General features: G+C 63.4%; 46 protein-coding genes and 3 riboswitches (1 of these 49 only partly in view). Of the genes, 25 read left to right on the top strand and 21 right to left on the bottom strand.

Annotated features, from left to right (window positions below; all coding sequences use genetic code 11):
• Positions 1-3,558, top strand: a 3,558-nt coding sequence (locus HV675_RS06965) for a cellulose synthase subunit BcsC-related outer membrane protein (protein ID WP_175110138.1), incomplete at its 5' end; no start/stop codon positions are given.
• 60 nt (positions 3,559-3,618) lie between these two features.
• Here the strand turns inward: HV675_RS06965 and HV675_RS06960 are convergent.
• Together HV675_RS06960 and HV675_RS06955 are read right to left on the bottom strand one after the other, a co-directional pair.
• Positions 3,619-4,701, bottom strand: coding sequence for a calcium:cation antiporter (locus HV675_RS06960; RefSeq protein WP_175110137.1), 1,083 nt, complete (start codon positions 4,699-4,701; stop codon positions 3,619-3,621).
• A 214-nt stretch (positions 4,702-4,915) separates the two neighbouring features.
• The gene (locus tag HV675_RS06955) at positions 4,916-5,848 is read right to left on the bottom strand and encodes a LysR family transcriptional regulator (protein WP_175110136.1); all 933 of its coding nucleotides are present in this window, start codon (positions 5,846-5,848) and stop codon (positions 4,916-4,918) included.
• A gap of 81 nt (positions 5,849-5,929) precedes the next feature.
• On the opposite strand from HV675_RS06955, the gene HV675_RS06950 reads away from it, so the two are divergent.
• The 4 genes from HV675_RS06950 (at position 5,930) to HV675_RS06935 (ending at position 10,164) form a co-directional block, all read left to right on the top strand.
• Positions 5,930-6,829 (top strand): EamA family transporter, encoded by a 900-nt coding sequence (locus HV675_RS06950; protein ID WP_246270126.1) that lies wholly within the window; start codon positions 5,930-5,932, stop codon positions 6,827-6,829.
• A 69-nt stretch (positions 6,830-6,898) separates the two neighbouring features.
• Entirely contained in the window at positions 6,899-7,594 is a 696-nt protein-coding gene (locus HV675_RS06945; protein WP_175110135.1) for a hypothetical protein, read from the top strand.
• Between the two features lie 13 nt (positions 7,595-7,607).
• Entirely contained in the window at positions 7,608-8,846 is a 1,239-nt protein-coding gene (locus HV675_RS06940) for an ATP-grasp domain-containing protein (protein ID WP_175110134.1), read from the top strand.
• Between the two features lie 13 nt (positions 8,847-8,859).
• Complete coding sequence (locus tag HV675_RS06935; protein ID WP_175110133.1) at positions 8,860-10,164, top strand: ATP-grasp domain-containing protein; 1,305 nt, start codon at positions 8,860-8,862, stop codon at positions 10,162-10,164.
• Between the two features lie 207 nt (positions 10,165-10,371).
• On the opposite strand, the gene HV675_RS06930 is transcribed toward HV675_RS06935, so the two are convergent.
• Positions 10,372-10,746: a BON domain-containing protein gene (locus HV675_RS06930; RefSeq protein ID WP_175110132.1), complete on the bottom strand. Its 375-nt coding sequence runs from the start codon at positions 10,744-10,746 to the stop codon at positions 10,372-10,374.
• Between the two features lie 365 nt (positions 10,747-11,111).
• Here HV675_RS06930 and HV675_RS06925 point away from each other — a divergent pair, with 365 nt between their 5' ends.
• Positions 11,112-11,762 carry a DNA-3-methyladenine glycosylase gene (locus HV675_RS06925; protein WP_175110131.1) on the top strand — a complete coding sequence of 217 codons (651 nt, stop codon included), beginning with the start codon at positions 11,112-11,114 and terminating at the stop codon, positions 11,760-11,762.
• Positions 11,763-11,949: 187 nt separating this feature from the next.
• Positions 11,950-12,303 (top strand): DUF4148 domain-containing protein, encoded by a 354-nt coding sequence (locus HV675_RS06920; protein ID WP_175110130.1) that lies wholly within the window; start codon positions 11,950-11,952, stop codon positions 12,301-12,303.
• Positions 12,304-12,544: 241 nt separating this feature from the next.
• On the opposite strand, the gene HV675_RS06915 is transcribed toward HV675_RS06920, so the two are convergent.
• Entirely contained in the window at positions 12,545-12,982 is a 438-nt protein-coding gene (locus HV675_RS06915; RefSeq protein WP_175110129.1) for a CBS domain-containing protein, read from the bottom strand.
• A 243-nt stretch (positions 12,983-13,225) separates the two neighbouring features.
• Here HV675_RS06915 and ribA point away from each other — a divergent pair, with 243 nt between their 5' ends.
• Complete coding sequence (gene ribA, locus HV675_RS06910) at positions 13,226-13,870, top strand: GTP cyclohydrolase II (protein ID WP_246270125.1); 645 nt, start codon at positions 13,226-13,228, stop codon at positions 13,868-13,870.
• Positions 13,871-13,968: 98 nt separating this feature from the next.
• Here ribA and HV675_RS06905 read toward each other — a convergent pair whose 3' ends face one another.
• The 5 genes from HV675_RS06905 to HV675_RS06885 all read right to left on the bottom strand — a co-directional run bounded on the left by HV675_RS06905 (position 13,969) and on the right by HV675_RS06885 (position 17,266).
• Positions 13,969-14,130, bottom strand: coding sequence for a hypothetical protein (locus HV675_RS06905; RefSeq protein ID WP_175110128.1), 162 nt, complete (start codon positions 14,128-14,130; stop codon positions 13,969-13,971).
• A gap of 106 nt (positions 14,131-14,236) precedes the next feature.
• The gene (gene bluB / locus HV675_RS06900; protein WP_175110127.1) at positions 14,237-14,899 is read right to left on the bottom strand and encodes a 5,6-dimethylbenzimidazole synthase; all 663 of its coding nucleotides are present in this window, start codon (positions 14,897-14,899) and stop codon (positions 14,237-14,239) included.
• Positions 14,883-16,220, bottom strand: a complete 1,338-nt coding sequence (locus tag HV675_RS06895; protein ID WP_175110126.1) for a cobyrinic acid a,c-diamide synthase CobB — start codon at positions 16,218-16,220, stop codon at positions 14,883-14,885. Before HV675_RS06895 ends, bluB begins: the two co-directional genes overlap by 17 nt.
• A gap of 3 nt (positions 16,221-16,223) precedes the next feature.
• The gene (gene cobO / locus HV675_RS06890; protein WP_175110125.1) at positions 16,224-16,826 is read right to left on the bottom strand and encodes a cob(I)yrinic acid a,c-diamide adenosyltransferase; all 603 of its coding nucleotides are present in this window, start codon (positions 16,824-16,826) and stop codon (positions 16,224-16,226) included.
• The gene (locus HV675_RS06885) at positions 16,823-17,266 is read right to left on the bottom strand and encodes a cobalamin biosynthesis protein (protein WP_175110124.1); all 444 of its coding nucleotides are present in this window, start codon (positions 17,264-17,266) and stop codon (positions 16,823-16,825) included. The genes cobO and HV675_RS06885 overlap by 4 nt, the downstream gene beginning before the upstream one ends.
• 195 nt (positions 17,267-17,461) lie before the next feature.
• Positions 17,462-17,695, bottom strand: a riboswitch (cobalamin riboswitch).
• 68 nt (positions 17,696-17,763) lie between these two features.
• Between HV675_RS06885 and HV675_RS06880 the strand changes: the two genes are divergently transcribed.
• The 5 genes from HV675_RS06880 to HV675_RS06860 all read left to right on the top strand — a co-directional run bounded on the left by HV675_RS06880 (position 17,764) and on the right by HV675_RS06860 (position 25,859).
• Positions 17,764-18,537: a Fic family protein gene (locus HV675_RS06880; protein ID WP_175110123.1), complete on the top strand. Its 774-nt coding sequence runs from the start codon at positions 17,764-17,766 to the stop codon at positions 18,535-18,537.
• A 20-nt stretch (positions 18,538-18,557) separates the two neighbouring features.
• Positions 18,558-18,845, top strand: a riboswitch (cobalamin riboswitch).
• Positions 18,846-18,961: 116 nt separating this feature from the next.
• Positions 18,962-20,047: a cobalamin biosynthesis protein CobW gene (gene cobW, locus HV675_RS06875; RefSeq protein WP_175110122.1), complete on the top strand. Its 1,086-nt coding sequence runs from the start codon at positions 18,962-18,964 to the stop codon at positions 20,045-20,047.
• A gap of 42 nt (positions 20,048-20,089) precedes the next feature.
• Positions 20,090-24,109 carry a cobaltochelatase subunit CobN gene (gene cobN / locus HV675_RS06870; protein WP_175110121.1) on the top strand — a complete coding sequence of 1,340 codons (4,020 nt, stop codon included), beginning with the start codon at positions 20,090-20,092 and terminating at the stop codon, positions 24,107-24,109.
• Entirely contained in the window at positions 24,106-25,176 is a 1,071-nt protein-coding gene (locus HV675_RS06865) for a magnesium chelatase ATPase subunit I (RefSeq protein WP_175110120.1), read from the top strand. The genes cobN and HV675_RS06865 overlap by 4 nt, the downstream gene beginning before the upstream one ends.
• Positions 25,177-25,286: 110 nt before the next feature.
• A complete protein-coding gene (locus HV675_RS06860; RefSeq protein ID WP_175110145.1) occupies positions 25,287-25,859 on the top strand; it encodes a vWA domain-containing protein in 573 nt (190 codons plus the stop codon).
• A gap of 108 nt (positions 25,860-25,967) precedes the next feature.
• Here HV675_RS06860 and HV675_RS06855 read toward each other — a convergent pair whose 3' ends face one another.
• From HV675_RS06855 to cobG, 6 genes are all read right to left on the bottom strand, one after another.
• Positions 25,968-26,915, bottom strand: coding sequence for a flagellar brake protein (locus tag HV675_RS06855; RefSeq protein ID WP_175110119.1), 948 nt, complete (start codon positions 26,913-26,915; stop codon positions 25,968-25,970).
• Between the two features lie 175 nt (positions 26,916-27,090).
• A complete protein-coding gene (locus HV675_RS06850; RefSeq protein WP_175110118.1) occupies positions 27,091-27,870 on the bottom strand; it encodes a hypothetical protein in 780 nt (259 codons plus the stop codon).
• A 264-nt stretch (positions 27,871-28,134) separates the two neighbouring features.
• Positions 28,135-29,943, bottom strand: coding sequence for a precorrin-3B C(17)-methyltransferase (gene cobJ / locus HV675_RS06845; protein WP_175110117.1), 1,809 nt, complete (start codon positions 29,941-29,943; stop codon positions 28,135-28,137).
• The gene (locus HV675_RS06840; RefSeq protein ID WP_175110116.1) at positions 29,931-30,677 is read right to left on the bottom strand and encodes a precorrin-2 C(20)-methyltransferase; all 747 of its coding nucleotides are present in this window, start codon (positions 30,675-30,677) and stop codon (positions 29,931-29,933) included. Before HV675_RS06840 ends, cobJ begins: the two co-directional genes overlap by 13 nt.
• 4 nt (positions 30,678-30,681) lie before the next feature.
• Positions 30,682-31,308, bottom strand: coding sequence for a precorrin-8X methylmutase (locus HV675_RS06835; protein ID WP_175110115.1), 627 nt, complete (start codon positions 31,306-31,308; stop codon positions 30,682-30,684).
• Positions 31,301-32,737, bottom strand: a complete 1,437-nt coding sequence (gene cobG, locus HV675_RS06830; RefSeq protein WP_175110114.1) for a precorrin-3B synthase — start codon at positions 32,735-32,737, stop codon at positions 31,301-31,303. Before cobG ends, HV675_RS06835 begins: the two co-directional genes overlap by 8 nt.
• 102 nt (positions 32,738-32,839) lie before the next feature.
• A riboswitch (cobalamin riboswitch) is annotated at positions 32,840-33,017 on the bottom strand.
• 244 nt (positions 33,018-33,261) lie between these two features.
• Between cobG and HV675_RS06825 the strand changes: the two genes are divergently transcribed.
• From HV675_RS06825 to cobM, 5 genes are all read left to right on the top strand, one after another.
• Complete coding sequence (locus tag HV675_RS06825) at positions 33,262-33,795, top strand: hypothetical protein (protein ID WP_175110113.1); 534 nt, start codon at positions 33,262-33,264, stop codon at positions 33,793-33,795.
• 168 nt (positions 33,796-33,963) lie between these two features.
• On the top strand, positions 33,964-34,734 hold the full coding sequence (locus HV675_RS06820; protein WP_175110112.1) for a hypothetical protein: 771 nt from the start codon (positions 33,964-33,966) through the stop codon (positions 34,732-34,734).
• Between the two features lie 325 nt (positions 34,735-35,059).
• The gene (cbiE, locus tag HV675_RS06815; RefSeq protein WP_175110144.1) at positions 35,060-36,262 is read left to right on the top strand and encodes a precorrin-6y C5,15-methyltransferase (decarboxylating) subunit CbiE; all 1,203 of its coding nucleotides are present in this window, start codon (positions 35,060-35,062) and stop codon (positions 36,260-36,262) included.
• A 5-nt stretch (positions 36,263-36,267) separates the two neighbouring features.
• Positions 36,268-36,999 (top strand): cobalt-precorrin-6A reductase, encoded by a 732-nt coding sequence (locus HV675_RS06810; protein ID WP_175110143.1) that lies wholly within the window; start codon positions 36,268-36,270, stop codon positions 36,997-36,999.
• 78 nt (positions 37,000-37,077) lie between these two features.
• Positions 37,078-37,821, top strand: a complete 744-nt coding sequence (gene cobM / locus HV675_RS06805; RefSeq protein WP_175110111.1) for a precorrin-4 C(11)-methyltransferase — start codon at positions 37,078-37,080, stop codon at positions 37,819-37,821.
• Positions 37,822-38,082: 261 nt separating this feature from the next.
• On the opposite strand, the gene HV675_RS06800 is transcribed toward cobM, so the two are convergent.
• From HV675_RS06800 to HV675_RS06790, 3 genes are all read right to left on the bottom strand, one after another.
• Positions 38,083-38,352: a hypothetical protein gene (locus tag HV675_RS06800; protein ID WP_175110110.1), complete on the bottom strand. Its 270-nt coding sequence runs from the start codon at positions 38,350-38,352 to the stop codon at positions 38,083-38,085.
• Between the two features lie 288 nt (positions 38,353-38,640).
• Positions 38,641-40,119 (bottom strand): sodium:solute symporter family protein, encoded by a 1,479-nt coding sequence (locus HV675_RS06795; protein WP_175110109.1) that lies wholly within the window; start codon positions 40,117-40,119, stop codon positions 38,641-38,643.
• On the bottom strand, positions 40,116-40,340 hold the full coding sequence (locus HV675_RS06790) for a DUF3311 domain-containing protein (protein ID WP_175110108.1): 225 nt from the start codon (positions 40,338-40,340) through the stop codon (positions 40,116-40,118). The genes HV675_RS06795 and HV675_RS06790 overlap by 4 nt, the downstream gene beginning before the upstream one ends.
• Before the next feature lie 362 nt (positions 40,341-40,702).
• Between HV675_RS06790 and HV675_RS06785 the strand changes: the two genes are divergently transcribed.
• Positions 40,703-41,374 (top strand): MarC family protein, encoded by a 672-nt coding sequence (locus HV675_RS06785; RefSeq protein ID WP_175110107.1) that lies wholly within the window; start codon positions 40,703-40,705, stop codon positions 41,372-41,374.
• Positions 41,375-41,498: 124 nt separating this feature from the next.
• Complete coding sequence (locus tag HV675_RS06780; protein WP_246270124.1) at positions 41,499-43,820, top strand: putative bifunctional diguanylate cyclase/phosphodiesterase; 2,322 nt, start codon at positions 41,499-41,501, stop codon at positions 43,818-43,820.
• On the opposite strand, the gene HV675_RS06775 is transcribed toward HV675_RS06780, so the two are convergent.
• On the bottom strand, positions 43,807-45,315 hold the full coding sequence (locus tag HV675_RS06775) for a GMC family oxidoreductase (protein ID WP_246270129.1): 1,509 nt from the start codon (positions 45,313-45,315) through the stop codon (positions 43,807-43,809). The genes HV675_RS06780 and HV675_RS06775 overlap by 14 nt on opposite strands.
• A 229-nt stretch (positions 45,316-45,544) precedes the next feature.
• Positions 45,545-45,880, bottom strand: coding sequence for a hypothetical protein (locus HV675_RS06770; RefSeq protein ID WP_175110104.1), 336 nt, complete (start codon positions 45,878-45,880; stop codon positions 45,545-45,547).
• 47 nt (positions 45,881-45,927) lie between these two features.
• Between HV675_RS06770 and HV675_RS06765 the strand changes: the two genes are divergently transcribed.
• The 4 genes from HV675_RS06765 (at position 45,928) to HV675_RS06750 (ending at position 50,440) form a co-directional block, all read left to right on the top strand.
• Complete coding sequence (locus tag HV675_RS06765) at positions 45,928-46,863, top strand: helix-turn-helix transcriptional regulator (protein ID WP_175110103.1); 936 nt, start codon at positions 45,928-45,930, stop codon at positions 46,861-46,863.
• A gap of 350 nt (positions 46,864-47,213) precedes the next feature.
• Positions 47,214-48,080, top strand: a complete 867-nt coding sequence (locus HV675_RS06760) for a carotenoid biosynthesis protein (RefSeq protein ID WP_175110102.1) — start codon at positions 47,214-47,216, stop codon at positions 48,078-48,080.
• Between the two features lie 481 nt (positions 48,081-48,561).
• Positions 48,562-49,428 carry a hypothetical protein gene (locus tag HV675_RS06755; RefSeq protein WP_175110101.1) on the top strand — a complete coding sequence of 289 codons (867 nt, stop codon included), beginning with the start codon at positions 48,562-48,564 and terminating at the stop codon, positions 49,426-49,428.
• A 70-nt stretch (positions 49,429-49,498) separates the two neighbouring features.
• Positions 49,499-50,440: a crotonase/enoyl-CoA hydratase family protein gene (locus HV675_RS06750; protein WP_175110100.1), complete on the top strand. Its 942-nt coding sequence runs from the start codon at positions 49,499-49,501 to the stop codon at positions 50,438-50,440.
• A gap of 8 nt (positions 50,441-50,448) precedes the next feature.
• Here the strand turns inward: HV675_RS06750 and HV675_RS06745 are convergent, their stop codons facing one another.
• Positions 50,449-51,024 (bottom strand): winged helix-turn-helix transcriptional regulator, encoded by a 576-nt coding sequence (locus tag HV675_RS06745; RefSeq protein WP_175110099.1) that lies wholly within the window; start codon positions 51,022-51,024, stop codon positions 50,449-50,451.
• A 200-nt stretch (positions 51,025-51,224) separates the two neighbouring features.
• Between HV675_RS06745 and HV675_RS06740 the strand changes: the two genes are divergently transcribed.
• Positions 51,225-51,722 carry the 5' end (the start) of an NmrA family NAD(P)-binding protein gene (locus HV675_RS06740; protein WP_175110098.1) on the top strand. 597 nt of this gene lie beyond the right edge of the window, so 498 of the gene's 1,095 nt are visible here — the first part of the coding sequence; it begins with the start codon at positions 51,225-51,227; the stop codon falls past the right edge of the window.

Below are 51,722 nucleotides of genomic sequence, written 5' to 3'. Positions count from 1 at the left end.
CAGGCGCGCGCGGCCGAAGCGCGCGGCGACCTCGGCAGCGCGCGCACGCTGTTCGAAGATGCGTTGCAGTACAGTCCCGACGACCCGTGGCTGCGGCTCGACCTCGCGCGCATCTACGCGAAGCAGGGCGCGTACGCGAACGCGAAGAGCATGATGGACGGCCTCGTCGAGCTGCATCCGGATATGCCGGATGCGCGGTATGCGAGCGCGCTGCTCGCCGCCGATATGCAGGACTGGCGTTACGGCTTGATGCAACTCGACCGGATTCCGGTCAACCAGCGGACCATGCCGATGACGGTGCTGCAGCATCGGCTGTGGGTTCATCAGCAGGCCGATGAGGCGAGCGCGCTCGCGCGCGCCGGACGCGCCGCGCAGGGCCGCGCGCTGTTGCAGGCGGCTGAGCCGGTTGCCGGACAGGACCCGGAACTGATCGGCGTGATCGCCGCGGGATACGTGAATACCGGCGATCCGGGGCGCGCGCTGATGATCGTGCGCGGCGCGCTCGCGCGTGCACCCGGCGACGCGAATCTGTTGCTCACCGGCGCGGGTATTCTGCTCAACACGAACCAGGATGCCGAACTCGGCGAAGTGATGCGCAGGCTGTCGGCGATGCAGTTGACCGCGCAGCAGCGGCGCGATTTCGAAAGGATCAACGTTGCGATCGTCGTGCGCCGCACCGACGCGCTACGCCAGGCGGGCGACCTCGCGAGCGCCTATGACGTGCTCGGGCCGTGGCTCGCCGCGCGCCCTGACGATCCGGAGGTGCTGGCGGCGCTTGGGCGTCTCTACACGGCGGCGAAGGACAACTCGAATGCGCTCGCCACGTACCGACTCGCGCTTGCGCAAAAGCCCGGCGACGTCGGTTTGCTGACCGCCGCGGCGGGCGCGGCAACCTCGGCGCGCGATTTCGACTTTGCGGAAGCGACGATGAAACAGGCGCTCGCCGCCGCCCCGAACAACCCGGACGTGCTGGCCGCGGCGGGCCGGATGTATCGCGCGCAAGGCAGGGACACGCTCGCCGCGCAGTACCTGCAGCGTGCGCTGCTCGCGCAGAACGGGGCGCTTGCGCCGCCGGGCGCCGCGGGCGGGCCGGCCGCACCGAACGGCTGGAATGTGCCGTTGCGGCCGTCGGGGCCGATTCCGCCGCCCGGCATGAATCCGTTTTCGAACAAGGTGACAGGCGACGCCGCAGCCGTGCCTGCGCTGCCGCTTGCGGCTGCGTTCGATACGTCACCCGGCGTGCCGCTCACTATGCCTGCCGGTGCGCCGGTCAATCTTGCGTTGTCTCAACCGAATCCGGTGCCTGCCATGCCTGCTTATCTGCCGCCGATGCCGTTGGCCCAGGATGCGCCGTACGTCGCGCCCGGGACGGACGTCATGCCGATCAACCCGCTTGAGGCCGTGTCGCCGGCAACGGCTCCGGGAGCGGCGGCCCGGGCCGCCGCCTATGCGGATGCGCCGCCCGCTATACCGGACGCGGATGGTTACGGACCAGATCAGTACGGCTCCACGCAGGCGGGTGGCGGGCTTGCACCGGGGCAGGCGTATCCTGCGCAGCCGTATGCGCCGGCGCAGTCGTATTCGGCGCCGTATCCCGCGCCGCAGGGGAATGTACCGACGGGCGGATATCAGCCGGCGGCGGGTTATGCGCCGGGCGGTTATGCGCCGAGCGGTTATGCGCAGAACGGTTATGCACAGAACGGCTATGCGCAAGGCGGTTACCCGCAGGCCGCACCCGCGGCGCAATCCGCGTATTCGCAGGGCGGCTACGCACAGCCGCAACCATCTTACGGACAGCCACCCGGACAACCGCCCGCCGGCTACGCGCCGCAACCCGGCGACGGTTACGTGAGCACGCCGTGGCCGATGTCGCCGCAGGCCGCGCAGGCGAGCGAGGCTGTGCAGGCTGCACAGACCAACCCGCCATATGCGCAGCCCGGCGCGAGCACGGCAAAACGGCGCACATCCGGCAAGAGCGCGCACGGCACGACGAACCGCGTCGCGCAGAATCCGCCCGCACCGCCGATGTATCCGGCGGGCTATGGACAGCCTGGCTATCCGCAGGGCTATCCGCCGCAGCCTTATGCACAGCAGTCCTATGGGCAGCCGCAGTACCCGTCGTATCCGCCGCAAACGCCGATGCAACCGCAGCCGCAAATGCAACCGCAGCCACAGCAATACGCCGCACAAAACTACGCGCCGCAACCCTACGTGCCGCAACCGGCGCCGCAGGGCTATACGAATCAGGGTTACGGCCTCGTCCCGTACGTGCCGCAGCCGCCGGCGCCGCGCATCAGCGCGCCGAGCCCTTATGCGCCATACCAGCCGCAGGGCGCCGCGGCCCAGCCGCCGTCGCTCGGTCCGCAGCAGACACTGACTGTCGAAGAGGAACTCGCGCAGATCAATCGCGAACAGACCAGCACGGTGAGCGGCGGCATCCTCTTTCGCAACCGCAACGGCGAAGACGGGCTGTCGAATCTGAACGATATCGAAGCGCCGCTCGAAGGGCGCATTCATGCCGGCGACGGCCACGTGGTCATCACCGCGACGCCGGTGCTGCTCGATGCCGGCACGTCGGACGCGTCGCCCAATACGCTCGCACGTTTCGGCTCCGGCGCGTTCCAGCGCAATACGACGCCCTCGGGGTCGCAGCACGCGGCGGGCGTCGGCGCATCGCTCGGCTACGAGATCGGCGGACTGAAGGCCGATGTCGGCGGGACACCGTTCGGCTTTCGCGAGCAGAACGTCGTCGGCGGCGTGCAATATCAGGGCGGCCTGACCGACCAGGTGTCGTACAAGCTGACCGCGGGGCGGCGCGCGGTCACCGACAGTCTGCTGTCGTATGCCGGCACGAAAGACGATGCGACCGGGCAGGAGTGGGGCGGCGTCACATCGAACGGACTGCGCGGCGATCTCGCGTGGGACGACGGCACGAACGGCGTCTATCTGAACGGCGAGTTCCAGTATCTCGACGGCCACAACGTGAAGAGCAATACCGCGGGCAAGGGCGGCGGCGGTTTCTACACGCGGCTCTACAAGGACGAGAACCAGACCTTCACCGCCGGCGTCAACACGACGCTGATGCACTACGCGAACAACCTGTCGTTCTTCACGCTCGGCCAGGGCGGCTACTTCAGCCCGCAGCAGTACGTGATCCTGAACGTGCCGGTTCGCTGGACCGGCAGGAACGGCCGCTTCTCATACGACTTCGGCGGCTCGCTCGGCGTGCAGCACTACCGGCAGGACAGCTCGCTGTACTACCCGACCAGTTCGACGCAGCAGGATCTGGCCGCCAGCCAGAACCTCGCGCCGGACCCCGGCGCCGTCTATCCGTCGCAAAGCCACACGGGCGTGTCGTATTCGGTCGATGCGGTCGGCGAATATCAGCTCGCGCCGCAGTTGACGGTGGGTGCGTCGGCGTCGTTCGGCAATGCGTACGAGTATCGCGAGTTCGTTGCGGCAGTCTACGTGCGCTACGCGTTCACCAAGCAGAGCGGCTTTTCGACGCTGTTCCCGCCGACGCCGATGACGTCGCCTTATTTGCCGACGAACGATTGAGCCGGCTGGCCGGTCGCGCGAGGCCGGCGCACGCGCGCGAGGAGCCCTGGTCGGCCGTCGTCAGGGCACGATCGACAAAAACAGATACGCGGCGAGCAGCGACAGATGCACCGCGCCTTGCAGGATCGTCGTGCGTCCGCTGCTCAGCGTCAGCGTGCAGACGACGAGTGTCAGGAACAGCAGCACCGAATCCTTGCCGTCGATGCCGAGCACGAGCGACTGGCCTGTCCATAGAATCACGACCGCGACGGTCGGAATGGTCAGGCCGATGCTCGCGAGCGCGGAACCGAGCGCGAGGTTCAGGCTCGTCTGAAGACGGTCCGCACGTGCTGCGCGCACGGCGGCAAAACCCTCGGGCAACAGCACGAGCGCCGCGATCACGACGCCGACCGCGGCCGGCGGCGCGCCGATGTCGGCCACCGCGCGTTCGATCGACGGCGACAACTGCTTGGCGAGCAGCACGACCGCGACCAGCGACACGAACAGCAGCAACAGGCTCAGCAGCGCGATCGCGACGCTCGGCGGTTCCGCGTGGGCGTTTTCATCGTGCCCGTTCGCGAGAAAGTAGTCGCGATGCCGCACGGTTTGCACGAACACGAAGACGCCGTACAGCACGAGCGACGAGACGCCGGCGAACGCCAGCTGCGAGGTCGACAGCACCGGGCCGGGGACGGTGCGCGTGTAGTTCGGAATGACCAGCGAGAGCACCGATAGCGAAGCCAGCACCGCGAGCGTGGCGCTCGCGCCGCGAGCCTGGAAATCCTGCTCGCGGTGGCGCAACCCGCCGACCAGCAGACACAGGCCGACAATGCCGTTGCAGACGATCATGACCGCGGCGAACACCGTGTCGCGCGCGAGTCCGGCTTTCTCGGGGCCGGCCGTCAGCATCACCGAGACGATCAGCGCGACTTCGATCACCGTCACCGCGACGGCCAGCACCAGCGTGCCGAATGGTTCGCCGACGCGATGCGCGACCACCTCCGCGTGGTGGACGCCCGCGAACACCGAACCGGCGAGCGCGACGCCGACCAGCGCGAGCAGCAGCGCGTGCCCGGGCAGCGCGTACGCCGCGCCGAGCACGATCCACGCGGCGATCGGCGCGCCGATGGTCCAGCGGGGCAACAGGGACGACGAGGTGGCCATCGGTCTATTCCTTTGTTGTGGGGTGAACCGGCGGAGGGTGATGCAGCCGGTTTAAGTTAATAATTTAGATTGGGAATGTGCGGTAATATAATGAAATATAAAGGAATTTTCTGTCACGTATCTTGGATTTCTGGGTCGCTTGACAGCCCGTCATGTCTGAATCCGACACGACGCCACGCATAGAGTATCGGCTCGATCCTGGTCGCAGGATTTATTACGTCGGAACGGCCGTCTCATCGTGCAGGATCGCGGATTCGGACTCCATGCCTTCCTGGTTGCCAAGCTGCAAGGCATGAAACAGAAACTGTTGTAAAGTCGCGGCGGCAGTCGTTTGATCATCTGCATCCGTACAGGTGAACAACCCGAAATTGGCGACCGGGGGATTGGGCAACCCGAATTCGCATGGGGCAAGCACGCGCATCGTGTCGCGCCGAATGTTCCAGTCCAGTAGTATCGCGATTCCCAATCCTGCCTGAACGGCCGATTGAATCGCCGCCAAACTGGTGCTTGTACAGACGACTTTCCACGCAATACCCGCTTCGCGCAGCGAAGTAAACAGCTTGTCCTGCCAGGGGCAGCCCCCTGCGAATGAGACGATCGGGACAAGGGTGTCGCCGAATTTCATTTCCCTCATGTTTGTTGCGGCCCAGTGGAGTTGATGCTGCCACGTGACGACAGGATCTGCGTGAATCAGCGTCGGATCGCCAATCACAATGTCGAGCTTGCCTTTGGCGAGCTGTTTCCCCAGGGTCAGACTGCCGTCGATCACGATCTCGAGCGCAACCTTCTCGAAGGACGCCGCGAACTGTTTCAACGCGTGCGGTAGATGTCCGACGGCAACGTCCTCGAGCATGCCGAGCCTGACGGTGCCCAGAATCTCTCCGGCGTTGAGTGCGGCGCGTGCGGCGAGGCCGGCATTGAGCAGCCTGTATGCGTAGGGCAGCAACACGTGGCCTGCCGCCGTCGGTTTGACGCCGCGCGATGAACGTTCAAGCAGACGTTGACCTACCTCATCTTCCAGGCGGCGCAGTGCCATGCTGATGGCAGCCTGGGTTCGGTGCAACACACCGGCGGCGTTGCTCACGCTGCCGGTTTCAACCACGGTGACGAACGTGCGCAGAAGCGTGCTGTCGAGGTCGCGGATCATAAATTTCCCTGATACGACGATAAAAAATACGAGCTTATACCAGGGGAATAGGTCCCCTTACTATCGTGCATACGTTGACTGATGAGCCCCGTCATGCACGATGACTCGAATGTGACGCCGTCCGCGGGAACGGCGAAATTGCCTTCCTCGCTGTCGAGAACCATTGCGCCGCTGTTCTGCATCGTTTCGATGTCCAGTATCCAGTTGGGCGGAGCGCTTTCCCGGCCGGTATTGATCGAATATGGCACCGTCAGCACGACATGGCTGCGTCTGTGCGTTGCCGCCCTTGTACTGGTCGTGGTGGCCCGGCCGCAACTTCGTCGCCATGCGCGCCAGCGTTGGCTTGCGGCCCTTGTCCTCGGCAGCGTGATGGCGGGCATGACGCTGTGCTACTTCGAGTCGGTCAATCATGTGCCGCTCGGTCTCGCCGTGGCCATCAATTTTCTTGGACCGCTTGCCGTCGCGACGGTTGGCATGCGCCGCATCACGATGCTCACATGGCCAGCACTCGCTGCGCTGGGTGTATGGCTTTTGGCTCGCCATGACGGCATGTGGGTCGTCAACCAGCCTTGGGTGTTGCTTTTTCCGGTCGGTGCGGCATTGTGCTGGGCCGCCTATATCGTCCTGATGAAATATATCGGGCAGCAATTTGACGGGCTCGAAGGCCTGGCCGCTTCGTTACTCGTCGCTGCCGCGGTGACGACGCCATTCGGGCTTGCGCAAAGCGGCGGGCACATCGCTGTCAGACAGGTACTGGATGCCGCATGGCTGGCGCTGCTTGTCCCGCTGTTGCCTTATGTGCTCGAACTCAGCGCGTTGCGGCGCATGAACTCCGCATCGTTCGGCATTCTGATGAGTGCAGAGCCCGCGATTGCGGCAGCGACCGGTTTCGTTGTTCTCTCACAGCCACTGACATCGTGGCAGATTGCCGGCACCTTATGCGTTGTCGGCGCCAGTATCGGTTCTGTCGTGCAGAAGTAACGCCCGCGAATTCGATCGCTGGAATACACCTTTCCCCACGCTTTTAGCCCACTACGCTGGAGACTTGTCATGAGCAATGCCGATCGCGAACGTTTTGAACTGGTTGCAGCACAAGCGATTGAAAAGATGTTCGCCGCATCACCGGTAACGGCCGCATTTCACCGCGGCGAATGGATTGACCGCGAATACTACCGTCGTCATCTGGTCGAAACGGTGCTGCGTATCCGCCTCAATAACGAAGTCGATGCCTTCGCGCTCTACAGGATTGGCTTCAAGGACAACCCTATTGCGCAAATTCTCGCGCAATATCTCGCGGAGGAATATGGCCACGAAGGGCTGTTCCTGCGCGACATCGAGAAATTCGGTCTGACGGAGTCTCAGGTCAATGCCATTCAGCCGTTTCACTGCACCGACAAGTTGATCGGCTTCCTGTACCTGAGTATCGGCCGTGATGGCCCGTTGCCGACGATGGTCTGGAACTGGCTGGTCGAGTGGTATTCGGATCGGTATAACAAGACGATCACGGAGGCGGCGGCACAGGCCTTTGGTCACGATCTCGTGAAAGGCTCGCTCGGGCACATCCACTACGACGAATCGCACAATCACGACGACCTGATGTGGAGTGCTGTGCAGCGCGCAATCGACAACTGGGGTGGCGTCGCGAGGGCCGAAGTTTATCTGAGCCACTTCGTCGGATTGATCGGAGAATACTTCGATGAGTTGTTGCAGGCGACCGCGCCTGAACTGAAAAAAGCCGCCGCCTGAAGGCAGACGTGTCATGACTTCGATCGTGATTGTGGAGCCAGCATCTTCTGGTGTTGCCCTCGCTCATGCGGCGGCGCGCCTGGGCATCGAAGCACACGTGGTTTCTGCTTACCACGACGACAGCGAGGTGTCGTCCGCGCTAGAAGCAGTCGCTAGTTCGGTGACGAAGGTCGATACCTATTGTGCGGCGGCGGTGGCAGATTTCTCGAGAAAAATGGGTGCGAAAGCGATCGTTCCCGGATTCGAGTATGTCGTGGGCGTGGCGGCCGACGCTGCTTCAAGGCTGGGCCTTCCCCATCTCGAACCCGACGTTGCCGAGTTGGTGCGCGACAAGTATCGATGTCGCATGCATCTCGCGGCTGCGGGGCTGGCCGTACCGGGATTTGCGCGCCTGACTCATGCTGACGACGTGGCGGTTGCCGCGGAGCATGTGGGATTTCCGGCCGTGTTGAAACCGACGGATGGGTGCGGCAGCCTGCGCGTCGTACGAATCGATTCGCGCGCTCAATTGCAGCAGGAAATCGAATATGTCGCGCGTGGGAATGTGACTGACATGGGGCGAACGATCGGGAAAACGATGTTGCTCGAGCAATATCTGAATGGTCCTGAATATAGTATCGAAGGCTGCGTTGGCCGACATGGGGCGCACGTTCTGGCGGTAACCGAAAAGCTGCTTGGCCCTGAGCCCTATTTCGTCGAGATGGGGCATACGGTCGAGGCAGGATTGGCCGCTGATGTGCGTGCCCGGCTTGTCGCTTACATCGAGGACGTCGTCGATCGTATCGGCCTGACGCTCGGTGTTTTTCATGCCGAGGCACGTTTGACCCGCGAAGGCCCGGTGTTGATTGAAATTGCGGCGCGTCTCGGCGGCGATCGCATCTATCGACTGGTCGAACTCAGCAAGTCGATTTCGCTGCCGGAGGTGATGATCCGCAGTCACCTCGGCGACGATGATCCCATACAAGGCGATATCGGTCGCTTGCCGACGCGGGTCAGTGGCGTGCGTTTTATCGCGCCACATGAATCGGGATGCCTTACCGGCCTCGCGTGTCTCGACGAACTGCGTGCGCTGCCCGGCTGCGAAGAGGCCGAAATCTATGGTCGGACCGGGGAGCCGGTCCAGGCCTTAACCGATTTTCGCGGCCGGGTCGGTCATGTTCTCTTTGCCGCGCCTGACCGCGAAACGCTCGAGCGTCGCCTCGCCGAGGCTGCCTGTCTGCTCGGATCAAGGACGGCCTCGCTCGCTTCATGAAGGAATTCAGTTCATGACATCCACGCCGTCGAACAAACGGGAACGTATCGTTATCCTCAACCGCTGGGCAGACGAATTCGCCGCGTACGATAGATACATTGATCATCGGGCGCATGACGTTGCTTACGTGTGCACCCCAGAGGGAGCAGCCGCGTTGAGTGCGTCACGCATCGTCCATGCCGAGCACTTGCCTGATTTCAAGAATGAAGCGGCTTTATCCGAGGCCGTGCGGCGATGCGCAGATCGGCTCGGCGGCCTTGAGCGTCTGATTGCATTGTCGGAATTCGACCTGATCGCCGCGGCGCGGCTACGGGAAGTTTTCGATATCGCGGGTGATCGTCCGGAGACGGTCAGGCGGTTCAGGGATAAAACTGTGATGAAGCAGGCGATTATCGCCGCGGGCCTGAAGGCACCGCGGTTCGTCGAGTTGAATCGGGTTCAGTCGCATGATGCGGAGGAACTCGCCAATTTGCGACTCCCGCTCATCATCAAACCTCGAGCCGGCGCAGCCAGCGACGGAGTGGTGCGTATCGACACGCGAGCGAGGCTGGCGGAACTATGGCCGGGTTTGGCCCGCGAAGATTACGAGTGCGAGGAATTTGTCGAGGGGCCGATTTATCACGTCGACGGACTGGTCTCGGATGGAGCATTCGTGATCGTGCGCGGCTCGCGCTACGTGAATACCTGCCTGGATTTCGCGAATGGCAAGCCGTTGGGATCGATCATGCTCAATGCCGGCTCCGCCTGCGACGAGCTGCTCGTTTTTGCGAAGGCTTGTCTTGATGCGCTGGCGTTGAAGGACGGCGCATTTCATCTCGAAGTGATCCAGGGAAGTACCGGCTTCTGCTTCCTTGAAGTTGGCGCGCGCGTAGGGGGAGGTGAGATCCCCTTCATGTTCCGGGATCTCTACGGTGTTGACCTTTACCAATTGTGGGTCGCGCAGCAATCCGGCGATGCGGAAAACTTCGAGACGCTTGCTCGCAAGGCGCGCGCAGCGCAGGCGTCGCCATTGCGCGGAGGCTTCCTGATGTTGCCGGAGCCAGTCGGTACACGGCTAATCGACGTACGTTTGCCGACCGGCATTGCACAACTCTACGGCGCCATCGTCCCGAAATTGAATCACGTTTTCAACGGCACAGGCGGCTATGACCAGATACTCGCCCGATTCCGTTATCGCGGTGATTCAGAAGCGGAAATTGCGGCGGCCATCGATGTGACGCTGGGTGCGTTCCACTACACGCTGTCCGATATCGCCGCCCCTGGCCCATCTGTCCTGCCGCGTGTAGGAGACAGCGTCGCAATGTCGAGCACAATCTGAATCGACAGGGATCGCTTTTGAGATTTGCCGACGCTCGACTTGGCTCGTCAATTGGGGAGCCAGCTTCGGACGTTAGCAGGAAAGACGCTTACCCGGCTTATTCCCGTGTGAGGCCCATCCACGCTCCTGCATGCGATGCGATAGGCACCGCTCTTCGCCTTGACGATGAAGAGCGGTGCGTTCCGGGATGCCGGACCGGTTGTCCGTTTACTGGCCGACCGGGCGAATCGTCAGGTCGTTCTTGACGTTCTTCACACCCGCCACGCCTTGAGCGACCTGCGTGGACTGGTCGACTTGCGGCTGCTCAGGCACCGAGCCTTCGAGCCACACGTCGCCGGTGTTGGCATTCGCGCGGACGATGATGTTGGCGGCGCTGACACCCTTCGCTTTCGCGAGCGCGGCGCGAACTTTGCGAGCCAGCGCACGGTCTGCCTTCTTCATCGCCTTATGCTGTTGCTTTGCGCTCGGCTGCGTGCTCAGATCCGTTGCACCCTCGGTGCCGCTCGCTTGCGAATACGCGTTGAGCGACGCGAGCACGATAAGTGCGCCACCTACCACCTTGATTGCCTGAATCGCCTTCATTCACTTTCTCCTGTTGTCATGCTTGAGCGACGGTCAGCCCGTGAACGGGGACCCCTGCACTGCCAACTTCTGTACTTCTGGGATGAAAACGCGTGGAACGGTGTTGCGGTCTACGGTGTAAACCCCGGGTGTGAACCCGAACGCTACCTACTCGAACGCCACCTACTGACAAACTGGGTTGGCCAGCTGTTACGGCTGGCATGCGAATGTCTGTCGGAGTGTAAAGATACCGCAATTGGTTCCACAGTGATCGCTTAAGGAAAGCGAATGAGGTTTTGGCACAACGGATTTGGCGAAGACGCGCGGTCTGTCTTGCTTTCCGGCGCATCACGCGGGTCGCGTGGCGCGCCTCACGAGGTATCCGGATGAACCCAACAAGCACGCGGATCATGCCGCTTGCGCGCGCCGCGCTACCGGTCGACACGGTCGAACTGGCGCGCTTTCTGATTGGCAAGTGCGTCGTGTACGACCGGCCGGACGGGCGCGTCAGCGGGCGGATCGTCGAGGCGGAGGCGTACCCGGTCGGCGACTCGACCGGGCATGCGTTTATCGGCCGCCGTGACTACAACGAGTCGCTCTTTTTCGCGCGCGGGCACGCGTATGTGCGGCTGACGTATGGCGTGTCGTACATGCTGAACGTGTCGAGCGAAGCGGAGGGCACCGGCGCCGGCGTGCTGCTGCGCGCAGTCGAACCGCTCGAAGGCATCGCGCAAATGGAGATGCGCCGGCCGGGCGTCAAATTGCGCGATCTCGCGCGCGGCCCGGGCCGTCTCACGTTAGCATTCGGCATCGGACCATCGCTCAACGGTGTAGATCTGTGCACCGGCAAGGGGCTTTGGCTGGGCGCCATCGCGCGGGCCAAGCGTGTACCGGTCGCGGCAACCACGCGTATCGGCCTGTCGCGCGAGATGCATCGGCCGTTGCGCTTCTACGAACCGGGCAGCCCGTTCGTCAGCGGGCCGCGCAAACTGCTGATGCCCGGCGGCCTCGCGGTCGAAATCGACAGTGAATCGTAAGAAATACGGCTGATCCATGCCGACGATGTGCAAGGACTGATATCTGCAATACCCATCATTGCGGGTTCCGCAATTAAGAATCTTCCTAATAAGGGTTTCCCCTAGGTCAACAACTGATTAAACTGCTGTTAATGGCTCTTGCATGGGGCAAGCAGTCAAGCAGAAAAAATCGTTGGGGGTCTAGATCATGAAATCGCTTATCAAGGCTGTTGCTATTGCCGCGCTACTCGCAGCTCCGGTCGTATCGTTCGCTCAGGCGAGCCAATCCACCGTGACGCGCGCACAAGTCCGTCAGGAACTGATTCAGCTGGAAAAGGCCGGCTACAACCCGGCGTTGTCGAACGACACCACGTATCCGGAAGATATCCAGGCCGCTGAGCGCCGCGTGCAGGCGGCCAACGCTGCGCAAAACCAGGGCGTTGCCCGGCAACCATCGGCGCCGTCCGCAGATACGGGTTACGGCGCGGCAACCGGCGGCAACTCGCAAGCCGGTGCGCCGATCCAGCTGAACCGCGGGAATTCGGTCGATTACGGCCACTAATTCTGGTTGCGCATGTTGGTGACGGGGCAGGGTCCTGGCGTCTACGACGCGAGGGGCTGAAAGCGGGCGGTGACGAACCGGCCTGTGTCTAAAGAGGACACAGGCCGGTTTTGCTTTGATGGAAGACCCGCGGAAAAAATCTGCACCGCCATCACGGCGGCACAGTCCGTCCCACTCGAAGTGGGCGCCTTTTGCGCGGTCCCTTCGCGCTGCTCGGTGAAGCGTGCGCGCCGCGCGGCGTTCAACCCGCGCCGGTGATGTACTGCTCCAGTTGCTGAATCGTGAACTGCTGCTCGGCGATGATGTTCTTCACGAGGTCGCCGATCGACACCATACCGACCAGCCGGTCGTGATCGAGTACGGGCAGATGGCGCATGCGGCGCTCTGTCATCAGCGCCATGCACTCATCGGTGGTTTGCTCGGGACGCACGAAGCGAACCGCCTTGCTCATGATGTCCCGCACCGGTGTCGACTTGGACGAGCGGTCCATCAGCACCACCTTGCGCGCGTAGTCACGCTCCGTGACAATGCCGGCGATCGCTTCCCCTTCGGTGACGAGCAATGCGCCGATCTGCTTGTCGGCCATCAGTTTGAGTGCGTTGTAGACCGAATCCGACGCGTTGATCGTATAGACGTTCTGGTCCGGCTTCGATTTGAGTACCTGGGCAACGCTGGTCATAGAGCGGCTCCTTTCGCAGTGCAGCACGCCGGGCGGCATGCGGTCCGAGGGACTGGCCAATCCAGTATAGGCGGCACGGGCGCGCGCGGCGACGCGCTCGCGTGCGGCAGCGCGCGCACGAGCGGTGCGTCGTACGGGCCGCTTGATGCACTGAGAATGGGTCTTCGTGTTTAGCGGTAAACTCCAGTTCCGAACTTTGTCCCCGGTTTTTCACGGGCTCATGTCTGCCATACGCATAACGCCATGCCCATGCCTCCCGATCCGTCGCGCATCGACGGACTTGCCCAAGAATGCGTCGTGCTCGACGCGCAAGCCACGCTTCCCACCCGCTACGGCACCTTTACCGCCTATGTGTTTCGCGTCGCCGACGGCGATGCCGAACATGTCGCGCTCGTGATGGGCGATGTCGCGAACAAACAGTCGGTGTTGACGCGCTTGCACTCGGAGTGCCTGACGGGCGACGTGCTCGGCTCGTATCGCTGCGATTGCGGCGAACAGCTGGACCTCGCGTTGCGCTATATCGCCGCTGAAGGATGCGGCGTGCTGCTTTATCTGCGCGGCCACGAAGGACGCGGCATCGGCCTGACCAACAAGATCCGCGCGTACGCATTGCAGGAGCAGGGGCGCGACACGGTCGAGGCGAATCTCGAACTCGGCCTGCCTGAAGATTCGCGCGAGTACGATTCGGCCGCGGGCATCCTGCGCACGCTGAAGGTGACATCGGTACGGCTGATGAGCAACAACCCCGAGAAGTTCGACACGCTGACCAAACACGGCATTCCGGTCTGCGAGCGCGTCGGGCTGGCGATTCCGGTGCGTGAAGAAAACGAACGATATATCCGGACCAAACAGGCGAAGTTTGGGCACTATTTCGACGAAAACGAATAACGCGCGCGCCCGCGACGGCGCCGGTCACCTCAAGCCGGCGCCGACGCCCGGTTATGACGCGCAGTTCTCGCATCGCGCGTGGCACGGATGCAGGGTACTCACCTGATGCGTGGCTTGCCGCGTCGATACAGATACACCAGCGCCACGCAGATCACGAGCCCCAGCAGCTTCCCGAATACCGTCGGCGGATAGAGACACAGCAACAGAAAACAGACCAGCCAGATAATTTCTGCTGCCGACACGTTGCGCGATTCTTTCATCTACATTATTCCGGGTTGTCCTGTTTTTGTGGATCGTGCGTATGGGGCGATCCGGCCGCTCAGTCTCGTGCTCAGTACTCAGCTGTGTGCTCAGTTCTGTGATGAATCAGGCGCCTTCTTCGCGCTCCGCATCCGGCCACCAGTTTTCAAACACGCAATCGGCAAGTGGCGCGCGCGTTGCCCAGCGTTCCATTTCGAGCATCGGCTCCGGATAATACGCATCGATCTGCCCCACGCAGAGTATCGCAACCGGCTGTGCGCCGTCAGGCATGCGCAGCAGCGTGCGCACCTCGTCGGGATCGAACAGCGACACCCAGCCGATGCCGATACCTTCCGCACGCGCCGCGAGCCACATATTCTGGATCGCGCATGACACCGATGCGAGGTCCATCTCAGGCAGCGTGCGCCGCCCGAAGATATGCGCTTCGCGTCCGTCCATCAGCGCGACGACCAGCACTTCGCCGCAGTCGCGCATGCCTTCCACTTTCAGCTTCATGAATTCATCGCGCCGTTTGCCGAGCGCGTCGGCGGTTTGCAGCCGCTCGCGCTCGACCGCATCGTGCAACGCGCCGCGCAGCGCCGCATCGGTAATGCGCGCGATCCGCCACGGCTGCATGTAGCCGACGCTCGGCGCGTGATGCGCGGCGTCGAGCAGGCGCCGCAGCACGACCGGGTCGACCGGGCCGGGCACGAAATGACGCATGTCGCGGCGTTCGTAAATGGCGCGGTAGACCGCCGCGCGATCGGCGTCGTTAAAACGCGTTGCCATAAAAGAGTGCCGCGGTGAAGGCCGGATTCGACGGCCAGTAGCTGTGCATATAAGTCGCGACGATCGGACCGGCGCGGTACACCGCTTCGCCGGCGACATCCGACTGCGCACGCGTCGCGTGCAGCACGGGCGTGAGCGGTGTGCTCACGTGCGAATAGTGGAACGTATGGCCGGTCAGCGTCCCGAGCGGTCCGTCGAGCTGCTGCATGCTGAGCGCCGCAAGCCGTGTCTGCATGCGCACGTGGCCGGGCAGCAGCCCGAGCATCGGCGTGGTCGTGCCATCGGTTGCGGTCAGACTTTCGAGCAGGTACAGCATGCCGCCGCATTCGGCGATGACCGGTTTGCCCGCCGCGGCATGCGCGCGTATCGAGTCCGCGGTGCGCGTATGGCGCGCGAGGGTTGCCGCATGCAGCTCCGGGTAGCCGCCTGGCAGATAGAGGGCCGTGGCGTGCTCCGGCATGGCTTCATCGGCAAGCGGCGAAAAAAAGCTGACACGTGCGCCAAGCGCGTCGAGCAACGCGAGATTCGCCGGGTAGATGAACGAGAATGCGGCGTCGCGCGCGACGGCAATGTGCGCGCCGTCGAGCAGACGTGGCCGCGCTCCGGCCGGTTGCGACGGACCCGATGACGGCTTCGACGACAGCTTCGACGACGGCAGGAAGCGCACCACGGGCGGCAGCGCCGCGAGCGGCGTCGGCGCAAGCACGTCGGCGGCTTCATCGAGACGGCGGTCGAGGTCAGCGATTTCCATCGCCTGCAGCAGGCCGAGGTGGCGGTCCGGCAATTCGATTTCCGCCGTGCTCGCGATCGAGCCCATCCATGTCAATCCGGCCGGCAGCGATTCCTCGAGCATCCGCGCGTGGCGCGACGTGCCGACGCGGTTCGCAAACACCCCGTGCACCGGCACGCCCGCGCGATAGTGCGCAAGTCCGAAAGCGACCGCGCCAAACGTCTGCGCCATTGCTTTCGCCGAGATCACGGCGACCACCGGCACGCCGAACGCCGCGGCCAGATCGGCGCTGCTCGGCGTGCCGTCGAACAGGCCCATCACGCCTTCGATCAGGATCAGGTCCGCTTGTGCGGCCGCCTGCGCGAGCAGGTCGCGACACGCGGACTCGCCGACCATCCACAGGTCGAGCGACAGCACCGGCGCGCCGCTTGCGCGCTCGAGAATCATCGGGTCGAGGAAGTCGGGACCGGTCTTGAACACGCGTACGCGCCGGCCTTGCCGCCGGTGGTGGCGCGCCAGCGCCGCGGTGATCGTCGTTTTGCCCTGGCCGGACGCGGGTGCGCTGATGAACAGGGCGGGGCAGTCCGCCATCGTTCAGAACTCCACGCCGCGCTGCGCCTTGACGTGCTGCTCGCGATACGGATGCTTGATCGCGCGCATCTCGGTGACGAGGTCGGCCGCCTCGATCAGCGCATCGGGCGCATGGCGGCCCGTGACGACCACATGCAGCATCTCGGGCCGCGCGGTCAGCACCGCGAGCACCTCGTCGAGCGGCAGATAGTCGTACTTCAATACGGTGTTCAACTCGTCGAGAATCACCATCTGATAGTCGCCGCTTTCGATCATCCGCTTTGCTTCGGCCCAGCCTTTGCGTGCGGTGGCGATATCGGCGTCGCGGTTCTGCGTGTTCCACGTATAGCCGTCGCCCATCGTGATGAATTCGCAGTTCGGCAGACTGCCGAGAAAATCGCGTTCTGACGTATGCAGCGCGCCCTTGATGAACTGCACGACGCCAAGACGCATGCCGTGCCCGAGCACGCGCACGGCCATGCCGAACGCCGCGGTGCTTTTGCCTTTGCCGGTGCCGGTGTTGACCATCAACAGGCCTTTTTCGATGGTCGCTTCCGCCTGTTTTTTCTCATGGCCTTCGCGACGGCGCTGGGTCATGCGCAGATGCGAGTCGGGATCGGTTTTCATTGAAAGTCCTGTGGGTGAGATAACGATGAGGTGCGCGGGACGGTTGCGTCCGCAACGGTCCGGGCGGTCAGCACCGCGATGGCGACGGTGACGCCGTCGCGCACATGTTTTGGCGTAAGCAACTGTCCTCCGGATGCCGCGAGCCGCGCGCAGGGCTCGCAGACGCCATCGACGCCGAGATGTGCGCGTGCCGCGGGCGAAGGCGTCGTGGTTGCGTCGGCGCCGGCCGCTGCGATCTGCTCGCGCGAGAACACGCGCAGCGGCAACACGTGGCGCGCGCAGAACGCGACGATGCCGGGTTCGTGCGCCTTGACGTCGACGGTCGCGACGGTATGGATTTCGTCGATCGAATGCGGGCCGAGCGCTTCGCGCACCGCCGCGTCGATCTGTTCGACGCGCGTGCCGCGCTTGCAGCCGATGCCGACGGCAAGCCGTTTCATCGCAGGCCGCCGTGCAAAGCGTGGAATACCGCGGCGCGAAACGCCACGGCGCGGAAAACCGCGCCGGTGCGCGCGGAATGAAGACGTGTCATGCGATGCCACATGGCGTGCACGGCGGCGGCGAGCGATGGCTGCGCGCTGTGCGTGGGCGCTGGTATCCGTCCCCCGCGGAACCGGCGACTGGCGACCGTGACGTTCGCCCCCTCGCGTCCGGCCGGTATCCGGGCTGACGGCCTCATGCGCTTCGCCTTCCCATCGGCGGACGGCCGACAGTGGCATCGAAACGCATGCGCGGGGATGACCCGCGGGCCGCTTACCGTTGGCGGGGACAGCACAGGCTGGACGGGGCATGGCCACGCTTCCTGTTTCCCGTTTAACCGCATGGGATGCGCAACGCGCATATGCGGCACCGGACGCGGGCATACGATAGCACAGGCGTCGTGGGCGGATAAGTCGCCTGTATACTGAAACCCTTGCCGTCCAACCCTCACGTGCCTGTGAACCCAACGCTCTCGACCCTGCTCGCGGAAACCGATCGCCAAAAGGCGCAACTGGATGCCGCTCGCCCGCTTCCAGAGGAAACCGTGGCGTCGCTACGCGAGGTGCTGACGCTCGACTGGACCTACAACTCCAATGCGATCGAGGGCAACACGCTGACGCTGCAGGAAACGAAAGTGGTGCTCGAAGGCATCACCGTGGGCGGCAAGACCTTGCGTGAGCATCTGGAAGCGACGAACCATCGCGACGCAATCGAATGTGTCGAGGAGATCGTCGCGAAGCGCGAAGCGCTTACCGAATGGCAGATCAAGAACATCCATTCGCTTGTGCTGCGCGGCATCTCCGATAAGGATGCAGGCCGTTACCGGCAAGGGAATGTGCTGATCGGCGGCGCGAGTACCGTCCCGCCCGACGCCGTGCATGTGCCGCAGGAAATGAACGCGCTGCTTGTCTGGTATGAGCGCTCCGCTGCGCTGCACCCGGTGGAACGCGCGGCGGAACTGCATACACGCTTCGTCAAGATCCACCCGTTTATCGACGGCAACGGTCGCACCGGGCGGTTGCTGTTGAACTTTGAACTGATGAAGTCCGGCTATCCGCCCGCGGTCATCCGCACGCAAGACCGCCAGACCTATTACCGTGTTCTTGACGAAGCATGCGTAACCGGCGTCTACGACGGCATTAGCACGCCAGTGGCCGAAGCGGTGCAGCGCACCCTGACGCTCTATCTCGGTCTGATCGGCGGCGGCCTGAGCAAAAACGGCCAACCTTGACGCCTGTGCGCCTCACGCCTACACTCGCACCGACTTCTGGTGCTCGCGCGCGCATTCTGGCGTGCGCAGTTAAACGGGAAACAGCGACCCACGCCACCGTCTGACGGATCATGGCTGCGGGCCCCACTGTGCTGCCCCCGCAACGGAAGGCGAGCGCATCGCGTTTGACGCGATGCAGAGCCGGCTTCGAGGTCCGCGCGCAAGGCCGCGCGGGCAGATAACCACTGCACGAGAAATCGTCGACTCGTGTGGGAAGGTGAAGCGGCGCTCTCGCCAGCCCGGATACCGGCCGGAAGAGCAGGGTTGACGCCGCGGGGTGCGGCGTTCCGTCCATGACTTCTTCGCGCGCTTCACGTCACGCGCTTTTAGTGTCGCGCTCTAACGTCGCGCTTTTAGTCGCTAATCGTCGCTATATACCTCGCCCATGCAAACCCAGATGCGCAAGATCCCGGTGACGATCGTCACGGGCTTTCTCGGCAGCGGCAAGACCACCTTGTTGCGCCATATTCTTCAGCACGCCGGCGGCTTGAGGGTCGCGGTCATCGTCAACGAGTTCGGCGAACTCGGCATCGACGGCGAAATCCTCAAGGGCTGTGGCATCGGCTGCGATGAGGAAGGCCGCGAAACCGAAGGTCAGCTCTATGAACTCGCGAACGGCTGCCTGTGCTGCACCGTGCAGGAAGAGTTCTTTCCCGTGATGGAGCAGCTCGTCGAGCGGCGCGCGCAAATCGACCACGTGCTGATCGAAACCTCCGGCCTCGCGCTGCCGAAGCCGCTCGTGCAGGCGTTCAACTGGCCGTCGATCAAAAACAGCTTCACCGTCGACGCGGTGGTGACGGTCGTCGACGGCCCGGCGGTCGCAAGCGGCCAGTTCGCTGACAATCCGCTCGCGGTCGACGCGATGCGCAAGGCCGATGCGAACCTCGATCACGAGTCGCCGCTGCACGAACTGTTCGAAGATCAGCTGTCCGCCGCGGACCTGGTCATTCTGAACAAGGCCGACCTGCTCGACGCCGCGCGTGAGCGTGCGGTCGAAGCGACGATTCGCGAAGAGATTCCGGCGCAGGTGAAAATCGTCCGCGCGCAAAACGGTCAGCTCGATCTGAACACGCTGCTCGGACTCGAATCCGCGTCGGAGGAAACGATTCATCTGCGTCACGATCACCACGGTTCCGCTGAAGATGCCGACCACCATCACGACGATTTCGACTCCGTGGTCGTCACCGCCGATGCGCCGTCGCGCGAAGCGATAATCGCGGCGCTGCAGCGCGTGGTCGAGCAGCACACGGTGTATCGCGTGAAGGGTTTTGCGGTGTTGCCGAACGCGCCGATGCGTCTTGTGATTCAGGGCGTCGGGCGCCGCTTCGACAGCTATTTCGATCGCCGCTGGCGCGACGACGAACCGCCGCGCAACGCGTCGGCGAGCCGCTTCGTGATGATCGGCGCAGACCTCGAGCAGCCGGCGCTGCAACGCGCGCTGGACGACGCGCTGCACGCTCAGCGCGCATAGCGGCCGCGCGCCTTAGCCCTACGAACCGGAGACGGCACGAACATGCATTTGCTGCGCACCACGCCGGGCGGCTTCGTCGACGATACGAAAGGGGTGATCCGGATCGATCAGCGGCCTGCGGATATCGTCGTGCTGAGTTCCGCGGATACCACGCTGTCGCTGCTCGCGAGTGTGGTGTCGCGTCTGCCGGCGGGCTTTCCGAGCGTGCGTCTTGCGAACGTCACGTATCTGCGGCAGCCGGCCTCGGTCGACTTCTATGTCGACGATGTGTTGCAGCATGCGCGCGTCGTCGTGGTCGACCATCTGGGCGGCGAATCGTACTGGCCGTACGGCATCGAACAGGTGGTCGCGCTCGCGCAGCGCAAACAGCAGACGCTCGCGATGTTCTCCGGCGATCTGCAGGAAGACCTGAACCTCACCGCGCGCAGCACCGCGGACGCGGCGCTGTGTCATCAGTTATGGCGCTATCTGCGCGAGGGCGGTCCGCAAAATGCGGAAGCCTTTTTGCGTTGCATCGCGTCGCGCTCGCTCGGCTTCGGCGCTGAGCCTCCGCTGCCGGTGCCGTTGCCCGCCGCCGCGCTCTATCATCCGTCGCACGACACGCCGATCATCGCCGACTGGCAGGCGCGCTGGCGCGCCGACGCGCCGGTGGTCGCGATCCTGTTCTACAAGGCGCATCTGCAAGCCGCGAATACCGCAGTGTTCGACGCGCTGATCGATGCGCTCGAAGCACGCGGAATGAACCCGTTGCCGATCGCGATCACATCGCTCAAAGACGCGCTGAGCCGCGACATCGTCGGACAGTTGTGCGAGCAACATCATGCGTCGCTGGTGCTGAACACGACCGCCTTCGCCGCCAGTGCGATCGACGACCCGGCGCCGCTCGCCGTCGCGGGCGACGCGCCGGTGCTGCAGGTCATTCTGAGCGGCGGCAATCGCGAAGACTGGCTGCAGGACAATCACGGCCTGAATTCGCGCGATATCGCGATGCATGTCGCGCTGCCCGAGGTGGACGGCCGCATCATTACGCGCGCGATCAGCTTCAAAGGCCTCGCGTATCGCTGCCCGCATACCGAAGTCGATGTGGTCCGCTACCAGCCGGACCTGGAGCGCGTCGCCTTTGTCGCGGAACTGAGCGAACGCTGGTGCAGGCTGCGCACGCTCGATAACGCGGACAAGAAGCTCGCGCTGATCCTCGCGAACTATCCGGTGAGCGAAGGACGGATCGGCAACGGCGTCGGGCTCGATACGCCGGCATCGGTGGTCGGCATTCTGGAGAGACTGCACGACGACGGCTATCGCGTGGCGGAGCAACTGCCCGAGGACGGCGACGCATTGCTGGGCCAGCTCACGCAGGGCGTGACGAACGATCCGGTGGTGCGCGACCTGCGGCCGGCGCTGCAAAGCCTTGCCGTGGCCGATTACGAAACGCGTTTCGCGCGCTTGCCCGCGTCGCTGCGCGATGCATTGAACGCGCGCTGGGGTCCGCCGCGGCAGGATCCGACCGTGCGGCGCGGCCGCTTCATGATCGCCGGCTGGCGTTGCGGGCACGTGTTCGTCGGCATCCAGCCGTCGCGTTCGCGCGAACAGCACGACTACGCGAGCTATCACGACGCCGAGCTCGTGCCGCCGCATGCGTATCTCGCGTTCTACTTCTGGCTGCGCGATCAGTTCGGCATCGATGCGATCGTGCACGTCGGCAAGCACGGCAATCTCGAGTGGCTGCCGGGCAAAAGCGTCGCGCTCTCCGATGCGTGCTGGCCGGATGCGATTCTCGGTCCGCTGCCGCATCTGTATCCGTTTATCGTCAACGATCCGGGCGAAGGCAGCCAGGCGAAGCGGCGCGCCCAGGCGGTGATCGTCGATCATCTGATGCCGCCGCTCACGCGCGCAGAAAGTTACGGACCGCTGCAGGACCTCGAACGGCAGGTCGACGAATACTACGAAGCGCTGATGGTCGATCCGCGCCGCGCAAAGCTGCTGCGAAGCACGATCCTGTCGACCATCATCGAACACCGGTTGCACGAGGAACTGAGCATCGCGAAACCCGCCGGACAGGACGCCGAAGACGCGTTGCTCACGCGCGTCGACGCGTGGCTGTGCGAGTTGAAGGAAGCGCAGATCCGCGACGGTCTGCATACGTTCGGCCAGTCGCCGCGCGGCGTGCAGCGGCGCGATACGCTGCTCGCGCTCGGCCGTTACCCGGTGGGCGACGGGCAGGGCGCGAACGCGGGCCTGATCGATGCGCTCGCGCGCGATCTGGCGATCGATCATCTGTTCGATCCGTTGACGGCCGACTGGTCCGCGCCGTGGCAAGGCGCGCGGCCCGCGTTGTTGCAGCAGGTCAGCGATGCGCCGTGGCGGCACAACGGCGACGCGCGCGAGCGGCTCGAACTGCTTGCGGGCGCGTTGCTGGCCGATCTGTGCGAGCCACGCGGTGAGACGCCGGCGGCGTCGGATGTCGCGCTGCGGCACGCGAGTGAAGTGCCGCAGACTGAAAGCACACTGCGGCATGTCGAAGCATTGCCGTCGGCCGCGCAGGGGCTGCGCCCGATGGGCGAATCGCTACAAACCGCACGTAGGCTGCCTTCGGCGGGCGATTTACTGCAGCGCGAACGCGTGCTGCCTCCGACCGACGAATTACCGCAAACCGCACGCCTACTGCCTCCGACCAGCGAACTGCCGCAAACCCAACGCGTCCTCCAACGTCTGCGCGCCGACGTACTGCCGCGTCTCGACGCATGCGGCACGCAGGAAATGCTGCAATTGCAGCGCGGCCTCGAAGGCCGCTTCGTGCCGCCGGGGCCGAGCGGTTCGCCATCGCGCGGGCGCCCCGACGTGCTGCCGACCGGCCGCAATTTCTACTCGGTCGACACCCGCGCGATTCCGACCCAAGCCGCGTGGACGCTCGGCATGAAGTCGGCGCAGCAATTGCTCGAACGTCATCTGCAGGAGCAGGGCGACTATCCGCGCGCGATCGGCCTGTCGGTGTGGGGCACCGCGACGATGCGCACCGGCGGCGACGATATCGCGCAGGCGCTCGCGTTGCTCGGCGTGCGCCCGAAGTGGGCGCCCGGCAGTCATCGCGTGACCGACTTCGAGATCATGCCGATCGCCGTGTTCGACCGGCCGCGCATCGACGTCACGCTGCGCGTATCGGGTTTTTTCCGCGATGCGTTTCCGAACGTGATGCATCTGTTCGATGCGGCCGTTCAGGCGGTGGCGGACCTCGAGGACGAACCCGAGCATCTGAATCCGATCCGCGCCCGTGTGCTGCGCGAGCGCGACGCGTGGCTCGCGCGCGGACTCGATGCGCAGGAGGCGCGCAAGCGTGCCGGCTGGCGCGTCTTCAGCGCGCGGCCGGGCGCGTACGGCGCGGGCCTGCAGGAGATGATCGATACGCGGCAGTGGCAGACCGACGCGGATCTCGCGAACGCGTATCTCGCGCACGGCGGCTACGCTTACACGCAGAAGAACGCCGGCGAAGAGGCGCGCGACACATTCGGCATGCGGCTCGCGAGTCTCGACGTGGTGCTGCAAAACCAGGACAACCGCGAACACGACCTGCTCGACTCGAACGATTACTACCAGTTTCAGGGCGGCATGGCCGCGGCCGTGCGGCATTTGTCCGGCAGCCAGCCGCAGCTGTATCACGCGGATCACAGCAATCCGAACGCGCCGCGCGTGCGCACGCTGACCGAAGAGATCGCGCGGGTGATCCGCTCGCGCGTCGTCAACCCGAAGTGGCTCGACGGCGTGAAACGGCATGGCTATAAGGGCGGGGCCGAGATCGCGGCGACCGTCGACTATCTGTACGGCTATGACGCGACCGCGCGCGTGATTGCCGATCATCAATATGCGCTGGTCGCGGATGCCTATCTGAACGACGCCGCCACGCGCACCTTCCTGCAGACGCATAACCCGCACGCGCTGCACGGCATCTGCGAGCGCCTGCTCGAAGCGATGCAGCGCGGCCTGTGGCAGGAGCCGGGCGCGTATCGCGAACAGATCGAGCAGCACCTGCTCGCGAGCGAACAACAGATTGAAGGGAAGCGCTCATGAATACGATCGTCAACGCGACGGCAGACGGCCGCGCGCCGGTGTTTCCGTTTGCCGCATTGCTGGGGCAGCCCGAGCTGCAGCAGGCGCTTTTGCTGGCCGCGGTCGATCCGGGCATCGGCGGTGTGCTGGTCAGCGGTCCGCGCGGCACGGCCAAATCGACGGCAGCGCGCGCGCTTGCCGAACTGCTGCCGGACGGTCAGTTCGTCACGTTGCCGCTCAATGCGAGCGAAGAACGCCTCGTCGGCACACTCGATATCGAAACCGTGCTGCGCGACGGCTCGGTGCGCTTTGCGCCGGGCCTGCTCGCGAATGCGCATCGCGGCGTGCTGTACGTCGACGAAGTGAACCTGTTGCCCGATGCGCTGGTCGACGCATTGCTCGATGCGGCTGCAAGCGGCGTCAACACGGTCGAACGCGATGGCGTGTCGCATAGCCACGCGGCGAGCTTCGTGCTGATCGGCACAATGAACCCGGAAGAGGGCGAATTGCGCCCGCAACTGACCGACCGCTTCGGCCTGATGGTCGAACTGCAGAACTGCTTCGATCCGCTGGTCCGGCAGCAGATTGTTAAGGCACGGCTCGCGTTCGATACCGATCCGCAAGCGTTTCGTGAACGCCACGGGGCGCAGCAGGATGCGCAGGCAGGCCGTATCCGTGCGGCGCGCGCGGCCTTGGCGCAACTTGAGTTCGACGAGGCCGTGCATCAACGTGTCAGCGCGTTATGTATCGCCGCGCAAGTCGACGGCATGCGCGCCGATCTGGTGATGTTGCGCGCCGCGCGTGCGCTTGCCGCGCTCGAAGGGGCGCCCGCGGTGAGCACCGCACATGTCGAGCGCGTCGCGCAATCGGTATTGTTGCATCGGCAACGAAACGGCGAAGCGTTGCAGCAACTGGAAGAACCAGGTTTGACTGGTGAGCAAAACAACAACACGCGTGCCACGACCGGCGAACGCGATGCGCGCGAGGCCGACGCGCCAGGCGATAGCGACTGGGGCTATCTGCCGCCCGAACCGGTCGGCATTAAGCACGTGAAGCGCGTGATCCCGCTTCCGTCAAAAAAACGCTGAGCCATCGGAAGAGCGCCGCCGCTGGCGTTTCGCGCAGCGGTTTCCGATGGCCCGCAGGCGAGGTCAAGGTCAACGGCACGGCCGCGGCGCGCGGTCAAGCGGGCGCGCGCATCGCGTGGCCGGGCACGCTCGCGGCCAAAGGCCCGCAACGCCTGCGCGCCGAACATCTGCGCCTGGTCCGCGAAGCCCATCCGCGCGGCGCGCTGCATTGCTTCGTGCTCGATTGCTCCGGTTCGATGCTGGCCGCTGCGCAGCTCGCGCTCGCCAAGGGCATGCTCGCCGCGCTGTTCGGACGCGCGCGTGCCGACCGGCACGAGGCTGCGTTGATCTGCTTCGGCGGCACGCGCGCCGATCTGCGGTTTGGGCCGGCCATTCCGCGTGGCTGGAGCGAACAGTGGCTGAATCCGATCGGCGGCGGCGGCGGGACGCCGTTCGTACCGGCAATCGGGCGCGCCGCACAATTGCTCGCGCGCGCCGCGAAGCGCAAGCCGGCGCAGCAGCGCTGGTTGTGGCTGTTGACGGATGGCCGCAGCGGCGGCATGCCGGCGCGGCCGGAAGCAGCCGACCGTATCGTGCTGGTCGACTTCGAGCAGGGTGTCGTGCGGCTGCGCCGCTGCGAGCAGTTAGCGCGGGCGTGGGAAGGGCTGTATGTCACACCTGATCAGTTGATCCACGCAGGCTGACGTTATCCCGTCGAATCTGCCGGCAGCAAGCGCGGTCGCGCATCAGCCGCGGCCATCGCGCATGATGGGGCGCATGTCCGTGGCCGCAACCAGCGCAACGGCGTCGCGTCAGCGCACGCCGTTCGACCAGTGCGAGATATCGTCGATGCGGTCGAACACGAACGATTTCAGCGCAAGCTGCTGCGCGGTATCGAGATGTTCGAATTCGAGCCCGTGCGTCGCGAGCCCGTCGGCCGCGGACGCAGCCTGCGCATTGCGCACGATCGCGGTGGTTTCGATGAGCGTGTCGCTATCTTTCGATTGCAGCCGGAACGACACGCGCACGCGCTGTCCGACCTTGCCGATCAGCCACGGCGTGCCGAACGACATGCCGAGCGCGCTGATGGTCTGCATCAGGCCGAGCCCTTCGTAGGCGTCGCCGTCCGCGTTGATGCCAAAGCGCACCGGCAGCCGCGCATGCACGCGAATCGACTTGCGTTCGCGCAGCCGGCGGATCACACCGGGCTTCGATAGCACGACGTAGTCGAACGGCAGGTGACACACCGAGTCGACCGTGCAGACAAAGCGGAACACCGCCTGACTTGCGATCGCGACGATCTCCACGTTTTCTCCGACCGTCAGCGACAGCGGACGGCCGTCGACGTGCGGCGGCATGACGAATACGGACTGGTTCGGCGCAAAACCGATGACGCGGCTCGGCAGCATCTGGCCGCTCGCGTTTTGCGGGCGTACGCCGATCAACGCGCCGATCGACAGATGCGTGTCTTTCAGCGACAGCGGTGTGTCTTCTTCGTCTGCATCGTCACGCTGCGCCGGATTGAGCGGCGCGCCATCGGCGTCGGTTTCAGCGAGATCGCCGCGGCGCGGCTTGAAATGCGCGAACAGAAAACGGCGTTCTTCCGGGCCGATCACCACCGCGCCGCGCTCGAATAGCAATGAGCCGTCGGCATCGACGACCGGCCATTCGAGCGGCGTGCCGATCGGCAGGGCATCTGCGATCAGAACGGCGGACGGAACGATGAGGTTCGGTGCGGCAAGGTCGTTGTCGGTCTGCATGACGTTTGGCGGAAACGAAGTTAACCGCTGATATCGTCAATTTTGCCGCGCACCCATATCGGGAAGAACCCTGACTATTGCAGGACCACTGACCGTTCGACGGTGTATTGAGGGCGACGCGAAGCCCGGTTTTGCGATAAACCATTGCAATGCTCGACGTTTATGCCATATGAATTCAGGTTCCAATATCGTAGACGACCACATCATAAAGAGAGTTATATTGTTCAGGATTATCCTGAGTGGTGGGATATAACAATTGAAAATCAACATCGAGCGGCGTGTCCGCTTGAATGACATGTGCTCCATCCGGAGTTTGAAGCGCGACGGTTCCCTCGGTGCCGTCCATGACGATTTTTACCCACAGGCTGCTTGCGTCATAAACTGTCGTGCCAATCGGCAGTTTATCGAAATACAGGATCCAATCGGTGACCGGTTTATCAGTTACTCTTAGCGAAACGCGATAGCTGTAGATCCAGTACTGCGTTGCCCAATCCTGCCATGAACCCCGTTTGGAAAATGGCGCATTAATCGTGGGTATTGTCGAACCGGTTGGGAAGACTGTCACGGAAAGCGGACACGACGGTCCAGTTTCCCCTGCGGCGTTATAGTACGCAATCTTGCCGTCGTCGATCGTCGCGCCCGTGGGTGCGTCCGGGTCGACTGACAGGACCACGCTCCGATTGACTGCCCAGCTGACTCCGGAGGTCCTCCGCCCGGCGCTGGCGCCACCGATTACGATATCCGCCGACCTTCCGTTGTCGTTGACCTTGAAGGTTGTTCCGGCTCCGTACGAAGCGTTCATGATGTTTGTATGGGCCGGCGCATCTATATGAATTTTCGCGCCTGCATCATCCGGCTCCTGATTGTTCTCAAACGTATACGGAATTAATATCGCGTTTGCCGGCTGAACGATCGGAACGCGGTTTTCAAATATCCTGGACACAATGCATGACATGATTCGATCTCCTGGCGGGAGCGCCGTCGCGCGAAACATCGTGGCACCGGATAAGTGCCCGGGGGTCTTGAAGATCAGATTGGTTTTATTGGTGGTAGATTATTCGTGAAACTGGAGTAGGTAAAGGTTTTTTAACAAAATTTAAATTATAATGAGGTGATGATTTGTGTGGATAATGGCGTGGAGTTAATTGACTTAATGGCGGTCTACTCTTGCCGGGAATAGCGATGCGCACATTCCTGTGCGCATTACCGGACCCATTGTTCACCGATACCAGCGCGGCGTATAAACCCATTCGCGCGGCGCGCCATGCGCCGATCGCCGCACAAATTCGCGCGTAGTCGAAGACCCGATGATCACCATCGTACGCATATCGACGTCCGCAGACTTCAACTCGCCGAGCGTCATCGTCACAAGCGATGCACCAGGCCGGCCGATATCGCGTCCCAGCACGACCACCGTTTCCGGCGCACGGAATTCGCGCACGATATCGAGCGCCTTGTCGAGTTGCCAGGGGCGCGCGCGCGATACCGGGTTATAAAACGCCATCACCAGATCGGCTTGCGCCGCATGCGCGATGCGCGTTTCGATGATCGACCACGGCTTCAGGTTATCCGACAGCGACAGCATGCAAAAGTCGTGGCCGAGCGGTGCGCCGGCCTGCGCGGCGGTCGCCATCGCGGCAGACACGCCGGGCACGATCTCCAGTTCGACGTCGGCCCACTCGGGCGCGTCAGACGCATCGAGCGCTTCGAGCACTGCCGACGCCATCGCGAACACACCGGGGTCGCCCGACGACACCATCACGACGCGCCGTCCGCCGCTCGCAAGCTCGAACGCACGACGCGCGCGTTGCATCTCTTCGCGGTTATCGGTCGGGTGCACCTGTTGGTCGGCGCGAAACGGCCCGGCCATCTCGACGTAGGTTGCATAACCGAGAATGTCCGTTGCCTGATCGAGTGCGGCGCGGGCTGCCGGCACCATCAGGTCCGCGCTGCCGGGACCGAGGCCGATCACGGTCAGCCGGCCGCGCGCACGGCCGATCGTATTGACATCGACCGGCCCAGCCGCGACGGCCAATGCGACGCCCGACGCGCTGTCGGCAATCTCGCTGTCCGGATCTAACGCGGCGGTCAGCAACGCGCGCGACGACAGCGATGCGGGCGCCGCGTGCGAATCCTTGACGTCCATGACTGCAGCGGCGTTCGTGCCGTTCGCGCTGTTTGTGCCGTCGGTAACGTCCGCGACGTCGGCAAAACGCAGCGGCGCATTCAGCGCGCGGGCCGCCTGCTCGAACGCTTCGTCGCCCATGCGTGCGGCCGGTGCGACGATCGCGGCCAGCGCGAGCGGCGACAGTGCCTGCGCCGCGAGTGCATCGCGTATGCGCTGTGCCGCGTCTTCACCGTCCGTCAGCGCGACGACGACGCTGCGCGGATGAATGACGAGTTCATCGATATTGCCGTCCCATGCGTGCGGCGTGATGCGGATCGCGCGTTGCGCATCGGCCGAGCGCGGCAGTTGCGCATCGTCGAGCCAATGCGCGTCGCCTTCGATGCGCGTGCTTTCACCCGCGAGCAGATCGGACACGAAACGCTTGCCCTGCGCGAGACTGGCGAGCGCATAGCCTTCAGGCGGATTCAGCACGCAGGTGCCGAAGCGCAGTTCGCCGCTTGTCGTGATGGCGGGCGGCACGTCGAGCGCCGCCGCGATCTCGCGGGCCATTACGTTGACGCCGGCGAGGCCGCCGAGCAATGGCGCTACCGCGCTGCCGTCCTCCGCGACCGCGAGCACCGGCGGCTCCGCGCCCTTGTTCGCGAGCAACGACGCGACGCAACGGATCACGATGCCGGCCGCGCACAACGCGACGATCGGCGTGCCGCTCGCATACAGTTCGCGCAGATGCGCGCCGAGTTCGTCGAACAGCACATCGGCCGCTGTTGCGCCGCTGCCGGCTTGAACGCGACCGCGCAAACCGTGCACGCGCGCGTCCGGATAGCAGGCCGCGATGCGTCGCGCGGTCGCGGTCGCCCCGCTGCCGAGCACGATAATCGCGGGAGGCTTCAGCCTTGCCATTTCTCCCCCGGAATCACGAGCAGCGAAAAATACGGCGACGCCATCGGGTCCACCTCGGCAAGCGGCACGATCCGCTGATTCGCCATCGTCGCGCGCTCCACATAAAGCGCGCGTGGCGCGAGTCCGAGTTCGTCGAGCACGCGCCGCACCTTGTCGAAGTTGCGGCCGAGTTTCATGATGACCGCCGCGTCGGCGTGCGCGAGCCGCCGCTTCAGTTCCGCTTCGGGCAATACACCCGAAAGCACCGACAGCGTCTGATTCCGGTAGACGAGCGGCGCGCCGAGCACCGCCGCGCCGCCGAGCATCGAGCACACGCCCGGCACGACTTCGGCTTCGAAACGCGTCGCGAGCCGGTCATGCAGGTACATATACGACCCGTAGAAAAAAGGATCGCCTTCGCAGATCACCGCGACGTCGCGGCCCGCATCGAGGTGACCGGCAATCACAACCGCCGCGGAGTCGTAGAAGTCGGCGATGATCGCCTCGTACGATAGCGGCGGCTCGAGGGCTTCGGTCGTCACCGGATAGACGAGCGGCAGGTGAAGTTGTGCATCGGACAGATGCGCCTCGATGATGCCGAACGCGTTGCCTTTCTTGCCCTTGGCAACGAAGTACGCGACCACCGGCGCCGACTTCAGGAGACGCAGCGCCTTGACGGTGATCAGCTCCGGGTCGCCCGGTCCGACGCCGAGACCGAGCAGGCGGCCGCGCACGGTTGCAGGATGATCGGCCATCGATCTATTCCTCCTCCGACGCGAGCGCGTTGACGGCGGCGGCCGCCATCGCACTGCCGCCGCGCCTGCCATCGACCACCACGTATGGCACGCCGCGGCTGTCGGCGGCCAGCGCCGCCTTCGATTCGGCCGCGCCGACAAAGCCGACGGGCAAGCCGAGAATCAGCGCGGGACGCGGTGCGCCCGCGTCGAGCATCTCGAGCAGATAAAACAGCGCGGTCGGCGCATTGCCGATCGCGACGACGCTGCCCGCGAGATGCGGCCGCCACAATTCGAGCGCAGCCGCCGAACGCGTGTTGTTCAATTCGCGCGCGAGCGTTGGCACGGCAGGATCGCCGAGCGTGCAGATCACGTCGTTCGCGGCGGGCAGCCGCGCGCGCGTGACGCCTTCGGCCACCATGCGCGCATCGCACAGTATCGGCGCGCCGTTTTTCAATGCGTCGCGACCGGCGCGGCCTGCGCCAGGCGAAAAGCGCAGGCTGCCGGCAATGTCGACCATACCGGACGCGTGAATCACGCGCACCGCGAGTTTTTCGAGGTCGGCGGGGATGCGCGACAGGTCGGCCTCCGCACGAATCGTCGCGAACGACTGACGGTATATCTCGCTGCCGTCGCGGATGTAGTCAAGCATCAGGGGAGCTCCGGGGCAGCCGGTCGAGCAGATCGGCTGCGTATTCTATGGTCAGGTGATGCGCAACGAGGGTGCCGAATCCGCTGTCGAAACCTGATGCGGCAGCGCCCGTCGCACGATCGCACCGGTACAGGTCGTATAGGCCGGGAGCGACCGCGAGCAGCGTGAACGGCACCGGATGCGCGGCGGCGCACGAGCGCGTGCAGCCGCTCAGATGCACTTCGACGTCGGTATCCGTGGGCAAGCGTGCGGCGAGCAGGGCGGCATCGGCTTTCGTATCGGCGTGGCCTTTCGCACAGCCGGACGAGCCGGTGCATGCAATCAGCCGCGCGAACGGCTGCGCGCGATCGCACGCGAGGCCGAGCGATGCGAGGCGAGCCAGCGCGGCCGGCGCGGCGTGTGTGCGCACGTCCGGCAGCAGCAGGCTTTGCCACGGCGTCATACGCAGCGTGCCGTTGCCGGCTTCCTGCGACAGCGCGGCGAGTGCGCGCAATGTCTGTGCATCGAGTCGCCCGAGCGGCGGCGCGCCGCCGACATACGCCATGCCGGGCTCGCGCTGCGGATGCGCGCCGAAGCGCAAAGACGGCTGCGCGCGCGAGCGGCGCCATGCGCTGATACGCTCGGTTCGCAGCAACGGAAAATTCGCGCGCGCCTCGACGTGCGCGAGCACCGCGTCAGCCGGTCGATGGGCGAGCAGATCGCGCATGCGCATGTCGTCCGGCGCGGCCAGATCGAGAAACGCGTGCAGCAGCGCATCGACGAGCGCGACGACATGCTCGGGCCGCACCGCCGCGAGCGCAGCCGGATCATGCGGTGCGTTCGGCGGGCAGCCGGCGAGACCGAATGCGAAGCACGCGTTGCCGTCTTCGTCCGGCAATGCGGCGAGCCAGACATCGTGCGGATGTCCGGGCATCGCGAGACGTTCGCCGCCGTCGAGCAGCAACGCGAACTTCGGCGACAGCGCCGCGAAGCGCGCTTCGGTCTGCAACAGATTCAGAATCTGCGCGGCAAGGGCGGTCGTATCGAACAGCGCGTCGCGGTCGTGGCCGGCGCTCGGGCTGATCATCAGGTTGCGCACGTCGTCGGCTGCCGGGTGGGGGATAGGCACACTTTGCGTGGCGTCAGCCGATGTGCGCGCATCAGGACCCAAACCCGCGGCAAGCAGGCATTCGATCAACGCCTGTTCATTGCCTGCGCGAACGCCGCGTATCTGCAGGTTCGCCCGGTTGGTGATGTCGACCACGCCCGCCGCATGCATTTGCGCCGCGTCCGCGATGGCATGCGCCTCGTCCGCATTCAGCACGCCGCCCGGCAGCCTGATCCGGCAAATCCCGCCGTCGCGCGCGGCCACGATTCGCAGCAAGCCCGGGCAGGCGGAACCGCGGGGCCGGCTGACGGAGGGTGCGGCAACGGAAGGCGACTGGTTCAAGGCGAATACCGGGTTAGCGTCGCGCGCTTTCCCGGGCGTCGCTCGCCGCCTGAGCGGGAGCGAGCCCGGCATCGGTACACCCCGCCCGATGCTGGCCGCGCGAACAAATGTGTGTGGCCGGCAGGTCTCCTGGCTTGCAGGTCGCTGTCCGCATCGGCCTTCCCGGTCAAGCCAGTGGCGGGTGAGATGCGGACTCGCTGCATACAGTTGCGGGGGCAGCCACGGTGTGAAACGTGTTCCCTCTTCGGCCCCGAAGGGCACCGGCGACGCTGCGTATTATGCCCTGTTTCGCCATGCGCACTCGCGCACGGACGGTTTGCATGCCACATGCGCGTGGCCGCGCGCATCGCATGCCGCGCGAGGTATCCGGGTATCGCCCGCGAGGTCGGCACGTGGCGAAAATGGCCCCATGTTCATCGCTCAAGGAGGCCGTCTCACCTGATTCTGCACCTGATTATCCGAATCGCTCTGCAGCGCCAGAAGTTCACTGTCAACCGAATGATTTGAACGTGAAGGAATCGAACATGCAAACGATCAATGTGTCCGGCAATCAGCAGGTTCAGTTTTACAACTACGAACACGGTGAAGACAATCAACCGGGCAACCCTCAAGCGCCGATCCATTCCCGCAGCCCTGCGGGTGACCCGAATGTGCAGTCGGAGGACGGTCGAAACGACAGCCGCATTTTCAAGGACCGGTGGCTGACGCCGCTGCAGTCCCGCTTCGAGGCCTTGAGCAATCAGGTGGCCGGCGTGGCCGGCAACATCAACTCGCTGAGCGGCCAGATCGGCGGCCTGTCGAAGTCGGTGGACAACGTTCAGAACGGCGTGACGAATGTGCAGGACAAATTCGGCGACCTGGACAGAAGCATTGGGCAGGTCAACAAGAACATCGAGTCACTGAACGTTCAGACCTCGCAAAATCAGACAAGCCTCGGGAATATCGAAACGACGCTGGGCAAGCTCGGACCGAAGATCGAGAGCACCGCCAGCGAAGTCACCGGTCTGAAGGATTTCGAGCAATGGGTTAAGCAGAACGGCGGCAACAGCGGACATTAACTCCGCATGCGGCCGGTCCGCCGAACGCGAGCGGACCGGCCGCGGCACGTCCCCCTGCGCGGCTCGCATGGCGAGCACCCGCAGCGGCGCAGTTCGCAGGTCGATTTCTTCTTCAATTCAAGCAGGTGCGATTCAATCGAATGGGTCGCCAGCCTGAAGGAGCCCAGCATGCAAAGTTCACCGCAAATTCTCATCAACGTTCCCGGCTATCGCTGGAACGACCACACGCCCGCCACGGACGACGGCAGCCCGGAGGGCCAGCCGGCGACCGAAGCGCGCGGTCAAACGCCGACGCAGCAATTTCAGGGGCGAATAACCCAGCTTTCCAATCAGATCAACAATGTGTCCAATCAGGTCACCGGCATCGCAACGCAGGTGAACGGTGTGTCGCAGTTGATGGGACAGTTTTCGCACGAGGTCGGCGGCGTCAACAGCCATCTGACGTCTCTCAAGGATGAGCAGCTTGCGACGTCGAAGAAGGTCGAATCGGTCGGCGGCCAGGTCCAGAACGTCGCAAAGGACTTCCAGGCAGTCAGGACGCAAGTCGAAGCCAATGGCATGAAGACGGACAATCTCGACAAGCGGATTCAGAGCGTCAACAGCAGTCTCGGCGGCTTCAAGGACGAGCAGCTTGCGACGTCGAAGAAGATTGAAGCGGTCGGCGGGCAGGTCCAGAAGGTTGCCAATGAATTCGACGCGCTCAGGACGCGAGTCGAAACCAACGGTGCGAAGACGGACGACCTCGGCAAGCAGATTCAGGCCGTCAACAGCGGCGTCAATACGGCGAGGCTGGAGATGAACGTCCTCAGGACCCAGTCCACGGAGCAGGGTCGCCTGATCAGCGCGCTTGGGAATCTGTATAACGATCTGGCGGCAAAGCTGGACACGGTCCACGACCAGACCAGCGTACTGGCGGACTGGGCGCGTCGACATGGCTAGTCGCGGCAGGTGACGCACCGCGTGACGGCGACGCCGGCAACCCGACCTGACTGTGCGGCTTGCCGGCGTTGCCACGACATCATCCGGCGCCGGATCCGGCTTTCCTGCCGCACACTCGCGTTGCCCTCGCAGACCGGGTGATGGCGGGCGCCGCGGCGCGTCAGACCGTCGTATCGGCAGGCGCCGCGAACCAATGCGAGTGACGAGCGCGGTATCATGCGGGTTCTACAGGCGAACCCCGGGCGAAGCCCGCTTCGTTTCGATGTCGACGAACGCATTGCAGCACTCCGATCAGCAATTGAACCCGCGCGACCCAACCATCCGCCTGCCGGCGTCGCTCACCGTCGTCGGCATCGGCGACGACGGTTTTGCCGGACTCGGGCGCGCCGCGCGCCGCGCGCTTTTCGACGCATCCGTGATCTACGGCGCCGAGCGTCACCTCGCGATGCTGCCCGCGCGCATGCGCGCGCGCCGCGAGCGCTGGCCGAGCCCATTCGACATCACGCCGCTGCTCGCCGGGCAGGATGCGGCCGTTTGTGTGCTCGCAAGCGGCGACCCGATGCTGTTCGGTATCGGCGCTACGCTCGCGCGTCATGCCGGCGCGGACCGGATGCGTGTGCTGCCGGCGCCGTCCTCGCTCTCGCTTGCCGCCGCGCGGCTCGGCTGGCCGTTGCAGGATGTCGCAACCGTCTCGGTGGTGGGCCGGCCGCTTGCTGCCGTCAACGCGCATTTGCACGATGGCGCGCGTGTCTTCGTGCTGAGCAGCGATGGCACGACTCCCGCGAAAATCGCCGCATGCGTTGCGGCGCGAGGTTTCGGCGCGACGCAGATGACCGTCTTCGAACACGTCGGCGGGCCGCTCGAGCGGCGTATCGACGGCATCGCACACGCGTGGCAGGTCGACCGCTGTGCGGCGCTGAATCTGATCGCGCTCGAATGCCGCGCAAGCGGACATCAGCCGCGCGTCGCGTTGACGCCCGGCTTGCCCGACGATGCGTTTAGCCACGACGGCCAGTTGACCAAACGCGATGTGCGCGCGCTGACGCTCGCACGGCTCGCGCCCGCGCCTCGCGAACTGCTCTGGGATGTCGGCGCGGGCTGCGGCTCGATCGGCATCGAATGGATGCGCGCGCATCCATCTTGCCGCGCGATCGCCATCGAAGCGCATCCGGAGCGGCAGCGCTTTATCGAACACAATCGCGACGCGCTCGGCGTGCCGGCGCTGCAGCTCGTCGCCGGTGCGGCGCCCGCTGCGCTCGCCGGTCTTGCGTCACCGGACGCCGTGTTCATCGGCGGTGGCGTCACCGTGCCGGGCGTCTTCGACGCATGCTGGAGCGCGTTGCGCAGCGGCGGACGATTCGTCGCCAATGCGGTCACGCTCGAAGGCGAGGCCGCGCTGGCCGCATGCCGCAAGCGGCACGGCGGCACGCTGACGCGCATCGCACTGGCCGACGCGCAGCCGCTGGGCGGCTTCGAAACGTGGCGCCCCGCGTTGCCCATCACCCTGTACGAAACCGTCAAACCGTGAGCACGATGTCGCGCATCCTGTTGCTGGGCGGCACCGGCGACGCGTTGCAGATCGCGCGCAAACTCACTGCGCTGGATGTGTATAGCGTCGCAGGGCTGGGGCGAACCCCCGTGGGTCTTGCTTGCGCGGTGCGGGTCGGCGGCTTCGGCGGCGAGGAGGGGCTCGCGCAATACCTGCACACCGAGGGCGTCGCGCTGCTGATCGACGCGACGCATCCATACGCCGCGCGCATCAGCGCAAACGCGGCGGCAGCGAGCCGTGCAGCCGGTGTGCCGTGTTGGGCGCTGCGGCGTCCCGGCTGGGACGCGCAACCGGACGACGACTGGCGATGGGTCGACGATTGGGCCGGCGTGCGCGCCGCGATTGCGCCATTTGCGCGGCCGTTCTTCACGCTGGGCCGCGAAGCGCTCGAGCACCTCGACGAGATCCCTGCGCATCAGCATTGGACCGTGCGTTGTCTCGACGCGCATCCCGGCAATGCCCGCGCGACGGTGATCGATGCGCGCGGCCCGTTCAGCGTCGACAGCGAGCGCGCGCTGTTTGCCGAAAACGCATTCGATGTGGTTATCAGCAAGCATAGCGGCGGCAGCGCGACGCAGGCGAAGCTCGAGGTCGCGCGCGAGCGTGGCGTGCCGGTCATCATGGTCCGGCGTCCGGTTCTGCCGGCGGTCGAGCGCATGTTTGCGGGCGCGGACGAATTACTGGCAGCGCTGCAAAGCGACGCGCCGCGCGCGTGACGCCGGGCGCCGTTAGCGTGGCTTTCGCCGCGCGAGCCTTCGTGGCCGCGCGTCGGCAGGTTTAAGGAGCGTCGTTCAATGACAGTATTTTTTATCGGCGCGGGACCGGGCGATCCGGAGCTGATCACCGTGAAAGGACAACGTCTCGTGCGTACGTGTCCGGTGCTTCTCTATGCGGGCTCGCTCGTGCCGGACGCGGTGCTGGCCGGCAACATCGCCGAGGTAGTCGTGAATACCGCGGAACTCGACCTCGATGCGATCGTTGCATTGCTGGCCGACGCGCACGCGAAGGGCCAGCATGTCGCGCGTGTGCACTCGGGCGACCCGTCGCTGTACGGTGCGATCGGCGAACAGATCCGGCGCTTGCGTGCACTTGGCATTCCGTACGAAATCGTGCCTGGCGTGACCGCGACGGCGGCCAGCGCGGCGACGCTCGGGTGCGAACTCACGCTGCCCGGCGTGTCGCAGACGCTGATCCTGACACGCTATGCGCGCAAAACGTCGATGCCTGACGGCGAGCAATTGCATGATCTCGCCCGCCACCGCGCGACGATGGCCATTCATCTCGGCGTACGGCATATCGCGCGCATCGCTGAGGAACTGATTCCTCATTACGGCGCGGATTGTCCGGTGGCGGTGGTGTATCGGGCGAGCTGGCCCGACGAAGAGAAGATAACCGGCACGCTCGCCGACATCGCCGCCAGGGTGCAAGGCACCGATATCGAGCGGACCGCGCTGATTCTCGTTGGACGTGTGCTGAATGCCGAGCAGTTCGCGGAGTCGACGCTTTACGCGAAAGGGCCGGCGTCCGGGGACGACTGATCGGCAACCAGGAGATCGGACGCCATGGTGGTCACGCCTGTTCAGGTTTGAACCACCTCGCGCATGCGGGGAAATGTTTCCTGAACAGGTTCACGGCGATCCTCCCGCACACGGGAGGAAGGATAGCGTTGACGCCGTAGGCGTCCTTCCGGCGCATCGGTGCAGTGTCCGCAGCTGCGGCACGTACGGGCACTGGCGCACGACGGCAACGCAAGCGCCGCCGCAATCACTTGATTTTTTCGCTGCGACGCGCTGTTTTATTTATAGATCTTTATAGACCGTCGTATGTTCGCCGCCGTTTTTATCATGGATGGTCGTTGACGATGTTGTGCCGTCGCAGTTGTACGCATGCTCAAAACAGACACGGCCGTTGACCGACTTGTTCTCGCTGAGAAATCTCTTGCCATTCTCGTCGTAGTACAAATACTGGCCGGCTTGTCCGCCTTGTCCACTCGGCAGGAATTCGAATTGTTTCTGGCCGTTGGAGTAAAAAGTCGTGGTCGGGGCGGATGCTGGTGCTGATATATTCATTTGAGACCTTTATATCGGTTGTATATGGATGGATTTAAATAAGCCATAGATAAGAGACACAAAAACTTCTCAATAACAAATCGTGTTTATTCGGTGAGCCCTCCCGTATTCGCATTGACGTTAAGGGCATTCTCGAATGCCGTGAGCGTCAACGGGTGGTGTGTGCATATGCGCGCCGCATCAAGCCGGGCGGCGAATGCAGCGAGGCGCGTAGTGAATCTTTCGCCCGCTTTTACGCGAGCGAAAGACCGACGAAAGAGAGAGGGGCAACCGGATACGCGCTTTGCGTCAATGCGTGCGCGCGCTCGACTGTTCCGGATGCAGATGCGGTTGCGTGACCGCGCTGACAATCGCCAGCACGATCACATTCATCGCGAGCGCGACAAAGCCGATATTCGCTTCCTTCAGCGAGTCCGGCAGGAACGGCAGCAGTTGCCCCACGCTGAGATGCATCAGCGTTGTCACGGTCACGACCAGCACGCCGACCGCAATGCCGCAAAACGCGCCTTGCTTCGTCACGCGCTTGTGCGACGCGAGGCTGCAGACGAGCGCCGGGAACAGTTGCGTGACGAAGTTGTAACCCATCAGCAGCAGCGCGACGATCGTCTCGCCGCCATGCAGCGTAAACAGCACCGCGACCAGCGCGACCACCGGCACCAGCCGCCGCGCGAGCTTCGCGACGCTCGCATCCGATGCGTCGCGCGCGAGCGCACCGCGGTAGATGTCGTTGGCGAGCAGCGTCGACGCGGTGGTCAGAATCATCGAGCCCGGCACCAGCGCGGTCAGCACGCCGGCCGCGCCGACCACGCCGACCAGCCAGGGGTCGAAGGTCTGCAGCGTCAGGCGGAACAGCGACAGGTCGATGTCGCTGCCTTTGAGCCCCGGCACTTTGAGCGTCGCCGCGAAGCCGACGAAAAACACGAATAGCAGGATCAGCTGATAGATCGGCAACACCATCGCATTGCGCCGGAAAATCTGTTCGTTCTTTGCGGTGAACACCGAGCCGAACGTATGCGGCCACATGAAAAAGCCGAGCGCGGTGAGCAGCACGGTCGACTGGAACCAGGTGACGCTCGAGCCTTTATCCGGGAAAGTCAGAAAACCGGGACGCGCGGTGTCGATCGCATGGAACATCTCGCCGAGGCCGCCGTAATAATGGATGGGCAGATAAATGCCGAGAAACAGCACGACCGCGAGAATCAGCAAATCTTTCATCACCGAGTTCCACGCGGAGCCGCGCACGCCCGACGCGCTCACGTAGATCGTCACGACCGCGGCGCCGATCCAGCTCGCGGCCGATGACGAAATCGCGCCATACGACGTGGTCGCGACGATAATGCCGAGGCCTTTCAACTGCAGCACGAGGTATGGAATCAGCGCGGCGACGTCGACTACCGCGACCAGCACGCCAAGCCCGCGGCTGTCGTATTTGCGCGCGAAGAAATGCGGCTGCGACACGAGCCGGTGCGTTTTCGCGAAGCGCCAGACCGGTGGCAGCAGCCAGTACGACAGCACATAGGCGAGCGTCGCATACGCAAGGATGTAGTAGACGGGCGCGCCCTTGCCGTACGCGAAGCCGCTGCCGCCGAGGAAGGTGAACGTCGTGTAGATTTCGCCCGCCATCAGCAGGAACACGAACGTGGTGCCGAAGCTGCGCCCGCCGACGGTCCACTGTTCGAGATTCATATCGTGGCCGTGGCGCGCGCGGACGCCGAGATAGAGCGCAAATAGCGTTACCGCGGCAATGATCACGAGGGCGGTGCTCATTGGCGCTCCTCCGCCACGACCTGGCTGCGTGCGTGCGGCTCGCGATTCACGGGGTCGAGCCGGTAGATGATCGCCATGATCACCGCCGCGAGCACCACCCACATCACGATCCATGCGAGCACGAGCGGCATGCCGAGCACGAGCGGTTCAACGCGATTGACGAACGGAACGCCGAGCAGAATGCCGATGAATGGCAGCACGGCAAGCAGACGAAAGGACATAGGCATCTCCTCGAACGATAGTGCGCGATACTGCGTTTCGGGATCGATACGTCTTCGGAAGGCGGCCCTGCGCGTCCGACTGTATGCCGCCTCGCCCGCATAAGCCAAGCGATCAAAAATGCGTAGGACTTTTGAAAGATATGCGCACCGGATGAGCTCGCGCGGAGCGGCTGCCCGCACCGCGACGGCACGCGGCAGCAAGCCTGATGTCAGGACGCGAAATGCAGCCGGACGGCCGCGATGCCGCACTGCAAAGCCGGCGCGGTCCGGCTGCAGGTACACTGTGCGACAGCGTGACAGCGCGGCCGCACCGATGGCACGGGGCGCGGGCCGCATGCGGACTGACCACGGATCCGAAAAGAATGACAAACAGCCTCGTCTCCGACATCCTGTTCGGCTTTACCGGATTGATCAGCATCATCAATCCGTTTGCCATCGCGTTCGTGTTTCTCGACCGCACCGAGTCGTTGACGGTCGAAGAGCGCGCGGCGCTCGCCAGGCGTGTGTCGATCAACGCGTTTTTCGTGCTGATCGTCGTGTTCTTCGTCGGCACGCCTGTGCTGCACTTTTTCGGCATCTCGATCGAAGCGCTGCGCATCGGCGGCGGGCTGGCCGTCGCCGTCAGCGCGTGGAACATGCTGAATGCGCCGGAGACGCGCACCGAAGCGGCGACCGGCAAGCCGGTCGACCCGGACAACGCGATGTCCAAAGCCTTCTTTCCGTTGACGATGCCGCTCACCACCGGCCCCGGCACGATCGCCACGGCGATTGCGCTGAACGCGAACCGCACGCACAAACTGTCGGAATTCGTGCTGTCGTCGATCGCATCGATTGCGATCTCGCTGCTGGTCATGCTGGTCATCTATTTCACGTACAGCCGCGCCGCCTATATCGCGCACATTCTCGGCAAGGAGGGCACCAAGGTCGCGTTGCGCGTATCGGCCTTTCTGCTGCTTTGCATCGGCGTGCAGATCATATTGACCGGGTTGTCGGAATTTCTCACGCCGCTCGCCGCAAGCCGTCCCGCTTCATGAACTTTTTATTGCCGTTATTCGATACGCATGAGGGTTAGCGTAAACCCGGCTGTTTGAATCGCGTTCATTTGCCGATGTCGCGTTGAAAAGGGCACCGATGAACCATCACGATACTGCAGACAGGATGACTGAAAGCCCATCTTGCAACGCGTCCGAACGCGAAACCAGCCCCGCGCATGACAGCGGCGGCTATCGTCCGGCCGTGGCCGCCCAGGTGCTCGAGTCCGAGCGCGCCGTGCTGCGCCTGCTCACACGCAGCGCGCCGCTGCCGGAATTGCTCGCCGAAGTGTGCCGGCGCGCGGAGTCGCTGCTCGGCGACGGCGCGGCCTGCTCGGTGCTGGTGCTCGACACCGACGGACGGCATGCGCGGGTCGGCGCCGCGCCGTCGCTGCCCGCCGCCTTCCATGCGGGGCTCCGCGACTTCGAAATCGGCCCGCGCGCCGGTTCATGCGGCACTGCGATGTACGAGCGCCGTATGGTCGTTGCGGAAGATATCGAAAGCGATCCGCTCTGGGCGGACCATCGGCATCTTGCGGTGCCGTTCGGTCTGCGCGCGTGCTGGTCGATTCCGTTCGAGGACGAGACGGGCGGCGTATTGGGCGCGTTCGCGGTGTATCACCACGCGCCGCGCCGGCCGACCGACGTCGAAGAAACCGTTCTGCGCGACATCGGCCGCACGGTCGGGCTCGCGATTCACCAGGACCGCATCCGCCTGCGTCTTGCGCAAAGCGAGGAGCACCATCGGCTGGTGGTCGCGCATCTGAACGAAGGGATCGTCGTGCAGTCGCGCAGCGGCGAAGTGCTCGCGTGCAATCCGAGCGCAATGCATATGCTGCGCACGACGCCGGCGATCATCGGCACGAATATCTCGAACGTGATGCTGCATGCGCGGCGCGAAGACGGCTCGGTCATCGAGACGCCGGACCGGCCGACGCTGCAGGTGCTGTCCACCGGCAAACCGGTGCTTGGCGTGACGATGTCGGTCGAGCTGGCCATCGGCGAGACGATCTGGATCACCGCGAACTTCGTGCCGATCATCAAACCCGGCGAGCTCGAGCCGGGCGCGGTGCTGATCTCGTTCAACGACATCGGCCCGGTGCGTGCCGCGCAACGCCAGCTCGAATATCTCGCGACGCGCGATCCGCTGACGGGGCTCTTCAACCGCGCGTATCTGTCGGACCGCATGCGCGAGCTGCTCGAACCGGCCGACGGCCGCGCCGGCACGGTGCCGCGCGTCGCGGTGCTGTTCGTCGATCTCGACGGCTTCAAGAAGGTCAACGACACGGCCGGCCACGAAGCCGGCGACGCGTTGCTGTGCAGCGTCGCGCGGCGCCTCGCCGCCTGTGTGCATAAGGGCGATACACTCGCGCGGGTGGGCGGCGACGAGTTCGTGATTGTCGTGAGCGGCTATGAAAGCGTCGCGCACCTCACCGCGCTCGCGCGCGAGGTGCTGGAGACGATTGCGATGCCGTTCGCCGTGGCGGACAACGAATACTATCTGGGCGCGTCGATCGGCATCAGTGTGTGTCCGGAAGACGGCCGCGACGCGGCAACGCTGATGCGCAACGCGGATTCAGCGATGTATCAGGCGAAGCAGCGCGGCCGCAACAGCTTCGAATTCTTCACGAAGGAATTGAGCCGGCAGCTGCAGCGCCGCTTCTCGATCGAGCAGTCGCTGCGGCGCGCGCTCGCGGCCGACGAACTGCGCCTCGTGTACCAGCCGATCGTCGACGGCATCAGCGGCCGCACGGTCGGCGCCGAAGCGTTGATGCGCTGGCATAACGATGCGCTCGGCGACGTGTCGCCGATCGAGTTCATTCCGGTCGCGGAAGACACCGGACTGATCGTGTCGCTCGGCCGGTGGCTGCTCGAGCGTGCCTGTGCGCAAGCCGCCGAATGGCGCAAGACGATCGCACCGGATCTGATGATTGCGGTGAACCTGTCGCCGCGGCAGTTCAACGAAGGGCTCGTGCAGGAGGTCGCGCAGTGTCTGGCGGCGGCGCGGCTCGATCCCGCCGCGCTCGAACTCGAGATTACCGAAGGTCTGCTGATGAGCGAGCGCGCGCCGGTGATGCCAATGCTGACGTCGCTGTCGCGCATGGGCGTGCGCATCTCGGTCGACGACTTCGGCACCGGGTATTCGTCGCTGTCGTATCTGAAGCGTTTTCCGCTGCATAACCTGAAGGTGGACCGCTCGTTCGTGGCCGGCTTGCCGGATCATCGCGACGCGGTTGCGATTACGCACGCGGTGGTCGCGATGGCGCATTCGCTGGGGATGAACGTGACCGCGGAAGGTGTCGAGACGTCCGCGCAGTCGGCGTTTCTGCGCTCGATTGGCTGCGACCGGCAACAGGGGTATCTGTTCGGCCGGCCGGTGGCGCCGGGCGAGTATACGCGGCGGCTGACTGAAGTCGCGGGGCAGGGCGGCAACGCTACGCCGATGTAGCTGCCGTCATCAGGCTAGCTGCGCGTTCTGCAATGACCAATGTGGGTGCGAGGGTGTTTCCGGTCGTTATTCTCGGCATCACCGAGCTGTCAGCCACTCTCAGATTAGAAACACCGTGGACACAAAGGGTTGGGTCTACGACCGAACGTGCGTCAACCCCCATTGAACATGTTCCAACCGGGTTCCAGTAAGTACCCATGTTGTTCCTGACGAACTCGCGTAGCTTCACCTTACTCGAAGGCGGTGTCCGTACCGAGCCCGAACGTTGCTTGAGTAGCGCCGGTGCTGCAGCGAGATCGACGCACATCTCGACGGCAGTACATAACGCGGCTAAATCGGCTGGTTCAGCAAAGTATCCGGGGTCGATAAGAAGCGGCGCATCCCAATCAGTCGATGTAAGCGCGAGTCGACCTCGACTTTGCGGACGTACAAGCGCCGTGTGTAGCGAGAAGCCTCTCTCCACTGGCACGTCTGACTGTCCGGTTGACCAGGCTGAGATGATCACTTCGTGATCGGGCGCAGGTATCCCATCGCTTGTGCGTGCGTAAAGACGGGCGCCCACACTTTTGGTAGCGGCGGCTGCCTCCGCGGCAAAAGCACTCACGAGGCAATGGTCATGGAGATTCTCGCCGACACCGGGTAGATTCGCGACTACGTTCAATCCGAGCCGCTCCAGTTCCGCTGCATCGCCGACCCCAGAGCGCATCAACAAGCGGGGAGAACCCATCACCCCGGCACTCAACACAACGTCATGGCGTGACCGGATCTCCAGCAATTTCCCGTCAGCCTCACCCCGAACACCCGCGCAGCGCGTCCCGTCAAATATCAATGAATCGACGTTAGCATCGGTTAAAACAGAGAGATTCGGACGACTGATCGAAGGAAGGAGGAAAGCCCGCGTGACGCTAAAGCGTTGCCCATTCACGACGGTGAAATCGTAGGTTCCACAGCCTTCGCTGATCGGCCCGCTTACGTCGTCAAGCACCGCGTGACCCATCTCCTTGCACGCTTGAAAGAAAGCCGTTGTGAGCGGCACGCGGTCCGAGGTGGAGGTCAAACGCATGCGCCCCGAGTTGCCACGTCGTCCATCGCAGGAACCATGCAGACGCGTTTCAAGGCGTTGGAAAATCGGCTTGAGACTTCCGAAATCCCACCCGATATTGCCCGCATCCGCCCACGCATCAAAGTCAGCTGGATGTCCCCACACCCAAACCGCGGCGTCGATACTGCTTGATCCGCCGAGTACTTTCCCGCGGTTCCAGTCGAATCTTCGTCCGTTAGCGTTTGGCTGCTCGACGGTACGATACTGCCAGTCCGCCGCGGTTCCGAAATTGGTAAACCAGAGAGCCGGATCGACCATTGAAGGTCGATCTACGGAGGCATCGCCAGCCTCGATAAGCAGGACGCGGCACTCGCTATCCTCGGACAGTCTTGCGGCAATGAGAGCGCCAGCTGATCCACCACCAATGACGATATGGTCGTACGAGTCAGTCAATACATCGGCTGTGACAAGTGGCAAAGCAGATACTCCCGCGTGAACACATTCAACGATGACATTGGAAGATCGGCGGAACGTGATGCGCTAACCTTGGATGACGATGCTACATCGAAGCATTTCGCATCAACTATCCTGAAACGTGCCTGATGCGTGACTGAAACGTTTCTGCGCGGCCGTATCCGTTGACAGGAGGGCACCATCATGATTTGCGCTTGCTCGCCGCCGGCTAACAGCTTGACAGGCCGCCTGCTTCAGCCGATTCGCCGAGCCTGTTTGAAACAGAACCCGCAGGGACAAAAACCTTGATTCCCCGGAATATCCGCAGCACTCCAGACGTTTTCCGGTACGCTCCGGCATATTGAACAAGAGGCAGCGGATGTCGAAGTTTACGGACGTCCAGTACGTTGAAAGCTTTCCGGCGGATGATCATCGTGTTGTCGATCGGAACTTCGCAACGGCGCATCGCACTGCGGAACGCGTGCTCTTTTTCGACATGAGAGTGAATTGACCGCAGGCCAGCTTGCACGAACGCCTCGCACATTTTTGGCTTGTCATGCGGCACCCGCAATAATCTCCGGTCTGGTGCCGGTCAACGTTTGGAGATTTTCCTTGACGCTCGCCATCGTCGAATATCCAGAAAATCCTTCGCCAACGCAGCAGGAGAGATGGAGGTACGAGTTTGAGAGTCAGTGCGGCATGACGTGTCAGTCCGATCCTGGAGAAAGTTTCCGGTCGTGGTCCAAAACATGGCATGCCGGTCAGGTCGGTATTCTGGATGCCCGCGTGAGAGATCAAACATGGGCCTCGCTGTTGCAGGGAAAATGCCCGGTCAGTGAAGACTGCGTATTCGTGAAGGTCATCGCGAGCGGTTCAGTCGTCATTTCGCAGCATGGCGAGGAACGCACGTTTCCCGTTGGGAGCGTGTTGGCCGTCGACGGGGGATGGCCGTTTCAGGAACGCTTTCTCGGCTCAACCCGTCTCGTAGCGTTACGCATGCCAAAGCAGGCGCTCAAGGTGCGCGGGTACGCCTACGGTTCACGTCGAATCATTGTTCCTGAACAGTCGTCTCCGGACGTTACCTTTCTTAGAGACCTGTTTGTCTGCTTCGCGGGTCAGACGGAACTTCCTGGTCCCCAATTTCGGGAAAGAGTCGGTGAACAGACACTGGACATGATGGAAACGTTGCTAGGCGATGCCACCGGTTCTTTAATATCCGGGCGATCCGACATGATTATCCTTCGTGCGAAAACGATGATCGCGCGACGTCTTGGCGACTCCCGTTTGAACATCGACCAGATTGCGACCGAGCTTCGCATCTCGGCAAATTACCTGGCAAAGCTCTTCAGAAAGGAAGGCACGACCGTCATGCGTTACGTTCTGGAAAAACGCCTTGAGCGGGCTTATAGCCTCGTGAAGCAATTCGGTCAGCACCGCATGCAGATGCAGGAGATCGCGTACACATGCGGTTTTGAATCGCCATCGCACTTTAGCCGGATCTTCAAGCAGCACTTTGGTGTTTCCCCTCGCGATGCGGCTGGCGCATGAGCGGATCGTAATTTCGATATCCGCCCGCGGGGCTCTCGTAACCTGGACTTGCCGTTGTACGGTCGGATACGCCGCCAGTACGTTCTGCCGCCGAGCCAGGCAATTCAGTGATCCGACCTCCTTATCACATCGGACCTGCTCGTCGCCTATCCGCGTCGCCACAGAACCATCGGGCAAAGGGCGGTGGCAGGGGACAGCCCCTGGAATAATGACACCACGCCGGGTGTTGTTGCCTGCGCGCCCTCCGAGGGACACGGTCTTTGCTGTCCTGCGTTCGTCACGAATCAGATCCATTCCGGTTGCAACCGGAATGGATCACGCACCGCCTTATTACATTCATCGGAAATCGTATGCCGCCAAATCTGGAAGCGTCAGAAAAAGAAACCACTCAACTGCATGAAGTCGTCTGGGTTCGACTAAAGCGATTGCTCGTGTGGCTGCTGTTGTTTGGGATCTTTCTGCGCTACGCCAGCATATGGGCGTCAGCCTTGACCGGGGCATCCCTCCCGGGCTTGGGCTCTGCCGGATTCACGGTGCTGTTTGCGGCCTTTTCGATCTTGCACGCCAGCGATATGCTTGGCTGGCGTCGGGCGCTACTATTCCTGCTCGTCTGTGTCGCTGTGTCCTGGGGGTTCGAGTCCGTTGGCGTTGCAACCGGCGCGGTGTACGGCAATTACCACTACGGTGATGCGCTCGGCGCGAAGATTGCGGGCGTCCCACTCATCATTCCGTTCGCCTGGTTCATGATGGTGTACGCGAGTTGGATCGTGGCACACATTCTTCTCGAGGGCGCGGGCACGCCGTCGTCAATCGGCGGTGCGCTTGCGAGGGCATTCGTCGCGTCGACAGCGATGACCGCGTGGGACGCGGTGATGGATCCCGGTAAGGCAAGGTCCGGTGCCTGGATCTGGGAAAAGGGCGGGCCTTACTTCGGTGTTCCGTTCCAGAATTTCGTGGGATGGATCGCAACTACGGTCGCGATCTATCTGATAGTCGCAGTCGCCTTTCGATTTGTGCCGCGACGTCAGATTCACAGCAATACACGCTTTTATACCGGCTTGCCCGTCCTGGCGTATGCGCTTGTCGCCTTCGATCATCTTCTGATCGAGACAATTCCGGAGTTGCATATCGTGGCCGCATTCGGCATTTGCCTTGTCGCGCTGCTCGCAATTCTGCGATTGATACTGGTGAGAGATGCGATAGCGTTGCCGGACTGATCTTTGCGCTCTCGTCAATTGGCGGTGCAACCGCACATGCGACGACGCGGCCGCGAACCCGCTTGATCGCGTTGCAACGGATGACGCGCTACGCAGCGGCTCGACGGCTCGAATGCGCAGGACGTCTTCACGGTGCAGTCCAACTCGCAGATCCTCCAGTTCTGGCGCGTGATTTGATGCCGCCAGATAGGTGCGTCGAAAGCGAGGCGTCTCCCTCAGCGCAGACGTCTGATTCGAGTCCACCCACACAAGCAATACGTTCACCGGACTGAGGCCCGGTGGGCTTCTTTCGCCTGCCAGGGCGCGCCAGGCGATCAGCCGTTTCTTCTTCTTGCAGTCGCTCTCATAATAAGAGTATAGTGCCTTCAGGCCCGATGGCAACGTCGCTCGCATCGACCATGCAACCGCACGCTTGCATCGACGTAACCCCCGGCCTGGAACGACGCTAGACGTTTTTGATTTCCATTCGGAAGAGGACCCCATGGCGCCGAACTTCACCGTCTTTTCCGGCAACCGTATGCTTGCGCTTGCTGTCAGTGTGATCGCGGCGAGCCTCTGGTTTGCCGCGGTTGTTGCCGCGCCCGAGTTCCAGCGCGCGTGGCTGTCGGTTATCGCCGTGTGTCTAGCCGTGCCGCTGTTGTTGCTCCGCGGCGCATGGCAAGCTCTCAGGCATACGTCACTGACAGCAGCACGGCGCATGCGGACCTGGATGGCTATCGCGATTCCGCTCGCACTGTGGCTCGGCTCAGTGTGGGTGATTGCCGCCAAAGGACTTCTACTGCCGGGTGTAATCCGATTTCCGTTGCTGCCACTGCTCATTGTTGTTCCGACCGCAATCGCTGTCGTGGTGCTTCGGCGCTCGCTTCATATCGGCAAGATACTGGATGTCACACCGGTTGCCTGGTTGATCGGCATTCAATCCTACCGGGTCGTGGGGGCGGTGTTCTTCCTGGGATGGACGGCGGGGTCCATGCCGGGCGTCTTCGCCTGGCCCGCCGGTATCGGTGATGTCATAACGGGGGTGATGGCCTTTCCCGTCGCCGCGGCGATCGCGAGCGGACAGTCTCGCAGTGTGCGCGCGGCGGTGATCTGGAATGTGTTCGGTTTGGGCGATCTGATCCTGGCGATCCTTTTAGGCGCGCTGACTTCACCCGGACCGCTTCAATATCTGCACTTCGATCCCGCTAACCTGGGGATTGGAGCGTATCCGTACGCGATCATTCCCGCCTTTATCGTTCCCGGTTCCTTCTTGTTGCATATCCTTTCGTTGCGCCAGTTGCTAAGAAAGCCGCGTTTCAGCGACAGCATTGCACCTGTCGCGATGCGCGAGGCAGACCAATTTTTATGATCGCAAGGATGTGTTCGCGAAGTTATCCAAACTTGTCGTGCAGTACTTACACCGCAGGAGATGAGATTAAATGACTTACTTGAACGATGCCGCCCGACGGGGTTTTCTGAAGACGGCGGCAGTGTTGGGCGGAACAGCCGCACTTGGGGTTCCGCCGCTTGCAGCAGGCGCGGATGAACTCCCGCCATCCGACATCGCTGTCACGACCGTTAAGGATACGCCATCAAATTCGGGCGCAAAGCTGACCGTGGAGCGTCGCGGTCCAATCGTCCTCTTCGGTCTCAATCGTCCTGACGTTCAGAATCGTGTGGACCCCGATACTTTCAAGGAACTGGCCGAAGCCTATTACAACTACGATCACGATCCCTCTTTGCGTGCCGCAGTGCTGTTCGGTCATGGCGACAATTTTTCAAGAGGCATTGATATTGACGGCTTCAGGTCGCTGGGCGGAAAGCCGCCGATATCGGAAGCCACCGCGATCAACCCGCTTGCAACGACGCCGGGCCCGCGTCTCACGAAACCGCTCGTCGTCGCTGTACACGGCGATACCTGGAACATGGGTCATGAACTCCTGCTTGTCGCCGATATCCGCGTTGCTTCGGCCGATACCCGTTTCGCTCAGGACGAGAATACCCATGGACGTTTTCCTGGAGGCGGGTCGACGGTTCGGTTCGTCCGCGAAGCAGGATGGGGCAACGCTATGCGCTACATCCTGACGGGTGATCATTGGAGCGCTGAAGAAGCCCACCGCATGGGAGAAGTGCAGATCGTCGCCGCAGACGCAAAGGCGGCGTTGGAGACCGCCATTCAACTGGCGAACAAGATTGCCAATTGCGCGCCGCTTGGCATCAAGACGACTTTGGCGTCGGCTCATCTGGCAATTGACCCCGCCGAACAGGAAGCCTTGTTCAAGCTCACTGCACAATATCGCGAGCTCTTCCAGACGCATGATTTTCTGGAAGGGCGCAGAGCCGAGATAGAGGGCCGCAGGCCTGTCTACGAGGGAAAGTGAGCAGACCGTTACGTCGATGCTGAGCTTCGCCGCCTGCTCGGGCGGCGTGCCGCCTCGCGAGACGATGCGTCATCGAGCTCACGCTCCTCGCGACGGCGCGCGGCGTGCGATAACCGCCACCGCACGAGGTCGTCCGCGCCGGGACCTTCCTTGATGCCCAGATCTTGCCGGCCGAGCCGCTCGCCCGTCTTCTGATCGATCAAACACCATGACACGTCGCCGCCCGTTTTCAGGTTGACGAACTTCAGCGGCGGCGCCGAAGCGCCGGAGACCTGCCAGCGATCTCCAATCTGCGAGAGCATCAGCATGACAGGGGCGATTTGCCTGCCCTTGTCGGTCAGGAAGTACTCGAATCGTTCCGGGTTGACCTGATAGCGCCGGCGCTCAATGAGGCCATTGGCTTCCAGATGTTTAAGCCGGTCGCTAAGTGTGGCATTGGTTACGCCGGACGATTGGCGAAAGTCGTCGTATCGGCTAAGACCGAAGATGAGATCGCGCAGAATCAGCAAGCCCCAACGATCGCCGATCGCCGCCATCACGCCGGCGATCGAGCATACCATTCCGTCGAATCCTTTCGAGCGCATGACTGTTTCCCTTGGTTTATCCAACGGTAATGGTCGCACAACTCTCATGATGAGAGTTAACAAAATCGGGTTGATTTGGGGACTTGCGAGCAAGTTGGCCGCTTGCTCTCATAGTCACTCTTATTATAAGATTGACGGCGCATCCAGCGTTTGGGCATGCGTGCCCGGACAATTCACTCAATCGAATCTGCGGAGTATCGATGGCCTCCAGCACTACCTCCAGAATCTTCGTCGTCGGCGGCACGGGCGCTCAGGGCTTGCCGGTGATCAGCGCCCTGGTCGCCGACCGGAAATACACGGTGCGAGCCCTGAGTCGCGACTCCACGTCGCGCCGCGCAAAAGCACTTTTGGGGCTGGGCAACGTATCCATCGTCGAGGGAACGTTTGCCGACGAAGCCGTGCTGCGGGAAGGATTCCGCGGTTGCGACGGGGCGTACATCAATATCGACGGCTTCAATACCGGGGAGAAGACGGAGATCTATTGGGCGATTCGCAGCTATGAGATTGCCATCGAAGAAGGGATACAGTTCTTCGTTTACGGAAATCTCGATTACGCGCTCAAGAAGTCGGGTTACGATTCCCGGTTCCGCGCCGGCCACTACGACGGCAAGGGCCGCATAGGCGAATGGATCCTGACGCAAAACCAGACGAACAAAGACAGGATGGGCGCGGCGGTATTCACCACCGGGCCGTACATG

Origin of the sequence: Paraburkholderia solisilvae, from assembly GCF_902859875.1 — a bacterium.
Lineage (GTDB): Bacteria > Pseudomonadota > Gammaproteobacteria > Burkholderiales > Burkholderiaceae > Paraburkholderia > Paraburkholderia solisilvae.
This window is presented reverse-complemented; position numbering and strand designations above follow the sequence as displayed.

Bases quoted from the DNA above. Each gene is read 5' to 3' on its own strand.
- HV675_RS06920 (WP_175110130.1), top strand. From the start codon at position 11,950: ATGAAATCGCTTATCAAGGCTGTTGCTATTGCCGCGCTACTCGCAGCT.
- HV675_RS06930 (WP_175110132.1), bottom strand. From the start codon at position 10,746: ATGAAGGCGATTCAGGCAATCAAGGTGGTAGGTGGCGCACTTATCGTG.
- HV675_RS06820 (WP_175110112.1), top strand. From the start codon at position 33,964: ATGCAAAGTTCACCGCAAATTCTCATCAACGTTCCCGGCTATCGCTGG.
- cobO (WP_175110125.1), bottom strand. From the start codon at position 16,826: ATGAAAACCGATCCCGACTCGCATCTGCGCATGACCCAGCGCCGTCGC.
- HV675_RS06760 (WP_175110102.1), top strand. From the start codon at position 47,214: ATGCCGCCAAATCTGGAAGCGTCAGAAAAAGAAACCACTCAACTGCAT.
- HV675_RS06840 (WP_175110116.1), bottom strand. From the start codon at position 30,677: ATGGCCGATCATCCTGCAACCGTGCGCGGCCGCCTGCTCGGTCTCGGC.
- HV675_RS06915 (WP_175110129.1), bottom strand. From the start codon at position 12,982: ATGACCAGCGTTGCCCAGGTACTCAAATCGAAGCCGGACCAGAACGTC.
- HV675_RS06755 (WP_175110101.1), top strand. From the start codon at position 48,562: ATGGCGCCGAACTTCACCGTCTTTTCCGGCAACCGTATGCTTGCGCTT.
- HV675_RS06945 (WP_175110135.1), top strand. From the start codon at position 6,899: ATGAGCAATGCCGATCGCGAACGTTTTGAACTGGTTGCAGCACAAGCG.
- HV675_RS06960 (WP_175110137.1), bottom strand. From the start codon at position 4,701: ATGGCCACCTCGTCGTCCCTGTTGCCCCGCTGGACCATCGGCGCGCCG.
- HV675_RS06865 (WP_175110120.1), top strand. From the start codon at position 24,106: ATGAATACGATCGTCAACGCGACGGCAGACGGCCGCGCGCCGGTGTTT.
- bluB (WP_175110127.1), bottom strand. From the start codon at position 14,899: ATGGCAACGCGTTTTAACGACGCCGATCGCGCGGCGGTCTACCGCGCC.
- HV675_RS06810 (WP_175110143.1), top strand. From the start codon at position 36,268: ATGTCGCGCATCCTGTTGCTGGGCGGCACCGGCGACGCGTTGCAGATC.
- HV675_RS06850 (WP_175110118.1), bottom strand. From the start codon at position 27,870: ATGTCATGCATTGTGTCCAGGATATTTGAAAACCGCGTTCCGATCGTT.
- cobW (WP_175110122.1), top strand. From the start codon at position 18,962: ATGCAAACCCAGATGCGCAAGATCCCGGTGACGATCGTCACGGGCTTT.
- HV675_RS06935 (WP_175110133.1), top strand. From the start codon at position 8,860: ATGACATCCACGCCGTCGAACAAACGGGAACGTATCGTTATCCTCAAC.
- HV675_RS06925 (WP_175110131.1), top strand. From the start codon at position 11,112: ATGAACCCAACAAGCACGCGGATCATGCCGCTTGCGCGCGCCGCGCTA.
- HV675_RS06790 (WP_175110108.1), bottom strand. From the start codon at position 40,340: ATGTCCTTTCGTCTGCTTGCCGTGCTGCCATTCATCGGCATTCTGCTC.
- cobN (WP_175110121.1), top strand. From the start codon at position 20,090: ATGCATTTGCTGCGCACCACGCCGGGCGGCTTCGTCGACGATACGAAA.
- cobM (WP_175110111.1), top strand. From the start codon at position 37,078: ATGACAGTATTTTTTATCGGCGCGGGACCGGGCGATCCGGAGCTGATC.
- HV675_RS06750 (WP_175110100.1), top strand. From the start codon at position 49,499: ATGACTTACTTGAACGATGCCGCCCGACGGGGTTTTCTGAAGACGGCG.
- HV675_RS06795 (WP_175110109.1), bottom strand. From the start codon at position 40,119: ATGAGCACCGCCCTCGTGATCATTGCCGCGGTAACGCTATTTGCGCTC.
- HV675_RS06800 (WP_175110110.1), bottom strand. From the start codon at position 38,352: ATGAATATATCAGCACCAGCATCCGCCCCGACCACGACTTTTTACTCC.
- HV675_RS06780 (WP_246270124.1), top strand. From the start codon at position 41,499: ATGACTGAAAGCCCATCTTGCAACGCGTCCGAACGCGAAACCAGCCCC.
- HV675_RS06745 (WP_175110099.1), bottom strand. From the start codon at position 51,024: ATGCGCTCGAAAGGATTCGACGGAATGGTATGCTCGATCGCCGGCGTG.
- HV675_RS06940 (WP_175110134.1), top strand. From the start codon at position 7,608: ATGACTTCGATCGTGATTGTGGAGCCAGCATCTTCTGGTGTTGCCCTC.
- HV675_RS06885 (WP_175110124.1), bottom strand. From the start codon at position 17,266: ATGAAACGGCTTGCCGTCGGCATCGGCTGCAAGCGCGGCACGCGCGTC.
- cobJ (WP_175110117.1), bottom strand. From the start codon at position 29,943: ATGGCAAGGCTGAAGCCTCCCGCGATTATCGTGCTCGGCAGCGGGGCG.
- ribA (WP_246270125.1), top strand. From the start codon at position 13,226: ATGCCCATGCCTCCCGATCCGTCGCGCATCGACGGACTTGCCCAAGAA.
- HV675_RS06855 (WP_175110119.1), bottom strand. From the start codon at position 26,915: ATGCAGACCGACAACGACCTTGCCGCACCGAACCTCATCGTTCCGTCC.
- HV675_RS06835 (WP_175110115.1), bottom strand. From the start codon at position 31,308: ATGCTTGACTACATCCGCGACGGCAGCGAGATATACCGTCAGTCGTTC.
- HV675_RS06825 (WP_175110113.1), top strand. From the start codon at position 33,262: ATGCAAACGATCAATGTGTCCGGCAATCAGCAGGTTCAGTTTTACAAC.
- HV675_RS06950 (WP_246270126.1), top strand. From the start codon at position 5,930: ATGAGCCCCGTCATGCACGATGACTCGAATGTGACGCCGTCCGCGGGA.
- HV675_RS06905 (WP_175110128.1), bottom strand. From the start codon at position 14,130: ATGAAAGAATCGCGCAACGTGTCGGCAGCAGAAATTATCTGGCTGGTC.
- HV675_RS06895 (WP_175110126.1), bottom strand. From the start codon at position 16,220: ATGGCGGACTGCCCCGCCCTGTTCATCAGCGCACCCGCGTCCGGCCAG.
- HV675_RS06955 (WP_175110136.1), bottom strand. From the start codon at position 5,848: ATGATCCGCGACCTCGACAGCACGCTTCTGCGCACGTTCGTCACCGTG.
- HV675_RS06785 (WP_175110107.1), top strand. From the start codon at position 40,703: ATGACAAACAGCCTCGTCTCCGACATCCTGTTCGGCTTTACCGGATTG.